51 protein-coding genes and 2 tRNA genes (1 of these 53 running past the window's edge) are annotated in these 56,306 nt (G+C 65.1%); 37 read left to right on the plus strand and 16 right to left on the minus strand.

Annotation, left to right across the window (positions count from 1 at the left end; translation table 11 throughout):
• The 11 genes from ispH to AC1DYS_RS07915 form a co-directional block, all read left to right on the plus strand.
• A protein-coding gene (ispH, locus tag AC1DYS_RS07865) for a 4-hydroxy-3-methylbut-2-enyl diphosphate reductase (RefSeq protein WP_477897773.1) crosses the window boundary here: on the plus strand, nt 1-933 show its 3' portion. Its footprint begins 54 nt before the window's first position; only the last 933 of its 987 coding nucleotides appear in the window; the start codon falls outside the window, past its left edge; its stop codon occupies nt 931-933.
• Nucleotides 934-1,057: 124 nt separating this feature from the next.
• Nucleotides 1,058-2,365, plus strand: a complete 1,308-nt coding sequence (gene serS / locus AC1DYS_RS07870) for a serine--tRNA ligase (protein WP_477897775.1) — start codon at nt 1,058-1,060, stop codon at nt 2,363-2,365.
• A gap of 48 nt (nt 2,366-2,413) precedes the next feature.
• Nucleotides 2,414-2,501: transfer RNA gene (locus AC1DYS_RS07875), tRNA-Ser, on the plus strand.
• Nucleotides 2,502-2,918: 417 nt separating this feature from the next.
• Entirely contained in the window at nt 2,919-3,794 is an 876-nt protein-coding gene (locus AC1DYS_RS07880) for a transketolase (RefSeq protein ID WP_477897777.1), read from the plus strand.
• On the plus strand, nt 3,791-4,741 hold the full coding sequence (locus tag AC1DYS_RS07885) for a transketolase family protein (RefSeq protein ID WP_477897779.1): 951 nt from the start codon (nt 3,791-3,793) through the stop codon (nt 4,739-4,741). Before AC1DYS_RS07880 ends, AC1DYS_RS07885 begins: the two co-directional genes overlap by 4 nt.
• A 20-nt stretch (nt 4,742-4,761) precedes the next feature.
• Nucleotides 4,762-6,243, plus strand: coding sequence for an FGGY family carbohydrate kinase (locus AC1DYS_RS07890; RefSeq protein ID WP_477897781.1), 1,482 nt, complete (start codon nt 4,762-4,764; stop codon nt 6,241-6,243).
• Between the two features lie 14 nt (nt 6,244-6,257).
• Entirely contained in the window at nt 6,258-7,265 is a 1,008-nt protein-coding gene (locus tag AC1DYS_RS07895) for an ABC transporter permease (protein WP_477897783.1), read from the plus strand.
• Nucleotides 7,266-7,317: 52 nt separating this feature from the next.
• Nucleotides 7,318-8,253: a sugar ABC transporter substrate-binding protein gene (locus tag AC1DYS_RS07900; RefSeq protein WP_477897785.1), complete on the plus strand. Its 936-nt coding sequence runs from the start codon at nt 7,318-7,320 to the stop codon at nt 8,251-8,253.
• Between the two features lie 81 nt (nt 8,254-8,334).
• Nucleotides 8,335-9,846 carry a sugar ABC transporter ATP-binding protein gene (locus AC1DYS_RS07905; protein WP_477897787.1) on the plus strand — a complete coding sequence of 504 codons (1,512 nt, stop codon included), beginning with the start codon at nt 8,335-8,337 and terminating at the stop codon, nt 9,844-9,846.
• Between the two features lie 14 nt (nt 9,847-9,860).
• Nucleotides 9,861-10,877 (plus strand): sugar-binding transcriptional regulator, encoded by a 1,017-nt coding sequence (locus AC1DYS_RS07910; protein WP_477897789.1) that lies wholly within the window; start codon nt 9,861-9,863, stop codon nt 10,875-10,877.
• 39 nt (nt 10,878-10,916) lie between these two features.
• A complete protein-coding gene (locus AC1DYS_RS07915; RefSeq protein WP_477897791.1) occupies nt 10,917-11,684 on the plus strand; it encodes an SDR family oxidoreductase in 768 nt (255 codons plus the stop codon).
• A gap of 15 nt (nt 11,685-11,699) precedes the next feature.
• On the opposite strand, the gene ribBA is transcribed toward AC1DYS_RS07915, so the two are convergent.
• Both ribBA and AC1DYS_RS07925 read right to left on the minus strand, forming a co-directional pair.
• Nucleotides 11,700-12,818 (minus strand): bifunctional 3,4-dihydroxy-2-butanone-4-phosphate synthase/GTP cyclohydrolase II, encoded by a 1,119-nt coding sequence (gene ribBA, locus AC1DYS_RS07920; protein WP_477897793.1) that lies wholly within the window; start codon nt 12,816-12,818, stop codon nt 11,700-11,702.
• 136 nt (nt 12,819-12,954) lie between these two features.
• On the minus strand, nt 12,955-13,881 hold the full coding sequence (locus AC1DYS_RS07925; protein ID WP_477897795.1) for a rhodanese-like domain-containing protein: 927 nt from the start codon (nt 13,879-13,881) through the stop codon (nt 12,955-12,957).
• 324 nt (nt 13,882-14,205) lie between these two features.
• On the opposite strand from AC1DYS_RS07925, the gene AC1DYS_RS07930 reads away from it, so the two are divergent.
• The 3 genes from AC1DYS_RS07930 to AC1DYS_RS07940 all read left to right on the plus strand — a co-directional run bounded on the left by AC1DYS_RS07930 (nt 14,206) and on the right by AC1DYS_RS07940 (nt 17,049).
• A complete protein-coding gene (locus AC1DYS_RS07930; RefSeq protein WP_477897797.1) occupies nt 14,206-14,781 on the plus strand; it encodes a Spy/CpxP family protein refolding chaperone in 576 nt (191 codons plus the stop codon).
• A gap of 84 nt (nt 14,782-14,865) precedes the next feature.
• Complete coding sequence (locus tag AC1DYS_RS07935) at nt 14,866-15,579, plus strand: response regulator (protein ID WP_477897799.1); 714 nt, start codon at nt 14,866-14,868, stop codon at nt 15,577-15,579.
• Nucleotides 15,580-15,705: 126 nt separating this feature from the next.
• Nucleotides 15,706-17,049, plus strand: a complete 1,344-nt coding sequence (locus AC1DYS_RS07940; RefSeq protein WP_047498855.1) for a sensor histidine kinase — start codon at nt 15,706-15,708, stop codon at nt 17,047-17,049.
• Between the two features lie 22 nt (nt 17,050-17,071).
• Here the strand turns inward: AC1DYS_RS07940 and AC1DYS_RS07945 are convergent, their stop codons facing one another.
• Genes AC1DYS_RS07945 through AC1DYS_RS07955 form a run of 3 tightly spaced genes read right to left on the minus strand, consistent with a single transcriptional unit; the run spans nt 17,072 to nt 20,217 of the window.
• On the minus strand, nt 17,072-18,439 hold the full coding sequence (locus tag AC1DYS_RS07945; protein WP_477897801.1) for an MATE family efflux transporter: 1,368 nt from the start codon (nt 18,437-18,439) through the stop codon (nt 17,072-17,074).
• Nucleotides 18,436-18,873: a DUF3717 domain-containing protein gene (locus AC1DYS_RS07950; protein ID WP_477897803.1), complete on the minus strand. Its 438-nt coding sequence runs from the start codon at nt 18,871-18,873 to the stop codon at nt 18,436-18,438. Before AC1DYS_RS07950 ends, AC1DYS_RS07945 begins: the two co-directional genes overlap by 4 nt.
• A gap of 21 nt (nt 18,874-18,894) precedes the next feature.
• Entirely contained in the window at nt 18,895-20,217 is a 1,323-nt protein-coding gene (locus AC1DYS_RS07955; RefSeq protein WP_477897805.1) for a tryptophan--tRNA ligase, read from the minus strand.
• A 181-nt stretch (nt 20,218-20,398) separates the two neighbouring features.
• On the opposite strand from AC1DYS_RS07955, the gene purN reads away from it, so the two are divergent.
• Nucleotides 20,399-21,022, plus strand: coding sequence for a phosphoribosylglycinamide formyltransferase (gene purN, locus AC1DYS_RS07960; protein WP_477897807.1), 624 nt, complete (start codon nt 20,399-20,401; stop codon nt 21,020-21,022).
• 16 nt (nt 21,023-21,038) lie between these two features.
• On the opposite strand, the gene AC1DYS_RS07965 is transcribed toward purN, so the two are convergent.
• Entirely contained in the window at nt 21,039-21,620 is a 582-nt protein-coding gene (locus AC1DYS_RS07965) for a DUF1345 domain-containing protein (protein ID WP_477897809.1), read from the minus strand.
• Nucleotides 21,621-21,688: 68 nt separating this feature from the next.
• Complete coding sequence (locus AC1DYS_RS07970) at nt 21,689-21,931, minus strand: DUF1653 domain-containing protein (RefSeq protein ID WP_477897811.1); 243 nt, start codon at nt 21,929-21,931, stop codon at nt 21,689-21,691.
• A 22-nt stretch (nt 21,932-21,953) separates the two neighbouring features.
• Here AC1DYS_RS07970 and AC1DYS_RS07975 point away from each other — a divergent pair, with 22 nt between their 5' ends.
• Both AC1DYS_RS07975 and AC1DYS_RS07980 read left to right on the plus strand, forming a co-directional pair.
• Nucleotides 21,954-23,213, plus strand: coding sequence for an RsmB/NOP family class I SAM-dependent RNA methyltransferase (locus tag AC1DYS_RS07975; RefSeq protein WP_477897813.1), 1,260 nt, complete (start codon nt 21,954-21,956; stop codon nt 23,211-23,213).
• A gap of 136 nt (nt 23,214-23,349) precedes the next feature.
• Nucleotides 23,350-24,573 (plus strand): DesA family fatty acid desaturase, encoded by a 1,224-nt coding sequence (locus AC1DYS_RS07980; RefSeq protein ID WP_477897815.1) that lies wholly within the window; start codon nt 23,350-23,352, stop codon nt 24,571-24,573.
• A 134-nt stretch (nt 24,574-24,707) separates the two neighbouring features.
• Here the strand turns inward: AC1DYS_RS07980 and rpmG are convergent, their stop codons facing one another.
• From rpmG to trxB, 3 genes are all read right to left on the minus strand, one after another.
• Nucleotides 24,708-24,875, minus strand: a complete 168-nt coding sequence (gene rpmG / locus AC1DYS_RS07985) for a 50S ribosomal protein L33 (RefSeq protein ID WP_047498832.1) — start codon at nt 24,873-24,875, stop codon at nt 24,708-24,710.
• Nucleotides 24,876-24,889: 14 nt separating this feature from the next.
• Complete coding sequence (gene rpmB / locus AC1DYS_RS07990) at nt 24,890-25,123, minus strand: 50S ribosomal protein L28 (protein ID WP_047498829.1); 234 nt, start codon at nt 25,121-25,123, stop codon at nt 24,890-24,892.
• A gap of 138 nt (nt 25,124-25,261) precedes the next feature.
• Nucleotides 25,262-26,212 (minus strand): thioredoxin-disulfide reductase, encoded by a 951-nt coding sequence (gene trxB / locus AC1DYS_RS07995; RefSeq protein WP_477897817.1) that lies wholly within the window; start codon nt 26,210-26,212, stop codon nt 25,262-25,264.
• Nucleotides 26,213-26,375: 163 nt separating this feature from the next.
• Here trxB and AC1DYS_RS08000 point away from each other — a divergent pair, with 163 nt between their 5' ends.
• From AC1DYS_RS08000 to AC1DYS_RS08040, 9 genes are all read left to right on the plus strand, one after another.
• Nucleotides 26,376-27,041 (plus strand): Crp/Fnr family transcriptional regulator, encoded by a 666-nt coding sequence (locus AC1DYS_RS08000; protein WP_047498824.1) that lies wholly within the window; start codon nt 26,376-26,378, stop codon nt 27,039-27,041.
• A 69-nt stretch (nt 27,042-27,110) separates the two neighbouring features.
• Complete coding sequence (locus tag AC1DYS_RS08005; protein ID WP_477897819.1) at nt 27,111-29,489, plus strand: DNA translocase FtsK; 2,379 nt, start codon at nt 27,111-27,113, stop codon at nt 29,487-29,489.
• Nucleotides 29,486-30,094 carry an outer membrane lipoprotein periplasmic chaperone LolA gene (lolA, locus tag AC1DYS_RS08010; RefSeq protein WP_477897821.1) on the plus strand — a complete coding sequence of 203 codons (609 nt, stop codon included), beginning with the start codon at nt 29,486-29,488 and terminating at the stop codon, nt 30,092-30,094. The genes AC1DYS_RS08005 and lolA overlap by 4 nt, the downstream gene beginning before the upstream one ends.
• 97 nt (nt 30,095-30,191) lie before the next feature.
• Nucleotides 30,192-31,538: a replication-associated recombination protein A gene (locus AC1DYS_RS08015; protein ID WP_477897823.1), complete on the plus strand. Its 1,347-nt coding sequence runs from the start codon at nt 30,192-30,194 to the stop codon at nt 31,536-31,538.
• Between the two features lie 188 nt (nt 31,539-31,726).
• Nucleotides 31,727-32,650 (plus strand): branched-chain amino acid ABC transporter permease, encoded by a 924-nt coding sequence (locus AC1DYS_RS08020; RefSeq protein ID WP_477897825.1) that lies wholly within the window; start codon nt 31,727-31,729, stop codon nt 32,648-32,650.
• Between the two features lie 10 nt (nt 32,651-32,660).
• Nucleotides 32,661-33,752 carry a branched-chain amino acid ABC transporter permease gene (locus tag AC1DYS_RS08025; RefSeq protein WP_477897827.1) on the plus strand — a complete coding sequence of 364 codons (1,092 nt, stop codon included), beginning with the start codon at nt 32,661-32,663 and terminating at the stop codon, nt 33,750-33,752.
• A 9-nt stretch (nt 33,753-33,761) separates the two neighbouring features.
• On the plus strand, nt 33,762-34,538 hold the full coding sequence (locus tag AC1DYS_RS08030) for an ABC transporter ATP-binding protein (RefSeq protein ID WP_047498812.1): 777 nt from the start codon (nt 33,762-33,764) through the stop codon (nt 34,536-34,538).
• 2 nt (nt 34,539-34,540) lie between these two features.
• Nucleotides 34,541-35,254 carry an ABC transporter ATP-binding protein gene (locus tag AC1DYS_RS08035; RefSeq protein ID WP_477897830.1) on the plus strand — a complete coding sequence of 238 codons (714 nt, stop codon included), beginning with the start codon at nt 34,541-34,543 and terminating at the stop codon, nt 35,252-35,254.
• Between the two features lie 174 nt (nt 35,255-35,428).
• Complete coding sequence (locus AC1DYS_RS08040; protein ID WP_477897832.1) at nt 35,429-36,298, plus strand: CsgG/HfaB family protein; 870 nt, start codon at nt 35,429-35,431, stop codon at nt 36,296-36,298.
• 87 nt (nt 36,299-36,385) lie between these two features.
• Here the strand turns inward: AC1DYS_RS08040 and AC1DYS_RS08045 are convergent, their stop codons facing one another.
• Together AC1DYS_RS08045 and AC1DYS_RS08050 are read right to left on the minus strand one after the other, a co-directional pair.
• Nucleotides 36,386-37,366: a Bug family tripartite tricarboxylate transporter substrate binding protein gene (locus tag AC1DYS_RS08045; RefSeq protein WP_477897834.1), complete on the minus strand. Its 981-nt coding sequence runs from the start codon at nt 37,364-37,366 to the stop codon at nt 36,386-36,388.
• Between the two features lie 5 nt (nt 37,367-37,371).
• Entirely contained in the window at nt 37,372-38,409 is a 1,038-nt protein-coding gene (locus tag AC1DYS_RS08050) for a CDP-6-deoxy-delta-3,4-glucoseen reductase (RefSeq protein WP_477897836.1), read from the minus strand.
• A 57-nt stretch (nt 38,410-38,466) separates the two neighbouring features.
• Here AC1DYS_RS08050 and AC1DYS_RS08055 point away from each other — a divergent pair, with 57 nt between their 5' ends.
• The 4 genes from AC1DYS_RS08055 to AC1DYS_RS08070 all read left to right on the plus strand — a co-directional run bounded on the left by AC1DYS_RS08055 (nt 38,467) and on the right by AC1DYS_RS08070 (nt 42,037).
• Nucleotides 38,467-39,369 carry an SDR family oxidoreductase gene (locus AC1DYS_RS08055; protein WP_477897838.1) on the plus strand — a complete coding sequence of 301 codons (903 nt, stop codon included), beginning with the start codon at nt 38,467-38,469 and terminating at the stop codon, nt 39,367-39,369.
• A gap of 63 nt (nt 39,370-39,432) precedes the next feature.
• Nucleotides 39,433-39,897, plus strand: a complete 465-nt coding sequence (locus tag AC1DYS_RS08060; protein ID WP_477897840.1) for a hypothetical protein — start codon at nt 39,433-39,435, stop codon at nt 39,895-39,897.
• Nucleotides 39,897-40,775: a tetratricopeptide repeat protein gene (locus tag AC1DYS_RS08065; protein ID WP_477897842.1), complete on the plus strand. Its 879-nt coding sequence runs from the start codon at nt 39,897-39,899 to the stop codon at nt 40,773-40,775. Before AC1DYS_RS08060 ends, AC1DYS_RS08065 begins: the two co-directional genes overlap by 1 nt.
• Entirely contained in the window at nt 40,739-42,037 is a 1,299-nt protein-coding gene (locus tag AC1DYS_RS08070) for an ATP-binding protein (protein WP_477897844.1), read from the plus strand. The genes AC1DYS_RS08065 and AC1DYS_RS08070 overlap by 37 nt, the downstream gene beginning before the upstream one ends.
• 19 nt (nt 42,038-42,056) lie before the next feature.
• Here AC1DYS_RS08070 and AC1DYS_RS08075 read toward each other — a convergent pair whose 3' ends face one another.
• Entirely contained in the window at nt 42,057-42,644 is a 588-nt protein-coding gene (locus AC1DYS_RS08075; protein WP_477897846.1) for a rhomboid family intramembrane serine protease, read from the minus strand.
• 91 nt (nt 42,645-42,735) lie between these two features.
• Between AC1DYS_RS08075 and AC1DYS_RS08080 the strand changes: the two genes are divergently transcribed.
• Nucleotides 42,736-42,820 (plus strand) — tRNA-Leu (locus AC1DYS_RS08080).
• Nucleotides 42,821-42,911: 91 nt separating this feature from the next.
• Here the strand turns inward: AC1DYS_RS08080 and AC1DYS_RS08085 are convergent.
• Entirely contained in the window at nt 42,912-46,085 is a 3,174-nt protein-coding gene (locus tag AC1DYS_RS08085) for a hybrid sensor histidine kinase/response regulator (RefSeq protein ID WP_477897848.1), read from the minus strand.
• The gene (locus AC1DYS_RS08090; protein WP_477897850.1) at nt 46,078-47,169 is read right to left on the minus strand and encodes an ABC transporter substrate-binding protein; all 1,092 of its coding nucleotides are present in this window, start codon (nt 47,167-47,169) and stop codon (nt 46,078-46,080) included. The genes AC1DYS_RS08085 and AC1DYS_RS08090 overlap by 8 nt, the downstream gene beginning before the upstream one ends.
• Nucleotides 47,170-47,359: 190 nt before the next feature.
• Between AC1DYS_RS08090 and cysM the strand changes: the two genes are divergently transcribed.
• The 4 genes from cysM to AC1DYS_RS08110 all read left to right on the plus strand — a co-directional run bounded on the left by cysM (nt 47,360) and on the right by AC1DYS_RS08110 (nt 50,377).
• A complete protein-coding gene (gene cysM, locus AC1DYS_RS08095) occupies nt 47,360-48,265 on the plus strand; it encodes a cysteine synthase CysM (protein WP_477897852.1) in 906 nt (301 codons plus the stop codon).
• A gap of 15 nt (nt 48,266-48,280) precedes the next feature.
• A complete protein-coding gene (locus AC1DYS_RS08100) occupies nt 48,281-48,838 on the plus strand; it encodes an NUDIX domain-containing protein (protein ID WP_477897854.1) in 558 nt (185 codons plus the stop codon).
• 5 nt (nt 48,839-48,843) lie between these two features.
• A complete protein-coding gene (locus AC1DYS_RS08105; protein WP_477897856.1) occupies nt 48,844-49,071 on the plus strand; it encodes a sulfurtransferase TusA family protein in 228 nt (75 codons plus the stop codon).
• Between the two features lie 328 nt (nt 49,072-49,399).
• Nucleotides 49,400-50,377 carry an NAD(P)-dependent oxidoreductase gene (locus AC1DYS_RS08110; protein ID WP_477897858.1) on the plus strand — a complete coding sequence of 326 codons (978 nt, stop codon included), beginning with the start codon at nt 49,400-49,402 and terminating at the stop codon, nt 50,375-50,377.
• Here AC1DYS_RS08110 and AC1DYS_RS08115 read toward each other — a convergent pair.
• Complete coding sequence (locus tag AC1DYS_RS08115; RefSeq protein ID WP_477897860.1) at nt 50,319-53,183, minus strand: valine--tRNA ligase; 2,865 nt, start codon at nt 53,181-53,183, stop codon at nt 50,319-50,321. The genes AC1DYS_RS08110 and AC1DYS_RS08115 overlap by 59 nt on opposite strands.
• Nucleotides 53,184-53,327: 144 nt before the next feature.
• On the opposite strand from AC1DYS_RS08115, the gene AC1DYS_RS08120 reads away from it, so the two are divergent.
• Nucleotides 53,328-54,443: a hypothetical protein gene (locus tag AC1DYS_RS08120; protein ID WP_477897862.1), complete on the plus strand. Its 1,116-nt coding sequence runs from the start codon at nt 53,328-53,330 to the stop codon at nt 54,441-54,443.
• A complete protein-coding gene (locus tag AC1DYS_RS08125) occupies nt 54,440-56,110 on the plus strand; it encodes a vWA domain-containing protein (RefSeq protein WP_477897864.1) in 1,671 nt (556 codons plus the stop codon). Before AC1DYS_RS08120 ends, AC1DYS_RS08125 begins: the two co-directional genes overlap by 4 nt.
• Nucleotides 56,111-56,306: the final 196 nt, after the last annotated feature.

The following is a 56,306-nucleotide window of genomic DNA, read 5'->3' on the forward strand; positions in this document are numbered from 1 at the left end:
TTTTGTGCCGGCGTCGACCGCGCCATCGAGATCGTGGAGCGTGCGCTGAAGAAGTTCGGCGCACCGATCTACGTGCGCCACGAGATCGTGCACAACACCTACGTGGTCAACGACCTCAAGGCCAAGGGTGCGATCTTCATCGAAGACCTGGCCGAGGTGCCGCCCGGGGCGACACTGGTGTTCAGCGCGCACGGCGTGAGCCAGGAGATACGTCGCGAAGCCACCCGCCGCGGCTTCAGCGTGTTCGATGCCACCTGCCCGCTCGTCACCAAGGTGCACGTGGAAGTCGCCAAGCTGCACAGGGAAGGCTACGACTTCCTGATGATCGGGCACAAGGGCCACCCCGAGGTCGAAGGCACCATGGGCCAGCTCAACGAGGGCATCTACCTCGTGGAAGACGTGGCTGACGTGGAGCACGTGCAAGTCGCACAGACCGAGAAGCTGGCCGTGGTGACGCAGACCACGCTGTCGGTGGACGATGCGGCCGAGATCCTCGCGGCGGTGAAGCGCCGCTTCCCCACCGTGCGCGAGCCCAAGCAGCAGGACATCTGCTACGCCACGCAGAACCGACAAGACGCTGTGAAGGTGCTGGCCCCGCAGGTCGACGTTCTGATCGTCGTCGGCAGCCCCACCAGCTCCAACAGCAACCGCCTGCGCGAATTGGGCGAGCGCCTCGGCGCGGCCGCCTACATGGTCGACCAGCCCGAAGACCTGAAGCCCGAGTGGTTCGACGGCAAACAGCGCGTCGGCCTCACCGCTGGGGCGTCGGCTCCCGACATCCTGGTGGATCAGGTTATCGCGCGCCTGCGTGATCTTGGCGCCGTGTCGGTTCGCAAGATGCCGGGCGTGGAAGAGACCATCCAGTTTCCGCTGCCCAAGGGTTTGAAAGACAGCCACGTCGATTCGGCGCTGCACTCGCACCCGATTCGCTGAGGCGACGCCACAGCCCCAGGCCATCGCACAGGTGGCCTTTTCACTGCCTTGGCTCAAGGGCCGCCCAAGAGGTGGCACCCTACAATTCCAGCCCTTTGCTGTACTGCGACCGAAAGCCCGTCCCATGCTTGACATCACCCTGCTGCGCAAAGACCTCGCAAGCGTCATCGCCACGCTGGAAAAGCGCAAATCGCCCCAGCCATTTCTCGACGTCGGGCGCTTCCAGGCGCTGGAGTCGGAGCGCAAGACCCTGCAGACGCACACCGAAGAACTGCAGGCCAAGCGCAACAGCCTGTCCAAGCAGATCGGCCACCTCAAGTCCAAGGGCGAAGACCCCGCGGGCGTGATGGCTGAAGTGGGTGGCCTGGGCGACGAGCTCAAGGTTTCGGCCGAGCGGCTCGAGGCGATCCAGGCCGAGCTCTCGCAGATGCTGATGAGCGTGCCCAACCTGCCACACGCGAGCGTGCCCGAGGGTGACGACGAGAACGGCAACGTTGAGTTGCACCGCTGGAGCCCCGACGGCAAAGGCCCGCCCAGCTTCGACTTCCCGGTCAAGGACCACGTTGACCTCGGCGCCCCGCTGGGCCTGGACTTCGACACCGGCGCCAAGCTCTCCGGTTCGCGCTTCAGCTTTCTGCGCGGCCCGGTCGCGCGCCTGCACCGCGCGCTCGCGCAGTTCATGCTTGACACGCAAACCCAGGCGCACGGCTACACCGAGTGCTACACGCCCTACATCGTCAACCGCGAAGTGCTCGAAGGCACGGGCCAGCTGCCCAAGTTCAAGGAAGACATGTTCTGGGTCAGCCGCGGCGGCGACGAGTCGCAGCCCGAGCAGTACCTCATCTCCACCTCGGAGATCTCGCTGACCAACAGCGTGCGCGAAAGCGTACTGGCGGCCGACCAGCTGCCCATCAAGCTCACGGCGCACAGCCCCTGTTTTCGCAGCGAGGCGGGCAGCGCAGGGCGCGACACGCGCGGCATGATCCGCCAGCATCAGTTCGACAAGGTCGAGATGGTGCAGATCACGCATCCCGACAAGAGCTACGAAGCGCTCGAAGAAATGCGCGGCCACGCCGAGGCGGTGCTGCAGAAGCTCGGCCTGTCGTACCGCGTGGTGACGCTGTGCAGCGGCGACATGGGCTTCGGCTCGACCAAGACCTACGACCTCGAGGTGTGGCTGCCGGCGCAGAACACCTACCGCGAGATCAGCTCCGTCTCAAACTGCGAGGCCTTCCAGGCGCGGCGCATGCAAGCGCGCTTCAAGAACGCGCAGGGCAAGAACGAGCTGGTGCACACGCTGAACGGTTCCGGCCTGGCGGTGGGGCGGGCTCTGGTGGCCGTGCTCGAGAACTACCAGAACGCAGATGGCTCGATCACCGTGCCTGAAGCGTTGCGTCCGTATCTCGGTGGTCAGGATCTCTTGAAAGCCTGAGCTAGAATCTGCGGCTCGGCACAGACCCGCCGACGCCCCACAGATTTCGGAGAGGTGGCAGAGTGGTCGAATGTACCTGACTCGAAATCAGGCGTACCGCAAGGTACCGAGGGTTCGAATCCCTCCCTCTCCTCCATAGATAAAAAGCAGAAAAAAGGCCGCCTTCGGGCGGCCTTTTGCTTTTGGCGTGTGCGGAGATTCCTCCCGATTTGGACAAGGGGTCCTTCAAGATCTCCGAGTGAGGCGGTGGGCGATCCGCATTCGCTTTCGGGCGCCGACCATCGATACCCATCTCTAGCGCCAAGCCAGCTTTGACGGCTTCACAGCAAATCCGGGCCGCTGCACTCCAAGGTTCTGATTGCATAGGCTCCGTCATGCGAGCTGAGGCAGCAATGCGGTCTTCAGAAGGGCTTGGGCCCTTCTGCGCCGCGAATGGATTGGTTGGGGAAAGCCCGGATAACGACCCGCGCAGAATCCTCTAAATTATTGATCAAGCATTCATGCATGAATAAATATGCAAACACAACGACACACTGCGGCATCTGCCGGGTTGGTGAGCGATCCAACGGCGCTGGCGCTCTGGCGTGCCAGGCGCGAGACCTTCGATGCCGGGACGTTGGTGCAGCGAATTCCTCTGTTGCGGTCGAGCGCAAACCACATCCGCCGACAGATCATCGCGACGATTGACCAAGCTGGCCTCGGGCACATCGGGGGTGATCTGTCCGTCACAGACATCCTCATCACTCTGTTCGAGGGCGTGCTGCGGATCGACCCTGCTCAACCGGCATGGGAGCAGCGCGACCGCTTCATCCTAAGCAAGGGGCACTGCGCTGCCGCCCTGTACTCAGTCCTGGCGGCCTCGGGCTACTTCCCTCCCGCTCGCCTGGCCGACTTCGCGGCGCCGCTGTCGCCGCTCAACGGGCACCCGAACCGTCGCAAGGTGCCTGGCGTCGAAACCAACACAGGCCCGCTGGGGCATGGCCTTCCGGTCGGTGTCGGATGCGCGACTGCGGCGCAGATCACGAAGCAGCAATGGCGCACGTTCGTCGTCCTCGGCGATGGCGAGCTTCAGGAGGGCAGCAACTGGGAGGCGGCGATGTATGCGGCGCAGCGCCGGCTCGTGAGCCTGACCGCCATCGTCGACCGAAACCGCCTTCAGCAGGGTGCCAGCACCACTGACACGAATGACCTCGAACCGCTGGCTGACAAGTGGACGGCTTTCGGCTGGGAAACGCACGTCGTCGACGGGCATTCCTACGACGAGCTCTTGGATGTGCTCAGTCGTGCCCCGGGCGACAAGCCCAGGGCGGTGATCGCCAACACGATCAAGGGCAAGGGTGTCTCGTTCATGGAGAACGGCGTGGAGTGGCACCACAAGGTACCCAGCGCCGCGCAGGTTGCCGCGGCGATCAAGGAGCTGGCAGAGTGAGCAAGGAAGACAGCAGCATCGGCTTCGACTGCCGGCAGGCGTTCGCCGAAGAACTTGCCACACTGGCGCAGACCGACCCGCGCATCGTGGCGGTGTGCAATGACTCGGTCGGTTCGAGCAACCTCGGGGCCTTCCGCAAGGCGTTTCCAGATCGGCTTATCAACGTCGGCATCGCGGAGCAGAACATGGTTGGCGTCGCGGCGGGCCTGGCCAACGCTGGCCTGCGGCCCTTCGTCTGCGCGGCCGCGCCTTTCCTCACGGGGCGCGCACTCGAGCAGATCAAGGCCGACGTCGTCTACTCCGACTTCCCGATCGTGCTCTGCGGCATGAGCCCCGGCATGGCCTACGGTGAGCTCGGCCCCACGCACCACTCGATCGAAGACATCGCCTGGACGCGCGCTATCGGCGACCTTGCCGTCATCGTCCCGGCCGACCCCGAAGAAACCAGATCGGCGATGCGTTGGGCGGTGAAAGCCGCGCGACCCTGCTACATGCGCATCGGGCGCACCAAGGTGCCGGCCGTGATGCCTGAGGGCCGTGCGTTCGAACTCGGGCGCGCCACCGTTCTGCGCCAAGGAAGCGACGTCACGCTGGTGGCGATTGGAACCATGGTGACCCGTGCGCTGGCGGCGGCCGATCAACTCGCAGGTGAAGGCATCAGCGCGAGGGTCATCAATGCCGCGTCGGTTCAGCCGCTCGACGAGCAGACGATCCTGGCGGCGGCGAGGGAGACACGCGGAATCGTCACGGTCGAGGAGGCCATGGTGCGGGGTGGCCTGGGATCGGCGGTCGCCGAACTCGTGTCGCAGCAGCACCCGACGCCGATGCGGATCATGGGGATCACCGACTTCGCTCCCACCGGCAACGCCTCGTTCCTGTTCGAACACTTCGGCCTGACGCCGGCCAATATCGCCAGGACCGCGGGCGAACTACTGCGGGCCCATTGAAGGCCATTGGGACGATTGACGTGGACTACGTACTTGCCATCGACCAGGGGACGAGCGCCACCAAGTGCGTTCTCGTCGACCGCGGCGGCCGGATGGTTGCCAAGGCATCCGTGCCCGTCGGCGAGCGTTATCCGCTGGCCGGTTGGGTGGAGCAGGACGCCGAGGAGATCTGGGCCAGCGTGCAATCGGCCGTCGCGCAGTGTCTGTCGCAACAGCAGGGCAGCGCTGTTGCCGCGGTCGGCCTCTCGACGCAACGTGAGTCCGCGCTGGTCTGGCGCAGGGATGACGCTCGCGCGCTGACGCCATTGCTGAGCTGGCAAGACCAGCGCACGGTCGAGTTGCGCGACCAGCTTGCGAGAGATGGCGGCGAAGCGCTCGTGCAAGCTCGCTCCGGTTTGCCACTGGACCCGATGTTCTCGGCGCTGAAGATTCGTTGGCTGCTGGACCGCATCGACGCCGATCGACGCGCAAGCCGCAACCGTGAACTGCGCGCCGGAACGATCGACGCCTGGCTCCTCGCGAGGCTGGGCGACGATGATGCCATCGAGGTCGGCAATGCCTCGCGCACCCAACTGCTCCATGTGCGCACGGCCCGCTGGGACGACGAACTGCTGAGGCTGTTCGGCATCCCGCAGCAAGTCCTGCCGCAGGTCGTGCCCTCGCGTGCAGCACGAGGCAATGCGGGCAAGCTCCATCCAGCGCTCGAAGGCGTGCCGGTTCATGCGGTGATGGCGGACTCGCATGCCGCCCTGTTCGCGCATGGCGCTTACGCCCCCGGCGCCGTCAAGGCGACGATGGGCACGGGCTCATCCGTCATGGGACTGACTGAAGATGCGACACGCGTGCCTCCAGGCCTGTGCTTGACCGTGGCGTGGGACGCCGGCCAGGGGCCGCTGCTTGCGTTCGAAGGCAACATCCGCGCGGCAGGCTCGACGCTGCGCTGGGCTGCCGAGCTGTTCGGCCTCGATGCTGAATCGGCGGCAGCTGAAGCATCAACGGCCGATGCCGCCGGACTCTGCCTGGTGCCGGCCTTCAACGGACTGGGCGCGCCGTACTGGGACCCGCATGCGGTCGGCCTGATCAGCGGCTTGACGCTGGCGACGAATCGCGCCCAGCTTCTTGCGGCTGCGCTTGATTCCATCGCCCACCAGGTCTCGGACGTCATTAATGCGATGGACGCCAGCGTCTCCGGCGTGCAGCGGCTGCTGGTGGACGGCGGGCCGTCACGCAACGCCAAGCTGCGCGCCCTTCTTTCTTCGTACATCGGCCGGCCGGTGGTTCACTGCACCGATCCCGAACTGTCTGCGCTCGGCGTCGCCCACATGGCGGGCTTGGGAGCAGGTGTCTGGGACATGAATGCGTTGCGCGACCTCCCCAGGGCACAGCAGACCACGCCGGTGCCTGCCTCTGACGACAAGGCAGGCGTTGCGCGCCGCACGTGGGTGCATGCGGTTGCTCGCGCACGCCTCGCCACCGGCAACCCAACCCAGGGCGACAAGTGAATTCAGGAGCTCCCATGGCCCTCGACCCTACAACCAACCCACTGCGCAACAGTGCTGTGCTGGTACCCACGCGGCACGAGGCGAGACCGCTGGTCGAACGCCTCGCCGACCATGTGCCGTTGTTCAGCCTCATCGCCCTGTGCATCGCGTTCTCGATGGCGACAGACACCTTTCTCAGCGTGCGCAACCTGGTCAACGTCATCGATCAACTGACGGTGCTCGGCATCATGGCGCTCGGCATGACGGCGGTGATCGTCATCGGTGGGATCGACCTGTCCGTGGGTTCCGTGCTCGCCGTGTCGATGATGGTGATGGGATGGTTGTCGAATGCGAAGGGCATTCCGATGCCTGTCGCGATGATGGCGGCCCTGGTGGTGGGGGCTCTGTGCGGCACGTTCTCGGGGCTGCTCATCACGCGAGGCAACTTGCCACCGTTCATCGCGACGCTGGCGACGATGTCGATCGCCCGGGGCCTGGCCAATCTGATCACCGACGGCAGCCAGATCGTGGGCTACCCCGACTGGTTCTCTGCGCTGTCGATCGAGCGCTACTTCGGCTTCCTGTCGGTGACCGTCGGCTTGTTCATCGTCCTGACCATCGTGGCCGGGATCTACATGAAGTACCGCGCCGGCGGCCGCTCGCTGTACGCGATTGGCGGCAGCAGCGAGGTTGCCCGGCTGGCGGGGATTCCCGTCAAGCGGGTGACGCTTGCCGTGTACGCGGTCTGCGGTCTGCTTGCGGGCCTGGCGGGCATCGTCATGTCGACCCGGCTCGACTCGTCGCAGCCCAGCGGTGGCCTGGGGTATGAGCTCGACACCATCGCTGCCGTCGTGATCGGCGGGGCGAGCCTGTCGGGCGGTATCGGATCCATCTTCGGCACGCTGATGGGCGTGTTGACGATTGGTGTGCTTCGCAACGGCCTGAACCTGGTCGGGACTTCGCCGTTCGTGCAGCAGATCGTGGTCGGTGTCGTGATCGTGCTCGCCGTGATGGTCGACGCCAACAAGCGCAAGTCCCGTTGAGACCCCGTTGAAACCCGTTTCTTCAAATTCATTCCAACAAGGAGACAACCCCATGTTCAAGTTTCGAAAGACTGCGCTCGCAGTCATTGCCGGCGTTTTTCTCGCGGCGGCTCCTGCTGCCTGGGCACAAGGGCAGGGCAAGACGATCGGCCTCGCCGTGGCCAATCTGCAGGCCGACTTCTTCAACATGATCAAGCAGGGCGTCGAGGCCTACGGCAAGGAGAAGGGCTACAGGGTCATCACGGTGGACGCCAAGGGTGATGCCACGACCCAGGTCAACCAGATCCAGGACCTGATCGCCCAGAAGATCGACGCGCTGATCTACATCCCCGCCGGCGCGACTGCCGCGGCCGTGCCCGTCAAGGCCGCGCGGGCGGCCAAGATTCCCGTCATCAACGTGGACCGCAACGTCGACGCCAACCCGGGTGACACCTTCATCTATGGGCAGTCCGTCGCGGCCACCACCGAATTGGGCAAGTGGCTGTGCCAACAGACCGGCGGCAAGGGCAAGGCCGTGATGATCCACGGCCAGCGCGGCACCACGCCCGAAGTCGATCGGACCAAGGGCTTCACCGAGGGCCTCGCGTCCTGCGGCATCAAGGTCACCCAGGATCAATGGACCGAGCGCTGGTCGGCCGACGAAGGCAACCGCATCGCGCAGGACATGCTGCAACGCGACCCGACGATCAACATCATCGTCGGCCAGGCCGACGGCATTGCCATGGGCGCGTCTCAGGCCGTGAAGCTGGCGAAGCTGCCGCAGAAAGCCTGGGTCGTGGGCTTCGACGGCGACCCCGGCGCGCTGATCGCGGTGAAGAACGGCACGCTGGACGCGACGGCAACGCAGCAGACCTGGACCATGGGCAAGATGGCGGTGGATGCCGTCACGGCCGTGCTGGCGGGCAAACCGCTTCCGAAGGATCAGCCGACCGACGCAAAGCTCACGCTCAAGTCGAACGTCGACGAATTCATCAAGCAGCACCCCTGACAGTGGCAGCCCGGCGCCCATTCCAGGGTGGACGCTTGGCCTGCACAACATTGCCTCTCTGTCTCCGAATGAAGTCTGGCCATGAACGCTGACGAACCGGCACCCGATCACGCGGGCCTGCGTGTGCGAAACGTCGGCAAGACGTACGGCGCGGTCACTGTGCTGAAGGGCGTCAACCTGGACGTTCGGCCCGGCGAGTGCGTCGCGCTGCTGGGCGAAAACGGCGCGGGCAAGTCGACCTTGTCATCGCTGATCGCGGGGCTGCATCAGCCCGACGCGAGCGGGCGCATGTGGTGGGCGGGGCACGGGTATGCGCCTCAGTCTCCTGCCGATGCGCTGCGCGCCGGCATCGGCTTGATTCACCAGGAGATGCGCCTGCTGCCCCAGCTGACCATTGCCGAGAACGTCTTTGTCGGCCGGCTGCTGATGAAAAACGGCCGGGTGGACATGGAGTCCATGGTGCAGAAGGCCCAGGCGCAGCTGCATCGCCTGGGGCTCGACGTCTCGGCGACGCGAAAGGTCGGCACGCTGCGCGTCGCCGCACAGCAGCAGGTCGAGATTGCGAAGGCGTTGACCCTCAATGCCAAGCTGTTGATCCTCGACGAGCCCACGGCCGCGCTCGGAGACGAAGAGACCAGTCGCCTGTTCGAGCAGGTTGAGCGGCTGAAGTCCGAAGGCGTGTCCTTCATCTACGTCAGCCATCGTCTCGCCGAGATTGCGCGCATCTGCGACCGGATCGTGGTGCTGCGTGATGGCGAGCAGGTGGCCGAGTACGAAACGGCGCAGATCCCACCGAGCTTGCTCGTGCGCGACATGGTGGGCCGCAACGTCGACCGGCTGTTCCCCGATGTGCATCCGCCCGCGGCGGATGCACCGATTGCCTTGTCCGTGCGCGGCCTGACCGCACCGGACGGCAGCTTCAAGAACCTGAGCTTCGAGGTGCGAGCCGGTGAAGTGCTCGGCTTCGCGGGCATTGCAGGCGCGGGGCGAACCGAGGCCATGCGCGCCATCGCGGGTGTGGACCCGATCCAGTCGGGCGAGATCGCGCTTTGTGGGGCGGCGTTGAAGGCCAGGTCTCCGATCGATGCCATCCGCCAAGGGCTGGTGATGGTGCCCGACGATCGCAAGGCGCTCGGCGTGGTGCTGTCCCACTCGATCTGGGAGAACCTGGCCTACAGCAACCTCAACGAGGTCGCGCCCAAAGGCTGGCTCACGCCCTCGCGCGGGGTGGCCTTTGCCGAGCGGCTGATCAAGCGCCTGGGTGTGAAAGGGGGGCCCACGCAGACGGCCGGGTCGCTCTCGGGCGGCAACCAGCAGAAGCTGGTCATCGCGAAGTGGATCGCCTGCAATCCCAAGGTGATCATTCTTGATGAGCCGACGCGAGGTGTCGACGTCGGGGCACGGGCGCAGATCTACGAGGTGATCGCGAGCCTTGCGCGGCAAGGCATGGCGGTCATCGTGGTCAGCTCAGATCTCGATGAGGTGCTGGGCCTGTCGCACCGCGTGGTGGTGCTGGCCCGCGGAGAGGCCCGCGGCGTGCTCCCCAAGGCGGAAGCGACCAGCGAACGTGTCATGGAACTCGCGGTGGCTTGAGGCGGAGCCTCTTCATGACGATTCATGTCGAAGCAGCAGCGAAAATCGCGACCATGCCTTTGCCCACCGCCACCCCCGACCTCCTTCGGCTGACCACCCGCGTCGCCAGCATGTACCACGAGCGCGGCATCGGCCAAGCGCGCATCGCGGAGCAGTTGGGCCTCTCGCAGGCCCGGGTCTCGCGCCTGCTCAAGCAGGCCGAGCAGCTCGGCATCGTCAAGATCACGGTGCATGTGCCGGAGGGCGTCCATGCGGAAGACGAGGTGAAGCTCGAAGAGCACTACGGTCTCGACGAAGTGATTCTTGTCGAGGTTGATGAGACCGCGCTTGTCGACGACGAAGAGATGGCTCGGGCGCTTGCGTCCACGGTGGCGAGCTACCTCGAGCTGATGGCACCGTCGCTGGAGTCGATCGGCGTGTCGTCGTGGAGTTCGACATTGCTGGCCGCCGTCAACGCCATGCGGCCGACGGTTCCGGGAGAGACCAAGACCATCGTGCAGGTGCTGGGCGGCGTGGGCGTTCTCAGCGCACAGCGCTTTGCCACGCGGCTCACCGAGCGGCTTGCGCAGGTGAGCAAGGCCGAACCCATCTTCATGCTCGCGCCGGGCGTGGTCGAGACCAAGGCGGCCAAGCGGGCCTTGCTGGCCGATGCCTCGTGCCGACAGGCGATGGAGCGCTTTGACAGCCTGTCTGCCTTGCTGGTCGGCATCGGCGCCATACCGCCCTCGCGCATGCTGCGAGAGAGCGGCAACGTGTTCAACGACCAGGACCTCGAAGACCTCAAACATGCCGGGGCCGTGGGCGACGTCTGCATGCGCTTCTACGACGCGGCGGGGCGTCATGTGAAGACCTCGTTCGACGAGCGCGTGATCGGCATCTCGACGGAGCAGATCAAGACCACCCGGCGGCGTATCGGCGTGGCCGGAGGACGCAGAAAGTTCGAAGCGATCCGCTCCGCCTTGCGAGGCGGCTGGGTCAGCACCCTCATCACCGATCTTGAAACAGGGCGGCGCCTTCTGAAGCAGCCCTGACATCGGCCCCGGCGGGGCAACCACTCCAGGAGTCAACGCGTGGATCTCTTCAAACTTCAGGGCGAGGTCGCCCTCGTCACCGGTGCCGGCAGCGGCATCGGACAGCGCATCGCCGTGGGCCTGGCCGAAGCCGGTGCCGATGTGGCGTGTTTCGATCTGCCGCAGCAAGCGCAAGGGTTGGAAGCCACGGCCGAGCGCATCCGCGCGTTCGGCAGGCAAGCACTCGTCCAGACAGGCGATGTGACCAGTGCTGCTGACCTGGAGCGAACGGTGGCCGAGGTGGAGAAGCGACTCGGCGCCCTGAGCATCGGCATGAACTGCGCTGGCATCGCCAACGCTGCGCGGGCTGAAGAGATGCCGTATGAGCAATGGCGAAAGGTGCACGCCATCAACGTGGATGGTGTCTTCCTCAGTTGCCAGGCCCAGGCGCGGGTGATGCTGCCGCGCAAGAAGGGCGCGATCGTGAACATCGCGTCGATGTCCGGCTCGATCGTCAACCGCGGGCTGCTGCAGGTCCACTACAACAGCTCCAAGGCGGCGGTGATCCACATGAGCAAGAGCCTGGCAATGGAGTGGTCGACGCGCGGCGTGCGCGTGAACACCATCAGCCCGGGCTACACCGCGACGCCGATGAACCTGCGGCCCGAAGTGGCGGACCAAGTGAAGATTTTCGAGCGCGACACGCCTCTGGGCCGCATGGCGACGGTTGATGAGATGGTCGGCCCGGCGGTGTTCCTGGTCAGCCGCGCCGCGTCTTTCTGCACCGGCGTCGACCTGGTCGTCGACGGCGGCTTCGTCTGCTGGTAAGCGGCGAAGAAGCTGCTACCGCAAGGCTTGCGGCGGCAGGAAGGACTCGACATGCAAGTCATAGCCGCCCAGGCTCGGGAAGCGGCGCTGATTGCCGAGGATCTTCATGCGTGAGATGTTCAGGTCGCGCAGGATCTGCGCGCCCACACCATAGGTGCGCAGTTCGGCCTCTTGCGACCCCGAGATGACCCGCGGTGACTGCTCCTTGCCCATGGCGTGCGCCAAGAGATCGTCTGGCGTCTCCGATCCTGCATTGAGCAGAAGCACGGCACCGCGCCCCTCGGCCTGAATTGCACGCAGGGCGAGCGGCAAAGGCCACGAATGGCCATCGCCTTCGGCCAGCAGATCCAGCGCCGAGAGGGGTTCGTGCACGCGGACCGGCACGATCTCGTCGCTGGCCCATGCGCCCACGGTGAGCGCGAGGTGCGCGCCGCCGAACTTGTCGCGATACGCGCGCACGTGGAACTGCCCGTACGGCGTGGGGATGGTGCGCTGGCCTTCCAGTTCCACCAGGCGTTCGTGGCGGCTGCGGTGGCGGATCAGGTCGGCGATCGTTCCGAGTTTGATGCCGTGCTGCTTGGCGAATTCGACCAGTTCGGGGACGCGGGCCATCGTCCCGTCGTCATTCATCACCTCGCAGATGACCGCCGCCGGTTTCTTGCCGGCAAGACGCGCCAGGTCACATCCCGCCTCGGTGTGGCCGGCCCGCATCAGCACACCACCGCTGGCGGCCCGGAGCGGGAACACATGGCCGGGTTGAACGAGAGAAGCAGGCGTCGACTCCGATGCCACGGCCACGCGAACCGTGTGAGCACGGTCGGCCGCAGAGATGCCGGTGTCGATGCCGGTCGCTGCCTCGATGGACACCGTGAAGGCCGTGCCGTGCTTGGTGCCGTTGCGCCGAACCATGGGTGGCAACTGCAGTTCGTCGCAGCGCTCGGGTGTCAGCGTGAGGCAGATCAATCCACGACAGAACCGGGCCATGAAGTTGATGGCCTCCGGCGTGACGTTTTCGGCGGCAAGGATGACGTCACCCTCGTTCTCGCGGCCCTCGTCGTCGACCAGCACGACCATGCGGCCGGCAGCGATTTCGGCGACCAGTTCAGGGACGGAAGCAAACAGACTTTCACTCATGGCTTGATCTCCAATTCACGGCGCCAGGCAGGGTGTGCATCGTCACGATGCATGCATGGCCTGGGCAGTGGAACTCGATTGTGGCAGTGGATGAAGGGTCGCGTTGACCACTTGGCGACACCTCCGTTCTTTACCATCACAGGACTCGATATCCCGCGTCGATCCAGGCGTCGAGCCCGCCAGCCAGTGGTCGCACGCGATCGAAACCGAGTTCTACAAGCAGCAGCGCGCCGCTGGCAGCCGAGGCCTCGTTGGGGCAATTGCAATACAGCACGATGTGGCGATCGCGGCGGAACTCTTTTGCACGGGTCTTGATGTCGCCCAACGCGATGACGATCGATCCGGGAAGGCGCTGCCTGTCAACGCTGTGCGCCGCGTCAGAGCGCACGTCGATCACCACCGGTTCGTGTCCGCCGTCCATCAGTGCCTGCAGCTCCGCCACGCTGATTCGCGGCATCTCCACTGTGCGCAGGAACTTGCGCCGCCGCCAGTACCGAAAGCCGACATATCCGGCCGCCACCAGCACCAGCACGGCGAGAGCAACGAATCCGGTGGTCGAGAGTGCGTCCAGCAGCTGCTGGATTTGCGTGGCGAACAAGGCGCCCATGCCGAGCATGACCCCTGTCCAGATGGCCGCAGCCAGCGTTTCGTAGCCGACGAATCGGAAGGTCGACATGCCCAGCGCTCCCGCCATGGGCGGCGCCACGACCGAGATGCCCGGCACGAACTTCGCCGCGATGAGCGAGGCGCCGCCCCAGCGGCCCAGGAATGCTTCGCTCTGGCGAACGCACGAGTCGGGCGACATCGAGATGCGGCACAACAGCCGAAGCACGCGGCGGCCATGGTGGCGCCCGGCCCAGAACCACGCGCCGTCTCCGAGCAGATTGGCCAGGATGCTGAGCATCATGGCCGCTGGCCACGACAACTGGTCGGCCACCGCCATCGCGCCGGCCACCACCATCATGGGCGCAGCCGGCACCGGGGCACCGAGACGGGCGGCAAAGGTGACCGAGAAGACAAGCAGAAGTCCGTGCTCGATCAAGAGAGCTAAAGGGTCATGCATCTGGAAGAAGTCTGTCAGTGAGCGGCGCGGGGCGGGCCAGTCGCCCACTCCAGATGGGAGTGAACCACAAAGCACGCGTTGACCGGGGCGCAGGTGCCAGCGACAAAGGCCGCGAGTGATGCAGAGGCGAACCGGTGAGCATAGGAGCGTCGTCATCGACCGACTAGGCCGCGCCATCGGATTGCACCCATCCATATCTGTGGCCAATGGCAGTTGCCATGGCGAAGCGTTCACACATCTTTACCCCTCAGCCACCCCTGGTTCACCCGTCGGGCCGACCATGGCTTCATGGGCGATCGTGTCCATGTCTGCAAGGAGTTCGAGATGTTTGAAACAACGACAGTCAAGGCCGCCGGCGCTGAACGCAGCCGGGGCATCAAGCGGGTGGCGCTGGGCCTGGTGATGGCCGTGGCGGGTACGCTGGCTGTGTCGGCCTGGGCGCAGTCACAGGTCGGCCCGCATGGCGGTGGCCCGCGCGGGGGCGGCTTCGGTGGCCCGGGGATGTTCATGGGCCCGCCCGAACACATGGCCCGCTCGGTCGATCGCCTGCTCGACGGGCTGAATGCCACCGACGCGCAGCGTACCCAGATCAAGCAGATCGTGCAGGCCGCGGCCGCCGACCTGAAGGCTCAGCATGACGCTTCGCGTGGCATGCACGAGCAAGGCCTGGCACTCTTCACCGCGCCGGTGGTCGATGCCCGTGCCGTCGAGACCCTGCGCCAGCAAACGCTGGCCCAGCATGACCAGGCCAGCAAGCGCATGACGCAGGCGCTGCTCGACATCAGCGCGGTGCTCACGCCCGAGCAGCGCGTGAAGATCGGCGAGCGCATCAAGCAGCGCGGCGAACGCATGCACCAACGCATGCAACGCGGTGGCGCCGCCAGTGCCCCCGTCAAGTAAGGCTGGCGCGCTGTGTGTTCTGATTCGGTCCTGGCCGCGCGACCACCACTCCCGTCGCGGGCCGTCCTTTGGGGGCCTGGGTCCATGAGTGCTCGCTTGTTGATGATCGATGACGATGCCCGCCTGTCGGCGATGGTGGGCGACTATCTGCGCGGTGCCGGCTACAAGGTCGAGGTGGCCGGCTCGCTGGCACAGGGGCGCGAGCGCCTGGCGGTCGAGTCATTCGATGCGCTGGTGCTCGACCTCATGCTGCCCGACGGCGACGGACTCGACCTCTGCCGCGAGCTGCGCGGCAACCCGCGCACACGGCAGTTGCCGCTGCTGATGCTCACGGCCCGCGGCGAGCCGATGGACCGCATCGTCGGCCTGGAGCTGGGGGCTGACGATTACCTGCCCAAGCCCTTCGAGCCGCGCGAGCTGCTGGCCCGTGTGAAGGCCTTGCTGCGCCGTGCCGCACCCGTGTCGGCCCCCGACGAGGTGCTTCGCTTCGGCCGGCTCGAGATCGATCTCGGCGCCCGCGTGGCCCGGCTCAGCGGCCAGCCCTGCGACCTGACGAGCCATCAGTTCGACCTGCTCGTGGTGCTGGCGCAGAGCCCCGGCCGCGTGCTGTCGCGTGACCAGATCATGGACCTGCTCAAAGGCCACCCGCTCGAAGCCTTCGACCGCTCGATCGACGTGCACATCTCGCGCATTCGCGCGGTGATCGAAGACGACCCGAAGGCTCCGCGGCGCGTGCTGACGGTGCGCGGTGCGGGGTACGTCTTCGCGAAAAAGCAGGACGCTGATGACGCGGACTGACGCAGAGCCACAGCACGCGCAGGTGAGCGCAGCGAAACCTTCATCGAGCAACGCCCGCGGAGCCGGCTTTGCCGGTCCGCTGGGTGGCGTCCCTCGGGGGCAGGAGCGGAGCGACTGGGGGGCTCCATGAGAACGTTGACGCTGCGGATTTATCTGACCGTGGTGGCGGTGTTGTTGCTGTTCGCGTTTGCTTCCGGCTGGCTGTTCCAGCGCCACATGGAACGCGAGCGCGAGGCCTCGGAGTCGGTGTTGTCCGACCGCATGGCGGCCTGGGGCGACCTGATCCAGCACTCGCTGCCCGGCACCGACGCGCCGCCGGCCGACCAGGCGGCGGCCCTGGTGGAATGGTCGCAGCGTCTGCGTCTGCCATTGGCGCTCGATGATGCTCAAGGCGAGCGCATCGCGGCCTCCGAGTCGTACCTGCGCCGCCAGGCCGAGGGCGGCGGTTCACGCGGCTTTGCCATCCCGCTGGACGACGGCCGCAAGCTGTGGCTGATGCGGCCCGGCCTGATGCGCCAGCTGCAACGCGGGCAAGCCGGCCCCGGTGGCCCGCGCGAGATCGGTGGTCGGCCTCCGCCGCCGGGGTTCCCGTACATCCCCGATCCATGGCCCCGCGGTGTGGGCCCGGTGGTCGTGCTGGTGCTCTTGTTCATTGCGGTGGCCGCGGGTGCCTGGCCGGCGGTGCGGCACCTCACCCGCCGTCTGCAGGCGCTCAAGAAAGGCGTCGAGCAATTCGGTGCGGGCCAGCTTCACCACCGCGTCGAGGTGTCGGGTCGTGACGAGGTGGCGGCGGTGGCGGCGAGCTTCAACCTGGCGGCCGAGCGCATCGAGACGTTGGTGCGTTCGCATCAATCGCTGCTGGCCAACGCCAGCCACGAGCTGCGCTCGCCGCTCGCCCGCATGAAGATGGCGGTCTCCATGCTCGACGACGCGACGCCAGAGCGGCAGCAGCGGCTCAAGGAAGAGATCGACACCAACGTGGCCGAACTCGATGCATTGGTCGAAGAGGTCTTGCTCGCGAGCCGGCTCGATGCGGTACAGCGCGTGGACCGCCGCGACCCGGTGGACTTGCTCGCGCTGGCGGCCGAGGAGGGCGCTCGTGTCGATGCCGCGGCCGACGGCAGCTCGGCCACTGTGGCCGGTGACGAGCGGCTGCTGCGCCGTGCGCTGCGCAACCTGCTGGAGAACGCGCGCCGTTATGGCGGCGGAGACGTCAGCGTGATCGTGGCGACGGCCGGCAACCAGGCCACGCTGCAGGTGTGCGACCGCGGCCCGGGTGTTCCCGCGGCACAGCGCGAGCGCATCTTCGAACCGTTCTATCGCTTGCCGGGCCATGCCGAGCAGGCGGGCGGCGTCGGCCTGGGGCTGAGCCTGGTCAAGCAGATCGCCGAGCGACATGGCGGCAGCGTGCGCTGCACCGCGCGCGATGGGGGCGGCAGCTGTTTCGAACTGAGGTTTCCGCTGGCCTGACCTGCGGGCCTGGCCTTTCGAGCTAGCGCTGCACCTTGTGGCGCAGCATCCACGCGAAAAACGCGCACATGCTCACTGCCGACAGCGCGAGCCCGGTGGTCGACGCAGACCAGAACCCGGGCGCACCCCGCAGCGGTTCAGGCGTGAGCCCGGTGGTGTCGAACGCCACCAGGTAGCCTCCGCCCAGCCCCACACCCCAGAGCGCTACCGCGTAGATCACCATCGGGACCGTGGTCACGCGGTAGGCCCGCAACACGAACGAAGCCACCGTCTGCGCCGCATCGGCGATGTGGAACACCACGACCCAGGCGAGCAGCGGCATCGCGGCAGCAATGATCACCGGGTTGTGGGTGTACGCACCCAGCACGCTCTCGCGGGCAACGTAGATCACGCTGCCCACGACGGCGGCAATCAGCACCGCGATCAGCAGCCCGTGCCAGCCCATGCGCCGCGCGTCGGCATGCTCCTGGGCGCCGATGCTCTGCGCGACCAGCGTGCTCGACGCATTGGCGATGGCCAGCGGCATCATGAACATCAGCGACACCATGTTGGCCGCGAGCTGGTGGCCGGCCACCGCGGTGGCGCTGATGCGCGAAATGAAGATCGCCATGAAGGTGAACCCCGTCACCTCGATCAGGATGGTGAGGCCCATGGGCACGCCCAGGCGCAGCAGCTCCTTCAGGCTGGAGCGGTGCGGTGCGTTGAGTCGCGTGACGTGCAGGCCGAAGGGCGCATAGAAAGGGTCGCGCCGCAGCACCCACCACGCGAGCAGCAGCTGCGCCCACATCACGATGGCGGTGGCGAGGCCGCAACCGGCGGCGCCAAGCGATGGAATCTCGCCGTAGCCGTAGATCAGCAGCGCGTTCAGCGGCACCTTGAGCAACAGGCCGCTGAGCTGCAGCGCCATCACGATCTTGGGCCGCGACACCGCCGTGTTGAAGGCGCGGAAGGCCTGGAACAGCAACGCAGGTGGCAGCGCGAAAGCCAGGTTGCCGAGGTAGGCGCGCACCTTGTCGGCGACCGCCGGCTGCGCCTGTGCCGCGTGCAGGAACGGAGCCGGCATCAACAGCAGTGCACTGCCAACCACCGACAGCCCGAGTGCGAGCCACACGGCCTGGTGCAGTTGTGCGCCGGCTTCGTGCAGCTGGCGCGCGCCGAACAACTGGCCGGCCACCGGGCCAATGGACATCACCACGCCCATCAGGCCGACGAACACGGTGATGTAGACGGCAGCGCCGATGGCCAGCGCCGCGAGGTCAAGCGCGGCGTAGCGCGCGACCATTACGGTGTCGACAGTGCCGAAGGCCAGCACGGCCACTTGGCCGACGAACACCGGCCAGGCGAGCGGGGCGATGCGGCGCGCGCTGCTCAGCAGGCCGTGATGCGTCAAACGGGGCCCTCGGCGGCAGGGGCAGACGCCAGCTTTTGCACTCGCTCGCTGTAGCGGTTGAAGCGCCAGGCGGTGCCTTCCATCGTGATGCGCCGCCAGGTGCCGCGCTTGGCGCCAGGGCTCATCTCCGTCCAGTGCTGCACTTCGTCGAAGGTGCGACCGCAGCCCTTGCAGATGTCGTCACCCTGGCTCGTCGAGCAGATGGCGATGCAAGGCGCGTCGGGTGTGGTGGCGTACCAAGCGAGCCACGCATCGCGCGCCTTGGGCGGCATGGTGTCTTCGTCGCATTCGGCCTCGTGGTAATACACCATCAGCGCGTAGATCTCGGCCAGCGCGAGCACTTCAGGGCAGGCCGTGATGCCGTCCGGCGAGGGCGAGCGATCGCGCCACCAGTTGATAGCGGACTCGATGTCGGTGACGTGGATGCCTGCCATGGGCGCAGAAGTCAAAAGTGCTCAGTCCTTGGCTGCGGTGGTGGCCGCGATGAGCAGATCGGCAAGCGCAGCTTCAACGGCCGCGCGGTCGGTGAACTGGACCGGTGCGTCGTTCAAGGCCACCGCGCCTTCGGTCTTCAGGCGTTTGACCCAGGCGCCGGCTTCTCGGCCATCGGCCAGGCCTTCGCTTTGCAGCAACAGCGTGCCGTCGGCGGCGTTGAGCTTGAAGTAGAAGCGGCCATCGGCCTCGCGGTACTGCTTGAACACGGGGAGCGCTTGCTTGGTCGTGACCGTGGCTGCTTGAACCTTGGGCACGGCGAGCATGGGCCGCAGGCCGACGGCATTACGCAAGGTCTTGATGAACGGCTGGGCCACGGCCCGCGCCTTGGCGGCCCCTGCAAGCAGCTTCTCTTCGACCTGTTCGGGATGCGCCATCAGCTTGGCATAGGCCTCGCGCATCGGGCCGATCTCGGCTTCGATCAGGTCCACCAATTGCTGCTTGGCATCGCCCCAACTGAGACCCTGGCGCAGCGCGGTGCGGAAGGTAGTGCGCTGCGCTGGCGTGGCGAACGCGTCGTAGATGGTGACGAGGTGCGAGTTGTCGGGGTCCTTCGGTTCGCCGGGCGGCCGCGAATCGGTGACGATGCGCGCAACCGATTCCTTCAGCCCCTTGGCTCCGCCTTCGAACAAAGGGATAGCGTTGTCGTAGCTCTTCGACATCTTGCGGCCATCGAGTCCGGGCAGCAGCTCCTGGTTTTCTTCGATCTCGGCCTGAGGCAGCACGAACAGGTCTTGCCCGCGGCCGAAGAGGTGGTTGAAGCGCTGTGCCACGTCGCGCGTCATCTCGATGTGCTGCGCCTGGTCTTTGCCAACCGGCACGCGGTGTGCGTTGAAGAGCAGGATGTCGGCGGCCATCAGGATGGGATAGCTGTACAGGCCCATCGTGATGTTGGCGTCGATGTCTTCACCGGCAGCGAGGTTTGCGTCGGCCGCTGCCTTGTAGGCGTGGGCACGGTTCATCTGGCCCTTGGCGGTAACGCAGGTGAGCAACCACGTGAGTTCGGGCGTCTCTGGGATGTCGCTCTGGCGATAGAAGGTCACGCGCCCGGTGTCGAGGCCGCAAGCCAGCCATGTAGCCGCGATCTGCATGCGCGACTGTTCGATGCGATCAGGGTCGTCCGATTTGATCAGCGCGTGATAGTCCGCCAGAAAGAGAAAGCTTTCGACGCCAGGTTCGCGGCTCGCGCGAATGGCCGGACGAATCGCCCCGACGTAGTTGCCGAGGTGCAGCGTGCCGGTGGTGGTGATGCCGGTCAGGACACGTTGTAGCGCGCGTTCAGTCATAGGTGTTTCTCGATGGGAAACGGATTGTAGGTGGGGGTTGAACGCACCGGCAGGGCAACCGCAAGCGAAGCGACGCGTACATCAAGCAACGCCCAAGGATCCGGCTCTGCCGGTCCGATGGGTGGCGCCCCTCGGGGGCAGGAGCAAAGCGACTGGGGGGCCAAAGCTACACTGCGCCCCGATGAAAAGCATCGTGATTCTGATCTCGGGGCGCGGCTCCAACATGGAGGCCATCGTGCAGGCGTGCGCGACCGAAGGCTGGCCGGCGCGGATCGCTGCCGTGGTGAGCAGCCGCCACGATGCGGCAGGTTTGAAGTTTGCCCGTGGGCGCGGCATTGCGACTGCCGTGGTGGACTACAAGGCCTTCGCCGACCGAGATGCTTTCGATGTGGAACTCTCGCGCGTGGTTCGGCGCTATGAGCCCGATCTGCTGGTGCTGGCGGGTTTCATGCGCATCCTCACGTCCGGGTTCGTGAAGCAGTTCGAAGGGCGCATGGTGAACGTGCACCCGTCGCTGTTGCCTGCATTCACCGGCTTGAACACGCATAGGCGTGCCATCGAAGCAGGCTGCAAGCTGGCCGGTGCCACGGTGCACTTCGTGACGGCGGAGCTGGACCATGGGCCCATCATTGCGCAGACGGTGGTGCCGGTGTTGCCGGGGGACAGCGAGGCCACGCTGTCGGCACGCGTGCTGTCGCGCGAGCATGTGATGTACCCGCGCGCGGTGCGCTGGCTCGTGCAGGGCTTGCTGAGGGTCGAGAACGGTGTTGTGACCCATACGCAGGGTGAACCGCAGCTGCTGTAGTCAGGGCTCCTTCAAATTAGATGAGGCTCGCGGCGATGTTGATCGTGAACGCCAGGATCGCAGTGTTGAAGGCGAACGACATCACCGATTGCAGCAGCACCAACCTGCGCATGGCGGTGCTGCAAATGGCCACATCGGCGGTTTGAGACGCGACGGCGATGGTGAACGAGAAGTACAAGAAGTCCCAATAGACCGGAGGCTCCTTGTCGCCTGGGGACGCTGGGAACTTCAGCCCGTGGCCCTCGGGCACGCGATAGAAGATGCTGGCGTAGCTGAGCGCAAACAGCGTCGGCAGCAACAGCCAGGCACCCATGACGGTGACCAGCGCGAAAGCGACGTGGGGCAGTGCGTGCTCGAGTGATGTTCCTTTGACGGTGGCAAGCTCCAGCCCGATGGCGGCCATGCTGGCGAGCACGGAAGCTATGGCCATCGCCAGTACCGCCCCGGCGCCTTCTGCTTGCGCGATGGCCGTGTGCCGAAGGTGATGGTGGTCCTTGCGCGACATGACCCAGAACGCTTGGGCGAGGTACAGCCACACAGCGACGTTCCAGCCCGACAAGAGGCGCGTCACGAGGTGCGTGCTCGGCACGAACGACACGACAAGGGCGCCTACAAGAGTCGATGCCAGGAGGTGCGGCCTCGCCTTGAGTTGGTCGAGGAAGGCCCTCATCCGGTGGCGATGCGCTCGAAGCGAGGGCGCCACTGGCCGTCCACCAGCACGCTTTCGAAGAACATCGTGTGCGGGCGCACCCACAGGCCGGTCTGGTTGTAGAGCGGGCGATAGACCACCAGCGGCTCCAGGGTTTCGCTGTGGCGCGCAACGCCGATCAGCTCGTATTCATTGCCCTTGTAGTGGCGGTAACGGCCCAAGGGTGCGTCGGGCAGGGCAGGCAGATCGGTGTCACTCATGGGGCCAAGGATAATCGCGCCCATGCATCCCAACGCCTTGCTCGAACTCGCCACTGATCTGCTGCACAAGGTCTTGCAGTTCGATACGCCCGCCGACCGCGTGGTCTCAGACTTTTTCCGCACCAACCGTACGCTCGGCCAGCGCGAGCGCCACACCCTGGCCGAGACCACCTACACCGTGCTGCGCCAACGGTTGCTGTTCCAGCACCTGGCTCAATCAGGCAAGGGTGAAATGGAACGGCGCCTGGCTTTGCTGGGTTGGCAGGGCAACGACGGTTTCCTGCGCGCGGCCCTGACCGAGCCTGAACAGCACTGGCTGGCGCAAGTGCAAACCGTCGACCGCTCCGCGTTGCCCGAGAAGCTGCGCCACAACCTGCCGGAGTGGCTGGCCGACACGCTCAAGGCATCGATCGGCGAAGACTTCTGGCCGTTGGTCAACAGCCTGAACGAGAGTGCTCCACTCGACCTGCGAGTGAACACCTTCAAGGCCAAGCGCGAAGACGTGCAAAAGGCGCTGGCCGACGGGCGAATCGAAGCGACCGTCACGCCGTATTCGCCGTGGGGCCTGCGAATCCAGGGCAAGCCGGCCTTGAACAAGCTCGATGTCTTCAATGCCGGCGAGATCGAGGTTCAGGACGAAGGCAGCCAGCTACTGGCCTTGCTCACCAATGCCAAGCGCAGCGAGATGGTGGTCGACTTCTGCGCGGGTGCCGGCGGCAAGACCTTGGCGCTGGGCGCGGCCATGCGAAACACCGGCCGCCTGTATGCCTTCGACACGTCGGGCCATCGGCTGGCGGCACTCAAGCCGCGGCTGGCGCGCAGCGGCTTGTCGAACGTCTACCCAGTGCAGATTGCCCACGAACGCGACGACCGCATCAAGCGCCTGGCCGGCAAGATTGACCGGGTGCTGGTTGACGCCCCCTGCTCGGGGCTGGGAACGCTGCGCCGCAACCCCGACCTGAAATGGAGGCAATCTCCTGAATCCGTTGAGGAACTGCGCGTGAAGCAGGCTGCCATCCTGGTCAGTGCGGCCCGCTTGCTGAAGCCGGGTGGTCGGCTTGTGTACGCCACCTGCAGCCTGCTCGAGGCTGAAAACGAAGCCATCGCCGCGGCGTTCAGTGAAGGGCACGAGCGCGAATTCAAGCCGCTGGCGGTGGCGCCGCTGTTGGAAAAGGCCCATGTGGGCGAGGCCTCAAACCTGGTCCGGGGCGACTTTCTCCGCTTGTGGCCGCACCAGCATGGCACCGACGGCTTTTTTGCCGCCGTATGGGAGCGTCTCTGAACCCTTGAACCACGCTCCGGCGCCGCCAGATACGGGAAACTGGGTGGGCAAACTACCGGGTTTTTCGACGATTCGCCGGGGGCTGTCACTTAGAATGGACGGACTCTGTCCGTTGTGACGGTTTGAAGGCTATTTGATGAATGAAATGATGGCTCTGTGGGATGGCTTGATCGCTTGGCTTGCCAACGGTTTGGTCGATGCGACGTGGTGGCAGGTTTTGCTCTTCACGCTGATCACAACCCACATCACGATTGCTTCTGTCACGATCTTTTTGCATCGTGCCCAGGCTCACCGGTCGCTGGATCTCCACGCGGCACCGTCGCATTTCTTCCGGCTGTGGCTCTGGCTGGGTACCGGCATGGTCACCAAGGAATGGGTTGCCATCCACCGGAAGCATCACGCCAAATGCGAGACCAAGGATGACCCGCACAGCCCGGTCGCCCATGGCATCAAGACGGTTCTGCTGACAGGCAGCGAGATGTATCGCGCCGAGGCCAAGAATCAAGAGACCCTGGACAAATTCGGCCACGGCACACCCGATGACTGGATGGAGCGCAACGTCTACAGCCGCTTCACCTGGCAAGGCGTGGGCATTCTGATGATCATCGACCTGATGCTGTTCGGCGTCCTCGGCCTGACGGTCTGGGCGATCCAGATGGTTTGGATCCCGATCACGGCTGCCGGCATCATCAATGGCCTAGGCCACTGGTGGGGGTATCGCAACTTCGAGGCGCAAGACGCCAGCACCAATGTGTCGCCATGGGGCATTCTGATTGGTGGCGAAGAGCTGCACAACAACCACCACACCTACCCGACGTCGGCCAAGCTGTCGGTCAAGCCGTATGAGTTTGATATCGGCTGGGCTTATATCCGTGGTCTGGAAATGCTCGGTCTGGCCAAGGTTCGCAAGACGGCGCCGATGCTGAAGCTGGGTGACATCAAGCCGGTGGCCGACTCCAAGACGCTCGAGGCCTTGATTGCCAATCGCTACGAAGTGATGGCCAAGTACGCAGGCGGCTTGCGCGATGCCTGCCGTGCTGAAGTGCGGCGCCTCAAGTCAGAGGGCGCACATGGCACGACCAAACTCGCGAACATGCGCCTGGCACGCCGTTGGCTTCACCGCGATGCCGAAAAGATTCCTTCGCACCTGAAGGCGCAGATCGATGCTGCAAGGGACCACAGCCCGGCACTCGTGAAGCTGGTGGCGATGCGTGAAGAGCTGCGCTCCTTGTGGACACGCACCAATGTCTCGGCCGAGCAGTTGGTGGCCGATTTGCAGGCGTGGTGCAAGAAGGCGGAAGAGAGCGGTATTGCTGCTTTGCAAGAGTTCGCCCTGAAGCTGCGAGCCGCGCACGCTTGAGCGCATTCAGCTGAATAGGAAACCAAGGGCTCGCTTAGCGGGCCCTTTTCTTTTGGCCCTGCGTTGCAAACAAGGCGGGCAATAAAAAACCCGCTTGGCTTTCGCCGAGCGGGTTTCTTTGAAACTACGCTGAATTACTTCAGCTTCGTTTCCTTGTACATCACGTGCTTGCGAGCCTTCGGATCGAACTTCATGATTTCGATCTTTTCGGGCGTGGTCTTCTTGTTCTTATCGGTCGTGTAGAAATGACCGGTGCCGGCTGACGATTCCAGCTTGATTTTTTCGCGTCCACCTTTTGCCATGATCGGCTCCTAATTCAGATTTCGCCGCGGGCGCGCAGGTCGGCGACGACTTGCTCGATGCCCACCTTGTCGATCAGGCGCAATGCGGCATTGGTGATGCGCAGGCGTACCCAGCGGTTTTCGGTTTCGAGCCAGAACCGGCGGTATTGCAGGTTCGGCAGAAAGCGACGCTTGGTGCGGTTGTTGGCGTGGGAAACATTGTTGCCCACCATCGGGCGCTTACCCGTGACTTGACAGACGCGTGCCATGACGCTTCTCCGTGTGATCTTGTTTCAGAACTGGGGCCGATCGGGGCGTTGCAGCTTGAGGCATGCAACACAACTGTTCCGTTTTCGGCGAAGTCCGCGATTATAGCCAGCTTTTGATGCCCTGCCTACAGAGGCATCTCAGTGCCCAAGAAAGCGCTGCGCATCCAATGCAGCCATGCAACCCGTACCGGCGCTGGTGATGGCTTGGCGATAGATGTGGTCCTGGACGTCGCCGGCCGCAAACACGCCCGGCACGCTGGTCATCGTGGCCATGCCGTTGAGCCCGCTCTGGGTCTGGATGTAGCCGTCTTTCATCTCTAACTGGCCTTTGAAGATGTCGGTGTTCGGTTGGTGGCCGATGGCGATGAAGCAGCCCTTGACCTCAAGTTCGCTGGTTCCGCCACCTTGTGTGCTCTTCAGGCGCACTCCGGTCACACCGCTCGCGTCCCCGAGCACTTCATCGAGTGTTTGCCACAAATGCAGCTCCATCTTGCCGGCGGCAACCTTGTCCATCAGCTTGTCGATGAGGATCGCCTCCGCGCGAAACTTGTCGCGGCGATGGATCAGGTGCACCTTGCGTGCGATGTTCGAAAGGTAGAGCGCTTCTTCAACCGCGGTGTTGCCTCCGCCCACCACGCACACGTCTTGGTCGCGGTAGAAGAACCCGTCACAGGTGGCGCAGCCGCTGACGCCGCGGCCCATGAAAGCTTCTTCGGAGGGCAGGCCGATGTACTTTGCTGATGCACCGGTTGCGATGATCAAGGCATCGCAGGTGTAGGTGCCGGAGTCGCCCTTGAGCGTGAACGGGCGCTTGGAAAAGTCGACCTGGTTGATGTGGTCGAACACGATCTTCGTGTTGAAGCGCTCTGCGTGCTGCAGAAATCGTTGCATCAGCTCCGGGCCCTGCACGCCCATCACATCGGCGGGCCAGTTGTCGACTTCGGTGGTGGTCATCAACTGCCCACCTTGTGCGATGCCGGTGACGAGCATCGGCTTGAGATTGGCTCGCGCTGCGTAGATGGCTGCGGTATAGCCGGCCGGGCCTGAACCGAGGATCAGGACTTGCGCGTGTTGGTTGGTTTGACTCATATGAAAGCGGAAGGTAAGACGGTGCGGAGCAGTCAGTCTGACATGGGGTTGACGCCGACTGGCATCAATTCGTGTAATGGTGACAATACTGATATTTACGTTAAACGTTAGTTTTCCACGTTTGAATCCTTAGACTGCGATACCGACACAAGGAGGTTCTCCGATGGCCATGTTGTCCAACTTGGACTTGATTCGGCGCGTGCCGCTGTTCTCTCTGCTGACCAATGAGCAGGCTTCAGCCATCGCGGACAGCGTGGTAAAGCGCAGGTTTCGCCGCGGCGAGATTGTGGTTGAGCATGGCAAGAAGTCGAACGCACTGTTTATTTTGCTAACAGGTCGCGCTCGAGTATTGACATCCGATTCACGCGGCCGCGAGGTCATTCTCGCGGTATTGCAGCCGGGCCACTATGTCGGTGAAATGAGCCTGATCGACAACGAGCCGCATTCGGCCACGGTGCGCGCCGAGGTGCAGACCGACATGCTGATTCTCGGCCGAGCCGAGTTCGCGCGTTGCCTGCCAGAGAACTCCAGCCTCTCCTACGCCATCATGCGCGGCTTGGTGCAGCGCCTGCGCAGCGCCGATCGCCAGATCGAGTCGCTGGCCTTGCTCGACGTGTACGGGCGTGTCGCCCGTTCGCTGCTCGACATGGCCGAAGACGAAGGCGACATCAAGATCATCCGCAACAAGGTGTCGCGCCAGGACATGGCCAAGATCGTCGGCGCCTCGCGCGAGATGGTCAGCCGCGTCATGAAGGACCTGGAAGACCGCGGCATGGTCGAGACCCAGGAAAACGGCTCCGTCATCATCAAGGAACGCCTGACCGGCTGACCTTGTGCTTGGGTTGCGAGCGTTGCCGGGGCGAGATGCTGCCCCGAGCGCTTCGGCCACAATGGCTGCATGACATTTCCGCTTGGATCGCTTCGCCCCGACGCTGGCTCTGCCGCGTCGGCCGCCGGTGCCCACAGCAGCACCTACACCCGCGATGGATCGCCCGGCTCCAGCGCGCCGCTCGCCCCGGTGGGCCTGCGCGCGCGATTCGGCGTGCTCGTCGGCGGCGTGTTGTGGTTACTGGCCGTGATCGCGATGGCCACGCACAACCCTGCCGACGCCGCGTTCTCGACATCCGGCAGCGGTGCACTGCCGCTCAACAAGGTTGGTGCGCTGGGTGCGCGTTTCTCCGATCTGGCATTCGTGCTGTTCGGCTACTCGGCGTGGTGGGGATTGGCGATCGGGTTGCGCGCGTGGCTCAGCGGCTTGGCACGTGTACTACGCGGTGGCGACACCCCCGGCATTCACCGGCCGCACTTGCCTCTGTGGATGTTCTGGGTCGGCGTGTTGCTGCTGCTCAGCGCCAGTTCGTCGCTGGAATGGACGCGGCTTTATCAGCTTGAAGTGCGCGTACCGGGCGGCAACGCCGGCGGCGTACTGGGGTATCTGCTCGGGCCGGTGAGTCAGCGGCTGTTGGGGTTTGCCGGGTCCGGTGTGTTATGGATTGCAGTGCTCGTGGCTGGCCTGGCGCTGGCGTTCCGTTTTTCGTGGCTGCGTGCCGCGGAGGGCATTGGCCAATGGGTCGACTCCCTGCGCGAAAAGCGCGTCGAGCGCATCGAGCGGGCCGAAGACCATCGCATCGGCGAGCAGGCGCTGCGCGAGCGGGAGCACGTGGTCGAGTTCGAGCATCAATTGCACGAAGACCATGTGCCGATCGTCATCGAGGCGCCGATGATCGAGGTGCCCAAATCGGAGCGCGTGGTCAAGGAGCGCCAGAAGCCGCTCTTCACCGAACTGGCAGATACCAAGTTGCCGCAAGTCGACTTGCTCGATGCCGCACCTGGGCGGGTCGAGAGCGTGACGCCCGAGACGCTGGAGATGACGTCTCGCCTGATCGAGAAGAAGCTCAAGGACTTCGGTGTTGAAGTGCGCGTTGTGGCGGCGTCGCCCGGGCCGGTGATCACGCGCTACGAGATCGAGCCCGCCACGGGTGTGAAGGGCGCGCAGATTGTTAACCTCGCGAAGGACCTGGCGCGTTCACTCAGCCTTGTCAGCATCCGCGTGGTCGAGGTGATCCCGGGCAAGAACTACATGGCGCTGGAACTGCCCAACGCCAAGCGACAAACCATCCGCTTGTCTGAGATCCTCGGCTCGCAGGTCTACAACGACGCGGCCTCACAGCTCACCATGGGCCTGGGCAAGGACATCATCGGCGCGCCCGTGGTGGCCGATCTCGCGAAGATGCCGCACTGTCTGGTGGCCGGTACCACCGGTTCGGGCAAGTCCGTCGGCATCAACGCGATGATCCTGAGTCTGCTCTACAAGGCCGAGGCGCGTGACGTGCGGCTCATCCTCATCGACCCCAAGATGCTGGAGATGAGCGTCTACGAGGGCATACCTCATTTGCTCGCGCCTGTCGTCACGGACATGAAGCAGGCTGCCAATGCGCTCAACTGGTGTGTCGGCGAGATGGAGCGCCGCTACAAGCTGATGAGCAAGCTGGGCGTGCGCAACCTGGCTGGCTACAACAAGAAGATTGCCGAGGCTGTTGAGCGCGGCGAGTCGCTGCCCAACCCGTTCAGCCTGACACCGGAGCAACCGGAGCCACTGGAGCGCTTGCCCTTCGTGGTGGTGGTGATCGACGAGTTGGCCGACCTGATGATGGTGGTCGGCAAGAAGATCGAAGAACTGATCGCGCGCCTGGCGCAGAAGGCGCGCGCAGCTGGCATCCACTTGATCCTGGCCACGCAGCGCCCGAGCGTCGACGTGATCACCGGCCTCATCAAGGCGAACATTCCGACGCGCCTCAGCTTCCAGGTCAGCAGCAAGATCGACAGCCGCACCATCCTCGACCAGATGGGTGCCGAAGCCTTGCTCGGCATGGGCGACATGCTGTACATGCCTTCGGGCACCGGCCTGCCGATCCGCGTGCATGGTGCGTTCGTTAGCGACGATGAAGTGCACCGCGTCGTGAACTATCTCAAGCAGCAGGGTGAGCCCAACTACATCGAAGGCATCCTCGAAGGTGGTGTGCTCGACGGCGATGGCGAGGTGTCCACCGCCGACATGCCGGGCGGTGGTGGTGGCGAAGCCGATCCGATGTACGACCAGGCGGTGGCCGTCGTGTTGCAGCATCGGCGCGCGTCCATCTCCCTGGTGCAGCGCCATCTGCGCATCGGCTACAACCGCGCAGCCAGATTGCTGGAACAAATGGAGAAGTCCGGACTCGTGTCTGCCATGTCCACGAATGGCAACCGCGACATCATCGTCCCGGCCCGCGCCGAATGAAGAAGATACTTTTCGCTTTGTTGCTGATGGTTGCTGCGGCCGGTGCGCGAGCCGATGCCGTTGACACGCTGAAAGAGTTTGTGCGCGACGTGAAGACCGGCCAGGCCGACTTCTCTCAGACCGTCACCTCACCCGATGGCGTGAAGAAGAAGACCTCGACCGGCCACTTCGAGTTCTCGCGGCCCAACCGTTTTCGCTTCACCTACCAGAAGCCGTTCGAGCAGAGCATCGTGGCCGATGGCCAGAAGGTGTGGATCTACGACGCCGATCTGAACCAGGCGAGCTCGCGCAAGTTCACGCAGGCGCTGGGTGCGACACCGGCGGCCCTGCTGGCCGGTGGTTCGCTGGATAAAGAATTCGACCTGGCGCCTTTGCCATCGAAAGAGGGCGTCGAATGGGCCGAGGCCACGCCCAAAGCCAAGGACGGCGCCTTCAAGTCGGTACGCATCGGCTTTCGCAACAAGGTGTTGGCTTCGGTGGAGGTGGTCGATGCCTTTGGCCAGCGCTCGTTGTTGGAGTTCACCAAGTTCGTCGCCAACGAAGCGATCAAGCCGGATACCTTCGTGTTCACCGTGCCCAAGGGCGCGGACTTGATCGAGCAATAGACCCGAGTAGCCCACCGGCTCGCTCACGAAGCCGGCGCGTTGTTTTCCTTCGCCGCCGATGGCTTCTTCGGGCAACGCTGCCTGCGACAATTGCCACATGGAGCCTCAGCAACTGCCACTCGGTGGTGACGAGCTGGCCGACACGCAAGCGCCGTTGGCCGAGCGCTTGCGCCCGAAAACGCCTGGCGAAGTCATCGGCCAGCAGCACCTGCTGGGGCCCGGCAAACCGCTGCGCGTGGCCTTCGAATCAGGCCGCCTGCATTCGATGATCTTGTGGGGACCGCCCGGCGTGGGCAAGACCACCTTGGCACGTCTGATGGCCGACGGCTTCGACGCGCAGTTCATTCAGATCTCGGCGGTGCTCGGCGGCGTGAAGGACATTCGCGAAGCGGTCGAACGAGCGCAGGTAGCGCAGGCGACGGGTCGGCGCACGGTGGTATTCGTCGACGAAGTGCACCGCTTCAACAAGGCGCAGCAAGACGCCTTCCTGCCGCACGTGGAGTCCGGCCTGTTCACGTTCATCGGCGCGACCACAGAGAACCCGTCGTTCGAAGTCAACTCGGCTTTGCTGTCGAGAGCCACGGTGCATGTGCTGAAGTCGCTCGGCAACGACGACATGCAGCTGCTGATCGAGCGCGGCCAAGCGCTGCTGTCTGCACCGCCGCTCACCGATGCCGCGCGTGACCGCCTCGTGGGCTACGCCGACGGCGATGCGCGCCGCCTGCTCAACGCGTACGAGAACCTCGTGCGCATGGCGGGTGATGTGGCCACGATCGACGAAGCCCAGCTCGAGCGCTCGCTCGGCGAGCAGCTGCGGCGCTATGACAAGGGCGGCGAGCAGTTCTACGACACCATCTCTGCCCTGCACAAGGCCGTGCGCGGCAGCGACCCGGACGCGTCGTTGTACTGGTTCGTCCGCATGCTCGATGGCGGCGTGGACCCGCGCTATGCCGCGCGGCGCATCGTGCGCATGGCCAGCGAAGACATCGGCCTCGCCGACCCCCGCGCATTGCGTACGGCGCTCGATGCTGCCGAGACCTACGAGCGCCTCGGTTCCCCCGAAGGCGAGCTTGCACTCGCGCAAGCAGTGGTGTTTCTGGCCATGGCCCCGAAGTCAAATGCGGTGTACACCGCCTACAAGGCCGCACGCGGTTTCGTCGCCCAGGACGGCACCCGTGCGGTGCCCCTGCGCCTGCGCAACGCACCGACAAAGCTCATGAAAGACCTCGACTACGGGCTTGAATATCGCTATGCGCACGACGAAGAAGGTGGCTTCGCCGCAGGCGAAAGCTACTGGCCGGACGACCTGGACCCGCCTCGTTTTTATGAACCCGTGCCACGTGGTCTCGAGCTCCAGATCGGCGAGCGTCTCGAGGAATTGCGCCGCCTGAATGACGAAGCCATGACCGCGTCGACCCGGGCTGCGTCCAAGAAAAGGCGCTGAACCCGTACGGGGAAACGTGCACGCAATCACGGCGAAATCGGCCACTAGAATCCCGCACCCAGAACGGCTCCAGAAGCCACAACCTTAGACAGAGTCCCCGACGCGCAAGACCACGGCGGGCTTTTTGCTTTAGTGCATGGGCGGCGTCAAGAAGACGTACGGCTTTCGATTTCGCAGGAGACTCCCAGATGGACACTTTCATCCAGCAGATCATCAATGGTCTGGTGCTCGGCAGCGTGTATGCGCTGGTGGCACTCGGCTACACGATGGTCTACGGCATCATCAACCTGATCAACTTCGCGCATGGCGAGGTGTTGATGGTGGGCGCGTTGACCAGTTGGACCGTGGTCAGCGTACTCGCCGGCACCGGCTGGCCGGGCTGGCTGCTGATGCTGATCTCGCTCATTGCGGCCATCGTGGTCTGCTCCGTCCTGAACTTCAGCATCGAGAAGATCGCCTATCGGCCGCTGCGCACCGCGCCGCGTCTGGCGCCGCTGATCACCGCGATGGGCATGTCGCTGCTGCTGCAGACGCTGGCCATGATCATCTGGAAGCCGAACCCGAAGCCGTATCCGATCCTGCTGCCGTCCGAGCCGTTCAACATCGGCGGTGCCGTCATCAACACCGTGCAGATCATCATTCTCATCACCACCGCGGTCACGCTGGCCGGTCTGATGTACCTCGTCAACCGCACGAAGCTTGGCCGTGCGATGCGTGCCACGGCCGAGAACCCGCGTGTCGCTGGCCTGATGGGCGTGCGCCCCGACCAGGTGATTTCCGCCACCTTCGTGATTGGTGCCGCACTGGCTGCACTGGCGGGCGTGATGTACGCGGCTAACTACGGTTCGGTGCAGCATTCGATGGGCTTCCTGCCGGGCCTGAAGGCCTTCACGGCCGCGGTATTCGGCGGCATTGGCAACCTCGCGGGCGCAATGGTCGGAGGCGTGCTGCTCGGGTTGATCGAGGCGCTGGGCGCCGGCTACATCGGCGACCTGACCGGTGGCGTGCTGGGCAGCAACTACCAAGACATCTTTGCCTTCATCGTGCTGATCCTCATCCTCACGTTGCGGCCTTCGGGCCTGCTGGGTGAGCGTGTGGCTGACCGAGCCTGAGGGAGTTGCCATGAATCTGAGAGACAACAAACTCGGCGTCTTCATCATCGCGGCGGTGCTGTTGCTGGTTGCTCCGCTGGTGGCGCAGCAGTTCGGCAACGCGTGGGTGCGCATCGTCGACATTGCGTTGCTGTATGTGCTGCTGGCGCTCGGCCTCAACATCGTCGTCGGCTACGCCGGCCTGCTCGATCTGGGCTACGTGGCGTTCTACGCAGTGGGGGCCTACATGTTGGCTTTGCTCGCGTCGCCGCACATGACCGACGCCTTCCCGGCCATCGCTTCCATGTTCCCGCAGGGCCTGCACATTCCTTGGTGGGCCGTGCTGCCGCTCGGCGCAGTGCTGGCAGGCGGGTTCGGCGTGCTGCTCGGTGCGCCCACGCTCAAGCTGCGTGGCGACTACCTGGCGATCGTGACGCTCGGCTTTGGCGAGATCATCCGCGTGTTCGTCACCAACCTCGATGCGCCGATCAACATCACCAACGGCCCCAAGGGCCTGAGCCAGATCGATCCAATCACGATCTTCGGCTACAACTTCGCGCAGAAGCACAACTGGTTCGGCTTCGATGTCCCATCGGTTACGAACTACTACTACCTGTTCCTGGCGATGGTGATCATCAGCGTGCTCATCTGCTACCGGCTCGAGCGCTCGCGCATCGGCCGTGCGTGGATGGCCATCCGCGAAGACGAGATCGCGGCCAAGGCCATGGGCATCAACACCCGCAACCTGAAGCTGCTGGCCTTCGGCATGGGCGCCACCTTCGGCGGTGTGTCGGGTGTGCTCTTCGCGAGCTTCCAGGGCTTCGTCTCTCCCGAGTCGTTCAGCCTGCAAGAGTCGGTGATGATCGTCGCGATGGTGGTGCTGGGCGGCATCGGCCACATCCCCGGCGTGATCCTGGGGGCGCTGCTGCTTGCTGCATTGCCCGAGGTCTTGCGCTACGTGGCAGGCCCGCTGCAGAACATGACCGATGGCCGGCTCGACGCGTCCATCCTGCGCCAGCTGCTCATTGCGCTGGCCATGATCGGCATCATGCTGTCGCGGCCGCGCGGCCTGTGGCCCACGCCAGAGCATGGCAAGGCTGCCCCCGTGCCCCAGACCAAATAAGGAACCGCCATGGCAGACAACGTACTCAAGGTTGCTGGCGTCTCCAAACGCTTCGGCGGGCTGCAGGCCCTGTCCGACGTTGGCATCACCATCGAAGCCGGCCAGGTCTACGGACTGATCGGCCCGAACGGGGCCGGCAAGACCACCTTCTTCAACGTGCTCACCGGCTTGTACACGCCCGACTCGGGCAGCTTCGAGCTGGGCGGCAAGGCCTACAAGCCGACCGCCGTGCACGAGGTGGCCAAGGCCGGCATCGCACGCACGTTCCAGAACATCCGGCTGTTCGCCGAGATGACGGCGCTCGAGAACGTGATGGTCGGCCGCCACGTGCGCACGGCCTCGGGCCTGATCGGCGCAGTATTTCGCACCAGCGGCTTCAAGGCTGAAGAAGCCGCCATTGCCAAGCGCGCCCAGGAGCTGCTCGACTACGTCGGCATCGGCAAATACGCCGAATTCAAGGCGCGCACGCTGAGCTACGGCGACCAGCGTCGGCTCGAGATCGCACGCGCACTCGCCACCGACCCCAAGCTGATCGCGCTCGACGAGCCCGCCGCCGGCATGAACGCCACCGAGAAGGTCGTGCTGCGCGAGTTGATCGACACCATCCGAAAAGACGGTCGCACCATTCTGCTGATCGAACACGACGTGAAGCTGGTGATGGGCCTGTGCGACCGCGTCACGGTGCTCGACTACGGCAAACAGATTGCAGAAGGCACCCCCGCCGACGTGCAACGCAACGAGAAGGTGATCGAGGCCTACCTCGGCGCCGGCCACAAGGCGCATTGAAGATGACAACCACTCTTTTGAAAGTCAGCGGCCTCAAGGTCGCCTACGGCGGGATCCAGGCCGTCAAGGGCGTGTCGTTCGAAGTGCGCGAAGGCGAACTGGTGAGCCTCATCGGCGCCAACGGTGCCGGCAAGACCACCACCTTGAAGGCCATTACTGGCCTGCAGCCGGTGGCCATGGGCGAGATCGAATACCTCGGTCATTCCATCAAGGGCCAGGGCGCGTGGGATCTGGTGAAGCAAGGCCTGGTGATGGTGCCCGAGGGCCGCGGCACCTTCACCCGCATGTCGATCACCGAGAACTTGTTGATGGGCGCTTTCGTTCGCAAGGACAAGGAGGTCCAGGCCGACATCGAGAAGGTGTTCGCCATCTTCCCTCGCCTGAAGGAGCGTCGCAACCAGCTCGCCGGCACGATGTCGGGCGGCGAACAGCAGATGCTGGCGATGGGTCGCGCACTGATGGCCAAGCCCAAGGTGCTGCTGCTCGACGAGCCGTCGATGGGCTTGTCGCCCATCATGGTCGACAAGATCTTCGAAGTGGTGGCCGACATCCACAGCCGCGGTACCACCGTGCTGCTGGTCGAGCAGAACGCGAGCCGTGCGTTGCAGCTCGCCAACCGCGGCTACGTGATGGAGTCGGGCGAGGTCACGATGAGCGGTGAGGCCAACGCGCTGCTCAATGACCCCAAGGTGCGGGCCGCCTACCTCGGCGAGTGACGCGCTTGGGGAGGAGTGATTTCGCGCGGCCCGCAGCCGTGCGTTACCTCTCACTTGTGCTGACTGCCGAGGCGACCAAAGTCATCTCTCCCTCGTTCGGGTGAGTTGCGTGCGAGGGGCCGAACCTATACTTCTTTGGCCTGTTTCGGCGTGTCACACCCTCGAGGTTTCTCCATGACTCCGACCTCCAGCCCGTTGAATTCCAAGTCGGTGAGCTTGTTCAAACACGCTGCGTTGGCAGCTTCTCTGGGCCTCGTGCTCAGCGGCTGCGGCTCCACGGCACCCACCATGGGCGGCAACAAGGGCACTGTCTCCGGCGCTGCTGGCGGCGAGACGGCCCAGGGTAATAACAGCGCGCTCGAGAAGTGCGGTGAAACGCTGGGTACCGTGGCGCTGCAGGAAGAGACGAACGCGTCCTGGTACCAAGAGTTACGCAGCAACAAGCTCGGCTCTACGATCCCGGTGTTGCGCTTGATGATCCAGCAGAGCAACTGTTTCGTCATCGTCGAACGCGGCCGCGCGATGAACAACATGATGCGCGAGCGCGACCTCGAAGCCTCGGGCGAAATGCGGCAAGGCAGCAATTTCCAGAAGGGCCAGATGGTCTCGGCCGACTACACCATGAGCCCCGAGATCCAGTTCTCCGGCCGCACCGGTGGTGCGAGTGCCGGTCTGCTCACCGGCAAGTTGGCGATGCTCGGCGCGGTGGCCGGCAGCGTCAAGCGCAATGAAGCGTCGACCACCTTGCTGCTGATCGACAACCGCTCAGGCGTGCAGATCGCAGCGTCCGAAGGCACGGCCGGCAACTTCGACTTCGGCATGTTCGGTGCGGCCTTCACCGGCGGCCTCGCGGGCGGCGGTGGTGGCTACTCCAACACGCCACAGGGCAAGGTGGTTGTGGCTGCTTTTGCCGACTCATTCAACCAGATGGTCAGGTCGCTGCGCAGCTACAAGGCGCAGACCGTGAAGGGCGGCCTGGGCACGGGTGGTCGCCTGGGTGTCGACGGCGGCAGCACGCCGGCCTCGAGAGAAATCAAGAAGTAAGCGCACAACAGCTTCACCGACAAAGGCCGCGTCCCGTAAGGGTCGCGGCCTTTGTTCTGTGTCGCCGACTGTCGCGCGAGACCGAGGTCAGTCGACCTTTGCGCCCGAAGCCTTCACCACTTTCTCGTACTTGGCCCGCTCGCGTTTGACGAACTCGCCGAACTGCTCGGGCGTGCTTGGCATGGGCTCCGCCATCAAGCTCGTGAACCGGGCTTGCAGCTCGGGCGTGTTGAGTGCGTCGACAAAAGCCTTGTTCAGCTGGCGCACCTGCGCGGTAGGCAGCCCGGCGGGGCCAAACAAGCCGAACCAGGTGTTGACGTCGAAGCTCGCGAGCGGCCCGCCGACTTCCGCAATGGCGGGCAAGTCAGGCATGGCATGCGCGCGGCGCGCCGTGGTCACTGCCAAGGCCTTGAGCTTGCCGGCCTTGATGTTGGCCGAGGCGCTGGCCATGTTGTCGAAGGTCAGGTCGACCTGGCCCGACAGCAAAGCCAGCTGCGCCGGGTTGCCGCCCGCGTACGGGATGTGGACCATGAACACACCGGCTTGTGCCTTGAACATCTCGCCGGCCAGGTGGCCAGCGCTGCCGTTGCCGCCCGAGCCGTAGTTCAGCTTGCCGGGGTTGCGCTTGGCGTACGCCACCAGGTCGCCGACGTTCTGGATGCCGAGCCGCGCAGCGGTCTCCGGGTTCATCACCAGCACGTTGGGCACCTGGGCGACGCCGGTGATCGGCGTGAAGTCTCGGATCGAGTCGTACGGGATGCGCCCGTACAACCAGGGGTTGATCGCATGCGTGGCCACCGCGCCCATCACGAGCGTGCTGCCGTCGGCTGGCGACTTCGCGACAAGGTCTGCACCGAGGTTGCCGCCTGCGCCGGGCTTGTTCTCGACGATCACGACACCCACGCTGTCCTTCACGCGCTCGGCCAAGGCGCGAGCCACGATGTCGAGTGGGCCACCGGGCGGGTAGGGCACGATCAGGCGCAGTGGCTTGCCGGTCTGTGCAGGAGCGGGCAGGGCGGCCAGTGCAGCGAGGCCGGACAAGAGCTTCAGGGTCGATCGGCGTTGCATCGGCTTCATGCTCCGTGTTTGTCGGCTTCCGACGTGAAGCTGTCGGCATAGAACTCGTCGAGCGGCAGGTTGCAATGCGCCACGAAATCGCGCTGCGCAGAATTCACCATCACCGGCGCCCCGCAGGCATACACCTGGTGGCCCGAGAGGTCTGGCAAGTCGGCCATCACCGCCTGGTGGACGAAGCCGGTGCGGCCCGTCCAGGCGTCTTGCGCGGTGGCTTCTGACAGCACCGGCACATAGCGCAGATGAGGCATCGTGCGCTCGGCCTCCAGGCACCAGTCGTGCATGTAGAGGTCGGCCTTGCTGCGGCAACCCCAGTACAGCGTGGTCGTCCGCTGGATGCCTTTGAAGCGCATGTGCTCGATGATGGCCTTCAGCGGCGCGAAGCCGGTTCCGCTGGCCAGCAGCACGATCGGCTTGTCGTTGTCTTCGCGCAGGAAGAAGCTGCCGAACGGCCCTTCGAGGCGCAGGATCTCCTTCTCTTTCATCGCGCCGAACACATGGTCGGTGAACACCCCGCCCGGCATATGGCGGATGTGCAGCTCGATGCCCGGCTTGTCGCTCTGTGTGCTCGGCGCATTGGCCATGCTGTAGCTGCGGCGGTGGCCGTCTTTCAAAATGAATTCGATGTACTGGCCGGCGCGGTACTGCAGCGCATCGTTCGCCGGCAGCTGCAGCTGCAGTACGGCCACGTCGTGGCTGGGCTTGGTGATCGTGGTCACACGGCACGGCATCTTGCGCACCGCGTACTCGCCGGCACCAGCCACGGTTCGGGCCTCGAGCACCACGTTGGTCTGCGGCGCGGCGCGGCAGGTGAGGGTGAAGCCGGCCTCCTCTTCGGCCGGGCTGAGTGCCTTGGCCTGGTGGGTGCCGTGGATCACGCGGCCTTCGACCAGCTTGCATTTGCATGAGCCGCAGGCGCCGTCTCGGCAGCCGTAGGGCAGGCCGATGCCTTGGCGGATGGCCGCAGTCAGGATCGGCTCGTCTCGCTCGACGGAGAAACTTACACCACTGGGCTGGACCGTCACGGTGAACGTCATCGGATAACCTCGCTCGCACAAAAACGCAAAACAGCCCTCAATTTTGCCCGCGATCCCATGACCCTCCAGGCGAGCCTCCCCACCCGCTTCAAACGGCCGACCTTGCTCATCGTCGGCTGCGGCGACGTGGGCCTGCGCGTGGCTCGGTTGCTGAAGGGGCGTTGGCGCCTGCTGGCGCTCACCTCCAGCCCGCAGCGCGCGCCGGCTCTACGCGAGGCCGGGGTGCTGCCGCTGATCGGCAATCTCGACGATCCCCTGACCTTGGCGCGCCTGGGCGGCCTGGCCGACGCCGTGCTGCACCTTGCGCCGCCGCCAGGCCAGGGCAAGACGGATACGCGCACGCAACACCTGCTGCAGGCGCTCGCGCGCAAGGGGCGTGTGCAACGCATCTGCTACGCCAGCACGAGCGGCGTGTACGGCGACGCACAAGGCCAGCGTTTCGACGAGACCCGGGCCGTCAACCCGGCCACCGACCGCGCGCTGCGCCGGGTCGACGCCGAAGCCCGGGTGCGCTGGTATGGGCGCGCGATGGGCGTGCACGTCAGCGTGCTGCGCATTCCCGGCATCTACGCGGGCGATCGCCCGGGCGGGCACCCGAGAGAGCGCCTGGCGCGGGGCACACCGGTACTCGCTCCTGCCGACGACGTCTACACCAACCACATCCACGCCGACGATCTGGCACGTGCCTGCGTCGCCACGCTGCACCGCGGCCTGCCGCAGCGCGTGGTGCATGCGAGTGACGACACAGAGCTCAAGATGGGCGACTACTTCGACCTCGCCGCCGACCTGTGCGGCCTGCCGCGGCCCCAGCGCGTGAGCCGGCAGGCGGCGCAGGAGTTGATGTCACCGATGCAGCTGTCGTTCATGAGCGAATCGCGACGTCTGGACAATCAGCGTCTGAAGCGTGAACTGCGACTGCGCCTTCGCTATCCCAACGTGACACAAGGCCTGGTGGCGTAAGCCTTGCTCATCGACCTGCGTGCTAGAGTTTTTGCTTCTTTCTCGAGCTCTATGACCACGCCGTTGAATCCCGATCTGCTTCGCCCCAGCCTGTCCGACACCGGGCAGGTCGCCGCCGCCCCGTACACCCTGCAGACGAGCTTCTTCTCTGCCTTTTTCGGTGGGCCGTTTGCGTCGGCCGCAATGCTGCTGCTCAACGCCCGGCGCTTGGGCCGCCTGCAGCGCGACGTGGTGTGGGCGCTGGTGATCGCCATCGCCTTTGCTGCCTGGCTCGTCTTCGTCTACACCACCCCGGCGGGCCATGCGCTGCAAGTGAAGATGGCCGAATGGGTGGGCGGTCGCTCGATGGCTTTGGCCGAGCGCCTGATGGCGCTGCTGGCCTTTGCCGTTAGCGCGGCATTGCACCGGCGCGAGCAGCGCAGCGCTGACCTCTTCGGCCTCAAGCGGCCGAATGGGTGGGTCGCCGGCATCGCGTTGATCGTCTTCGGCTTTGCTGCCACCGTGGGCCTGACGATGGTGGTGACCTGATGGACACCGAACTCTCATCCTCCGACGACCGCGTTCGCCAGATCAGCGAGCTGCTGGACCGACGGCGTACGGCGCAAGCGCGTGTCTTGCTGAGCGAAGCACTCACCACCCATCCCGATGACGCGGAGCTGCTCTTGCAGGGCGCGCGCGCCGACGCGATTGACGATGACAACGCCTCGGCCCGCGAGACGCTGCAGCGTGTGATCGCACGCCAGCCTGAGCACTTCGGCGCTCGCGCGTTTCTACTGGCGCTGCTGACCGAAGACGGTGACCTCGTGCCTGCGGAGCAACTCGCGCTGAGCATGATCGAGCAGTACCCGCAGACGCCCGACCTGTACGCTGCTTACGGCCGGGTGATGCTGCGTGCGCTGCATTTCGCGAAGGCACGTGCGCTGGCGCAGGAAGCGCTACGCGTGGACCCGGAGAGTGACTTCGCGCTGCGCGTGATTGCGCTGTGCGACGTGATCGAGCTGCCGCGTGGCACCGACAGTGCCGCCCTGCGCCGCCTGCTCGCCCAGTACCCCGAAGACCGGCACACGCTGAGCCTGGTGGTGACGGCGCTGATCCAGAGCGGTGACCACCGCTCGGCGCTGCGGGGTGCGCGCGAGCTGCTGCGCAGCCAGCCGAACGACCCGCATTGGCTGTCGCTGGTGCAGGCGCTGTCGGTGCAGAACCACTGGTCCATGCTGCCGCTCTGGCCGCTGCAGCGCTTCGGCTGGGGCGCCTCGGTGGCGCTGTGGCTTGGCGGCGTGGTGGCGGTGCGCGTGCTGGGGCAGATGAACTCACCGGCCGCGGCTTGGGCGTCCTGGTTCATCCTCGGCTACGTCATCTACTCCTGGGTGTGGCCGCCCTTGTTGAAGCGCTGGCTGCTGCGCTGAGCCTCTTAGGATTTCCCTTGAACGAACCCACTCCCCGCCAAGCGCTGGAACAGCGCCTGCTGCAAGCTCCCTTCGACGCCGAACTGCGTTTCGAGTACGCGGAGCTGCTGCTCGCCGAGCCCGATGCCGCTGCGGCGCTGACCCAGGCTGATCTGCTGAGCCAGCAATTGCCAACTCAGGCGCGGCCCGCCGTGCTTCGCGCGCGTGCCCTGCTTGCGGCCGAGCGGACTGCCGAGGCCTTGACCACCTACACCAAGGCACGTGCGCTGGCAGGCTTCGAACCCGTCGACGCGCTGGACGAGCTCGGCGCCTCTGCTCAGAGTAGCCGCGGGCCGCAGCTGCAGGTGGTGGGGGGCAAGTCGGCCACGGGCAGCGTGGTCGCCATCCAGAACGTGCGTGAAGAGAAGGTGCGCTTCACCAGCATCGTCGGCATGGAGGCTCTGAAGAAGACCATCCGCATCAAGATCATCGAGCCCTATCTCAACCCCGGCTTGTTCGCGCGCTTTCGCGCCCAGGCGGGCGGCGGCATCCTCCTCTACGGCCCGCCGGGTTGCGGCAAGACCATGATGGCGCGCGCCATTGCCAACGAATGCAACGCGAGTTTCGTGTCGGTGGGCATCTCCGACGTGCTCAACATGTGGCTGGGGGAGAGCGAGCGCAACCTCGCGGCGTTGTTCGATAAGGCGCGTGCGCAGCAGCCCTGCGTGCTGTTCTTCGACGAGCTCGATGCGCTGGCCTATTCGCGGTCGAAAGCAGGCAGCGCCAGCGCGCGCACCGTGGTCAACGAGTTCCTGGCTCAGCTTGATGGCGTGGGCCGGGAGAACAAGGGCCTGCTGGTGCTTGCGGCAACCAACATGCCGTGGGACGTTGACTCGGCGATGAAGCGGCCGGGCCGCTTCTCGCGCCAGATCTTCGTGCCGCCGCCCGATGCTGCGGCACGGCAGGCGATGCTGGAGATCAAGCTCACCGGCATCCCGATGGAAGGCATCGACTTCGCGCGTCTGGCCGCTGCAACAGCCCACTATTCAGGGGCGGACATCGATGGCCTGATCGAGCTTGCCAAGGAATCGGCGTTGGCCGACAGCCTCGCGCAGCAGTCCGACCGCGCCTTGGTACAAGCCGACTTCGACGAGGCCATCAAACAGATGCAGCCGTCGACGCTCGACTGGCTGCGCACCGTGCGCAATGTCGTGAAGTACGCAGGCGAAGACGCGAGCTACAAGGACGTCGAGGGTTACCTGAAGGAAACGAAGCTCTTGTGACGCTTGTGGGCGAGGCGCCTCAGCGGCGCTGCTTGCCGAACGGCGGCAGGCCGCGCCAGTAACGCACGGTGAGAAACCCGCCCAGCATGCCGCCCAGGTGCGCAAACGAACCGAGCCCGCCGCCCAGCCCGAGCAGCAGCGAGATCGCGCCGAACACGACGACGAACACCTTCATCTTCATCGGTATCGGCGGGAACAGCGGCATGATGGTGCGGTCAGGGAAGTACATCGCCGTGGCCATCAGCAGGGCGTAGAGCGCGCCCGAGGCGCCCACTAGGCTGCTGTTGCCGAACTGGGGAATCAGCGAGACCAGCACGTAGGTCAAACCACCGAACACGGCGCCGATGGCCAGGAAGGTCATGTAGCGCTTGCGGCCCCACAGCATCTCCAATTCGGCACCGAACATCCACAAGCCGAGCATGTTGAAGAAAAGGTGCAAAGGATCGGCGTGGAGGAATGCGTAGGTCAGCAGCTGCCACGGCCAGAAGTAAGGACTGGTCACCGGGTACAGCGCGAACCATGCGGCGATGGGCGTGAAGATCTGCAGGCAGAAGATCGCCGTGCAGCCCAGCATCAGGAATTGAGTGGTCGGTGGAATCGGTGGCATGCGCGGAGCCGGAGCAATAAACCGCCAAGCGTACCCGGTTTGCCGAGAATCCCCGCCGGGCTGTGGCAAAATCGCGCCCTCTGCTGCACCGGCCTCGGTGGCGAAATCGGTAGACGCGCGGGACTCAAAATCCCGTTCCGCAAGGAGTGTCGGTTCGATTCCGACCCGAGGCACCAATCACTTAGCGCGTTTCGGTCTTGACCGTTTCCGCGTTCCCTTTCACCCTTTCCACCTCGCTGCCGCGAAGGCGCCCCACCGCCTCTGCTGCTAAGGCTTGCGCGTCGGTCCGAGTGCTTGCAGGCCCTTGATCACAGGGTCGAGCAAGCGGTCCACCTCCTGTGCCAGGGCATCGATGCCCTCGGCCCCTTGCGTACAAGCCCGCTCGAGGGCTGCCGCCTCCTGCTGCATCGCGTAGATGCCGAGCGTTGCTGCCAGGCTCTTGAGGTCATGCACCACACGTGTCGCGGCGGTCGTCTCGCCCGCTGTACGTGCCGCGTTGAAGCGAGCCAGAAAGTCGGCCTGGCCGTCGCGGAACATGCACAGCAGGCGGCGGTAGAGCACCTCGTTGCCCATCGTGGCGGCGAGGCCGATGCGGGTGTCGATGCCCGGCAATGCGGCAAGCGAGTCAGTGCCCTCGTCGGCGCTTGCGGCGCTGTTCGATCCGGCCGAGGTGTTCACCGCCGGGCGCACCCAGCGGGCGAGCGTGGCGAACATGTCGTTGACCTTGATGGGCTTGGCGATGTGGTCGTTCATGCCGGCCGCCAAGGCCTTCTCGCGGTCGCCGACCATGGTGTTAGCCGTCATCGCGATGACCGGCAGATCTTGCAGACCGGGCTGCTGCCGCAGCGCCCGGGTGGCGGCATAGCCGTCCATCACCGGCATCTGGCAGTCCATCAGCACCCCGTCGAAACGTTGGCGGCCCAGCATGTCGAGTGCTTCCTGGCCGTCGCTTGCAGTGCTGACCATGATGCCGGCGCGGCTCAGCACGTCGAGGGCGAGTTCACGGTTGATGGCGTTGTCTTCCACGAGCAGAATCCGCACCCCGCTCAGGCGGCTCTGGTGGCCGAGCATGGCCTCTTCGCGCTGCTCGGTGCGCGTGGGCTGGTGCGCCGCGAAGCCCAGTGCGGCGCTGCAGGCATCGAACAGCGTCGATGGGGTAACCGGCTTGGTCAGCAAGGCGCTGACGCGAAACTGCCCCTCGGTCAGCCGCCGCTGCGCCTCGTCGCGGCCGAAGGCAGTCAGCATCAGCACGGTTGGCGTCGGGTGGCGTTGGTGTTTGCGCTGCCCCAGCCGGCGGATGCATTCCATGCCGTCCATGCCGGGCATCTTCCAGTCGAGCAGGACGAGGTCATAGGGCTCGTCGCTCGCGTCGGCCCGCTCCACCATGCGTAGCGCCTCCAGGCCGTCGACGGCGGTGTCGGCCTTCAGCCCGAGTGAGACGGTCATGCGGGTGAGAACGTCGCGGGCACTCGCGTTGTCGTCGACGATCAATGCACGGGTGCCGCGCAAGCCTTCGTGGCGCGGCGCACGCAGCGGCGCGGCTCGCAGCATCTGCAAGCCGAAGCGCACGCTGAAGTGAAAGCGGCTGCCGCACTCCGGGACGCTGTCGACTGCGAGCTCACCGCCCATCAGCCGAACCAGATGCCGGCTGATCGCCAGGCCGAGACCCGTGCCGCCGTAGCGCCGGCTGGTCGACGCGTCGGCCTGCGAGAACGGCTGGAACAGGCCTTCTTGCTGCTCGATGCTCATGCCAATGCCGGTGTCGCGAACTTCGAATCTCAGCAGCGCCGACGCGCCGTCGTGCTCGACCACGTCGATGGCGACGACGACTTCGCCGCGCTCGGTGAACTTGACGGCGTTGTTGCCCAGGTTGAGCAGCACCTGGCGCAGGCGCGTCGGATCGCCCACCAGCGCCATCGGCAGCCCCGGCGGCTCGACGAACAGCAGCTCCAGCCCTTTCTCCTCGGCGTTCAAGCCGACCAGGTTGGCCAGGTCGTCCATCACGTTGCCGAGGTCGAAGGGAATGTGTTCCATGTCGAGCTTGCCGGCTTCGATCTTCGAGAAATCGAGGATGTCGTTGATGATGCCCAGCAGCGATTCGGCCGAGCGGTGCACCTTCTGCACGTAGTTGCTCTGCTGGGGGTTGAGCCCGCTTTGCAAGGCGAGGTAGGACATGCCCAGAATCGCGTTCATCGGCGTGCGGATCTCGTGGCTCATGTTGGCCAGGAACTCGCTCTTAGCCTGGCTCGCGACCTCGGCCCGCTTCGTCGCATCTGCCAGCTGTGCGGTGCGCTCGCGCACCGCCTCTTCCAGGTGGTCGCGGTGGCTGCGCAATTCTTCCAGCGCTTGCTTGCGCGACGTGATGTCGGTGATCAGCCCGTCGAATCCGGCCGGGCCAGCGCTCTCCGCCGCGGCGCCGGTTTGCGGTCGGGCGTTGAGCTGGACCCAGATCGGGCGGCCATCGGCGCGGGTCAGCTGCAGCTCCATGCCGGCGATCTCGCCGTCTCGCGCCAGGGTGGCGAACTGGGCGTCGATCTGTGCCGGCGTGAACAGGGGCCAGCGGCTGTCGCCGTTCACGGCCTCCATCAGTTCAGCCGGCGTGGCGTAGCCCATCAGCCGCGCCAGCGCCGGGTTGGCGCCGTGCAACCCGCCCGCCCGATCCAGCCGAAAAATGCCCTCCACCGAGTTCTCGAAGATGCCCCGATAGGTGGCCTCGCTTTCGCCCAGGCGCCGGACCGAGTCGCGCAACCTGTCGGCCATCGCGTTAACGCGCACGGCGAGGCGGCCGAGTTCGTCACCGGACTCGATGGTGCTGCGGGCGTCCAGGTCACCCTCGGCGATGCGGTCGACGACGGCCTCCAGGCGATTGATGGGCGCGCTCACCATGCGCCGCAAGAGCAGGAAAGTCGCCGCGTACAGCACCGCCACGATCGCGGCCACGACGGCAAGAATGGCGCGACGCGCGTCCACGACGGCCTGCTCGACCACGGCGCGGGTGAGCACCACGCGCACTTCGCCAATCTTCTGCGGCTTGAGCGCACCGGGTGGCGTGTACTCGATCGGTTGCACGCGCACGATCGGATTCACCAGGTCTTTGACCGGCAGCTTGTTCACCTCGGACACCGTGCCGTAGCCCACTGCCGTGACGCTGAATTGCGCGACGTCGGGATTGGGCGCCAGGGCAGCGAGCTGGCCATCGATTGCGGCACGATCGACGTTCCACAGCGGATAGGCCGCAGTGCGGCTGAACAGATCGGCAATGCGCCCGGCCCGGCCTTCCAGATCCTGGAACCGGCGCTCGCGCTCGCGTTCGATCAGCACGAACGCCGAGCCGGCCGCTACCAGCGTCACCAGAATCGCCAGCGCCAGCACCAGCTTGGTATGCAGGCTGGTCGCCCGCGGAATCAGGCGCCTCGGCGTCGGCAAGTCGTCCCTATGCATTGCGCAGGAGCGGTGCCAAGCTGAAGTCGTAGCGGCCAGCCTTTGGATGGAGGGCCTTCGAGTAGATGCTGAAGTCGAATGCCGCGTCTCGCTTGTAGACGGCCTGGTCGTAGCGCGACGCGCTCTCCCGGTTGACGACGTACATGTAGTCGAGCTTCTGCGTGACACCGCCGTGGGCCGCGAAATCCACGCCGCGGTGGTAGTCGTGCAACATCACCATCGCCCAGGCGCCGATGAAGAAGTGGCTCCCGATCGTGGCGGCCAGACCGCCCTCGGCCAGGCTCGTCAGCGCGTTCGGCCAGGCGCCTGTGCCACCGACCAGCACCTTGGCGCCGCGGGTGTTCACCGCGCGCATCGCGCCCAGCGCCATCGAGTCGTTGCCGGCCCAGATGACGTTGGCCTGCGGATAGCGCGCCAGCAGGACGTGGGTCTTGCTCTCTGCGTCGGTATCGCTCCAGTCGCTGAACGCCAGTTGAAGGATCTGGCCTCGCCCGGCTCGGGCGATGAAGTCGCTGACGCCTTGCGCTCGCTCCAGCGAGACCGGCGTGCTGCGGTCTCCGGTGATGCCGATCACCATCGGCTCGCGTCCGCCGAGTTGGCGCGACAGCTCGGCCATCATGCGGGACTCGGAGCGAGCTTCGTCGGTCGTCGCGGTGCCTATCCAGTGGCGCATCTGTTCGCGCTCATTGCCGATCTCGCGCCGCTGTTCCGGCGTCAAGTCGTTGTGGATCAGCAGCACCTTGGACGGCAAGCGCGCCAGCATCTGCAGCATGTGGAGAGCCGCCAACTTCTCGTTGACGATCACGATGTAGTCGGGTGGATTGCTGCGCTGCGCCACGCTTTCGGCCTGGCGCAGCATCAGCAGGTGGTCGCGCTCGGCATACAACACCTCGAGCTGCATCCCGAAAGTCTTGGCAGCGGCCGCCATGAAGTGGGCCGTCATGCGCCAATGCGGCCCCTTGCCGCGCTCGACGGGCTCGCCCGGATTCAGAAAGACGACGCGCGGCGCCGACGGCTGCGACGCCACGTGTCCGGCCGCGCACAACAGGCTGGTACCGGCAACCAAGGCATTTCGGCGATCCATGTTGCAAACTCCGCTGCTTGATGCGGCCGGTGAGGCCAGCGGCCATGCATTGAACCATGCTCGCCTGCGCTTCACAACGCTCGCCGAGCCTGCGTCGCGCGCTCCGACGGTCACCGGTCAATCCCTTCCCGAGCACCGCTCGATAGGCCCTGCCACAATGCGGCGAGGACAGATCTGGCCAAGAGACAGCATGGTGCGATACAAGACGATTGAAGACGTGATCGGGCACACGCCGCTCGTTCGGTTGGTTCGCGTGCCGGGTGCCGACAACGAGAAGCGCGGCAATGTGATCCTCGGCAAGCTGGAGGGCAACAACCCCGCCGGCTCGGTGAAAGACAGGCCGGCCATCAGCATGATCCGCCGGGCCGAAGAGCGCGGTGACATCAAGCCTGGCGACACGCTCATCGAAGCTACCTCGGGCAACACCGGCATCGCACTCGCGATGGCCGCGGCCATCCGCGGCTATCGCATGCTGCTGATCATGCCGGAGGACCTGAGCATCGAGCGAGCGCAGACCATGAAAGCCTTCGGCGCCGAACTCATCCTCACGCCGCGCAGCGGCGGCATGGAATACGCCCGTGATCTGGCCGAGCAGATGCAGGGAGACGGCAAGGGTCGGGTGCTCGACCAGTTCGCCAATGCCGACAACCCGCGGGTGCACTACGAGACCACCGGCCCCGAGATCTGGGCCGATACCGAAGGGCAGATCACGCATTTCGTGAGCGCGATGGGCACCACGGGCACCATCACCGGCACCTCGCGTTACCTGAAGGAGCAGAACGCCGCAGTGCGCGTGATCGGCGCGCAGCCTTCTGAAGGGTCTCGCATCCCCGGCATCCGCAAGTGGCCCGAGGCCTACCTGCCAAAGATCTACGACCCGACGCACATCGACGAAGTCGTCAACGTGAGCCAGGACGCCGCCGAAGAGATGGCGCGCCGGCTCGCGCGTGAAGAGGGCCTGTTCGCCGGCATCTCGGCGGCTGGCGCTTGCTGGGGTGCGCTCGAGATCGCCAAGCAGGTCGAGAACGCCACCATCGTGTTCATCGTCTGCGACCGCGGCGACCGCTATCTGTCGACCGGCGTGTTCCCCGCCTGAAGCGCCCCGGCCGGCATGACGTACCAGTACAACTACTGCCCCAACTGCGCGACGCCGCTGCAGCAAATCTCCGTCGAAGAAGATGGCGGGCCGAAAGTGCGCACACGCTGCCCGGCCTGCGAATGGACACACTGGAACAACCCCACGCCGGTGCTGGCGGCCGTCGTCGAGCTGGCCGATCGCGACGGGCAGGTGCTGCTGGCGCGCAATGCGGCGTGGCCGGGCAAATTCTTCGGCCTCATCACCGGGTTCATGGAAGCGGGCGAGACGCCGAAAGAGGGCATCGCGCGCGAGGTCGCCGAGGAGACTTCATTGCAGGTCGAGGAGCTCGACCTGATCGGGGTCTACGACTTCCAGCGCATGAATCAGATCATCATTGCCTACCATGCGGTGGCGCGCGGCGACATCGTGTTGTCGCCGGAACTCGTCGAGTACAAGACGCTTGCGCCCGCCGACGTGAAATGCTGGCCTGCCGGCACCGGGCAGGCTATGGCTGACTGGCTCATCTCGCGCGGCATCACGCCGCAGTGGATGGATTTTCCCCCGCGCCGGCCCACGGAAACAGAGGACTGATTGAGATGAACTTCAACAAAGAACTCGACACCCGCGGCCTCAATTGCCCGCTGCCCATCCTGAAGGCCAAGAAAGCCCTGGCCGACATGCACAGTGGCGACGTCTTGAAGGTCGTGGCGACCGACCCGAGTTCGATGCGCGACTTCCAGGCGTTTGCCAGGCAGACCGGCAACGAACTCGTGGAGCAGTCAGCGGCCAACGACGAGTTCGTCCACTACCTGCGCCGGCGTTAGATCTCGACGCTTTTCTCGGAAGCCTGCGCCGAGGGGGCGCTTGACGTCCGGCAGCTCCTGTTTTCCCGCCTGTTCGCGGGCTACTTCGAGCTCGAAGGTCATGTCAAAGTGATCTTCGATCGGGCGATTGCGGCGGCTTGCCACGTCACCCGGAGCATCCCTTCGGGCCGCGCTTTCGTTGCTGGAAGCAAGCGAGTTCTAAGACCCGGAATTGGAAAAACCACTTTATTAACAAGCATTTGCTTACAATCGTGGTGATCGATATTTCTTGAAGAAGATGGTGTCACGCACTTCGTGACGGGCATGCGAGGGAAGAGACTGTGACGGCATGGACGTACTGATCATCGAACCGCTGGAAGCCGAGGTCATGCAATGGCTCGGCGCACGTCACTCGGTCCGTTATGCGCCTGAGCTGGTGCGGGATCCCCGCGAGTTCCGGCAGGCGCTCTACAACGTGCGGGCCTTGATCCTGCCGTCGCTGGTGGCGCTGGATGCCGCCACCCTTCATTACGCACCGGTCTTGCGTGCCGTCGGCCGCGTGAGCGGCGGCGCCGAAAACATCGACCTCGACGCCTGCTCCCGTGCCGGCATCGAGGTTGTGCGCAGCCTCACGGCAACGGCTCAGGCAGAAGCCGAATTCATGATCGGCGCGATGCTCTCGCTCTTGCGCCGCGTGCCGATCGAAGGCGCCGACGGCATGCTCGTCGGGCGCGAACTGGGCGCTTGTACCGTGGGCCTGATCGGCATGCCGCCTGCTGCCAAGGCGATGGTGCAGATGCTCAGCGGTTTCGGCTCGCGCATGGTGGGCTACGACCCGTCGCTGCATGCCAGCGACAGCGTCTGGGAGCGCTGGCGTGTGGCGCCGCTGGGCCTGCGCGAGCTGCTCGAGACGAGCGATGCGGTGTGCGTGCAGCTCAACTACTTCAGCCGCTACCACGGGTTGCTGGGTGAGCGCTTCCTGCCGTTCTGCAAACCCAACCAGGTGATCGTCAGCGTGGCGCACTCGGGCGTGTTCAACGAGCGGGCGCTGGCCGATGTACTGATCAGCGGCCGCGTGGCCGCCGCCTGGCTCGACAGCCTGGAGCCCGGCTCGCTCGACGACGGCCGCCCACTGAAGGGCATGGACACGCTGCAGATCACGCCACGCGTCAGCAGCACCACGCGCGAATCGCGGCTGCGCAGCTCATGGGCCGTAGCCAAGCGCATCGACGAACTGCTTGCGGCCACGCCGCAAGCCCCGCGTGAGTTCAGGTCGACGGACCCAGGCGTCCCAACTGATCTTGCAGCCGAACAAGAGCCGCAGTGAAGTCGGCGATGCGCTGTTTTTCCTGAGCCACCACGGCTTCCGGCGCGCGCGCCACGAAAGACTCGTTCGACAGCTTGCCGCTGGCCTTGGCGATCTCGGCTTCCAGGCGCTTGGTTTCCTTCGTCAGGCGTTCCTTCTCGGCCGCCACATCGATCTCCACATGGAGCGCGAGGCGCGATTCGCCCTGAACCGCCACCGGTGACTGCTGTGTGGTCTGCGAGAACGTGGTCTCGTCGTCGAGCACGTTCACCTCGGACAGCTTGGCGAGCGTCTTCAACACCGGTGATGCCTCGCGCAGGAAAGCCTGGTCACCGAACGCATTCAGCGGCACACGTGAGGCAGGGGACAGCGACATCTCGCTGCGCAGCGCGCGGCAAGCACCCACCACGGCCTTGAGCTTCTGCATCCAGGCGTCGGCCTCGGCGTCGACGCGCTCGAGCTGCGCCTTGGGGTAGGGCGCCGTCGCAATCGTGTCGGTCGCCTTGCGCCCGGCGATCGGCGCCACCGTGTCCCACAGCTCGGCGGTGATGAAGGGCGTGATCGGGTGCAGCAGGCGCAGCATGGTTTCGAGCACGCGGATCAGCGTGCGGCGGGTTGCGCGTTGCTCCGCCTCGCTGCCGTTCTGGATCTGCACCTTGGCGATCTCGATGTACCAGTCGCAGTACTCGTCCCAGACGAACTGGTAGATCGTGTTGGCGACGTTGTCGAGGCGGAAGTCGGCAAAGCCCTGTTCCACCGCCGCTTCCACGCGCTGCAGCTCGCTGCTGATCCAGCGGTCGGCCTGGCTGAAGCTGAGGTAGCCATGCGCCGGACCACCGGGTGCACATTCGGCCTTGGTGTGCTCCTTCAGTCCGCAGTCCTGGCCCTCGCAGTTCATCAGCACGAACTTGGTGGCGTTCCAGAGCTTGTTGCAGAAGTTTCGATAGCCCTCGCAGCGCTTGGTGTCGAAGTTGATGTTGCGGCCGAGGCTCGCATACGAGGCCATGGTGAAGCGCAGCGCGTCGGCGCCGTAGGCGGGCATGCCTTCGGGGAACTCCTTCTTCACGCGTGCCGCGACCTTGGGCGCGGTCTCGGGCTTGCGCAGCCCGACGGTCGACTTCTTCACCAGCGTGTCGAGGTCCACGCCTTCAATCAGGTCCACCGGGTCGAGCACGTTCCCTTCGGACTTGCTCATCTTCTTGCCTTCGCTGTCGCGCACCATGCCGTGGATGTAGACGGTCTTGAAGGGCACGCGGCCGGTGAAGTGCGTGGTCATCATGATCATGCGCGCCACCCAGAAGAAGATGATCTCGTAGCCGGTCACCAGCACGCTGGACGGCAGAAAGAGATCGAGCTCCTTGGTCTTCTCGGGCCAGCCCAGCGTCGAGAAGGGCACCAGCGCCGACGAGAACCAGGTGTCGAGCACGTCTTCGTCGCGCGTCAGCTCGCCGGTGTAGCCGGCGGCCTTGGCCTTGGCCTGTGCTTCGGCCTCATCCCGGCCGACGAAGATCTCGCCGCCGCTGCCGTACCAGGCCGGGATCTGGTGGCCCCACCAGAGCTGGCGGCTGATGCACCAGTCCTGGATGTTGTTCATCCACTGGTTGTAGGTGCTGACCCAGTTCTCGGGCACGAATTTCACTTCGCCCGAGGCCACGGCATCGATCGCCTTCTGCGCGATGCTCTTGCCGTCGGGTGCCGGCTTGCTGACGCCCACGAACCACTGGTCGGTCAGCATCGGCTCGACCACCTCGCCGGTGCGCCCGCACACCGGCACCGAGTTCTTGTGCGGCACCGCCTTTTCGAGCAAGCCCTGCGTTTCGAGGTCGCGCAGCACGGCCTTGCGCGCCACGTAGCGGTCGAGACCCTGGTAGGCCACCGGCCCGTTGTCGTTGATCTTTGCGTCGAGCGTGAAGATGGTGATGAGCGGCAGCTTGTGGCGCAGCGCCACGGCGTAGTCGTTGAAGTCGTGCGCGCCGGTGATCTTCACGCAGCCCGAGCCGAACTCGCGGTCGACGAAGTCGTCGGCAATGATGGGAATGCGGCGGTCGCACAGCGGCAGGTCGACCCACTTGCCCACCAGATGCTTGTAGCGCTCGTCTTCCGGATGCACGGCGAGTGCGCCGTCGGCCATCATCGTTTCTGGGCGCGTGGTGGCAATGTGCATGCCGCGCATCGGTTGGCCATGCACACCCTGCTGGGCCCCGTCGCTGAACGGGTAGAGGATGTGCCACATGAAGCCATCACGGTCTTCGTTTTCGACTTCGAGGTCGGACACAGCCGACTTCAGCACCGGGTCCCAGTTCACCAGGCGCTTGCCGCGGTAGATCAGGCCCTGTTCGTAGAGCTGCACGAAGGTGCTGGTCACCACGGGCGAGAGCTTCTCGTCCATCGTGAAGTATTCGTGCGACCAGTCGACGCTCGCGCCCATGCGGCGCATCTGCTGCGTGATGGTCGAGCCCGATTGCTCCTTCCATTCCCACACTTTGGCGACGAAGTTCTTGCGGCCCAGGTCGTGGCGGCTCAGCTTCTGCTGTTCGAGCTGGCGCTCCACGACGATCTGCGTGGCGATGCCGGCGTGGTCTGTGCCCGGCACCCACAGCGTGTTGTCGCCCTTCATGCGGTGGTAGCGCGTGAGCGAATCCATGATCGTCTGGTTGAACGCATGGCCCATGTGCAGCGTGCCCGTCACGTTGGGCGGCGGCAGCTGGATGCTGAACGACGGCTTGGCCGAATCCAGCGTGGGTGCGTACGTGCCGTTGCGCTCCCAAAGCGGTGCCCATTTGGCTTCGATGGCAGCGGGTTCAAACGATTTGGCGAGTTCTGTCATGGGAGGAGCGGAGCGCCTGATTCGGGCGCTGCGGGGCAAAGACGGGGAATGCCCGAATTGTAGGCGGCGCCCCCCGGCAGACATGCTCACTCGGGCTATGCTCGCGTCGCGTTATCGAAGAGGCATGCGAGGAGGCGTGCGCACATGTCCAAAACCAGCAAAGTTTTCTTGACCCTGGTGCTGCTGGCCGGGTTCGGGGCGGCGCTGTTCTTTGCCCTGCGCGGGCAGAAAGTGGCCGTGGCCGAGCTGGCCATCGCGAGCGCCCCCGAGTTGACCGGCGTGGTCTCGCTCGACGTCGAGCCCTTCTTCAAGGACGAGCGCGTTCGCAAGATCCTGGCCGACAACCGGCTGCCGGTGACTGTCACCCGCCTGGGCAGCCGAGAGATGGCGGCCAAGGTCGTCCCCGGCCAGATGCCCGACTTCCTGTTCCCCTCGGGCGTGGTGGCCGGCAACCAGATCAGCGATGCAGCGCGAAAGGCCGGCATCTCGGTCGTTCAGTCGTCGCCGTTCCACACCCCGCTGGTCATCGCGAGCTGGACGCCGATTGCCAACATCCTGGTCGCCAACGGCATGGCCAAGCCGCTGGGCGAGCGCATCTACGGCGTCGACATGGCCCAGCTCACCGCCGCCATGCTCGCCAAGAAGCGCTGGAAGGACCTGAAAGGATCGCAGGCCTACGACGTGGGCCGCAGCGTGCTCGTTTCCACCACCGACGTGCGGCGCAGCAACTCGGCTGCGATGTACCTGGCGCTCACGAGTTATGCGGTGCATGGCGATGTGGTGACCGACCGCGCCACCGCCGTGCCGCTGGCCGTCAAGCTCGCTGAGCTCTTCAAGCGCCAGGGCTACCAAGAGAACTACGTCAACGGCAATTTCGACGACTACGTGGCCATCGGCATCGGCAAGACGCCGATGTCCTTCATCTACGAGTACCAGCTCGTCAGCTACGCGCTGGAGAAGAAGGGCGTGGGCGCTGACATGGTGCTGCTCTACCCGCAGCCCACCATCGTCAACAAGTTCGTGCTGATCACCGCCAGCGAACGCGCCAAGGCGCTGGCCGACTTGCTCGTGCGCAATGCCGACCTGCAACGAATAGCAGTGTCGTACGGCCTGCGTGTCGCCGACACTGGCTTGTTCATGCAGGCCGTGAAGCCCACCGGGCTGGCAGTGGAAGAGCGCATCACCCAGGTGATCGACCCACCGTCCTTCGAGTTGATGGCCGAGATGATCGAGGTGGTAGCCAAGGAGATGGCGCAATGAAATTGGGATGGAGGAGGGGCTGGTTGACGATGGCGGTGCCGCTGGCATTGGCCGTATCGGCCTGCGGCAAGAAAGAGGCAGAAGCACCGCCGCCGGTGCCCGACGCGCCGGTGTTCTCGGTGCTGGCCACCACCGACCTGCGCGACGCGCAGGCCTTGGAGGGCATGGTCGAGAAGGCCACCGGCGTGAAGCTGCGCTTCACCTACGGCGGCACGATGGAAAGCACCGAGGCCGTGCTGAGCGGCAGCACGCAGGCGCATGCGGCTTGGTTCGCCAACGCCAAGTACCTGCTGAGCGACCCGTACGGCCAGAGCCGCGTCAAGCTGCAAGAGAAGATCATGCTGTCACCCATCACCGTGGGCGTGAGCGCGACGACGGCCAAGCGCTTGGGCTGGGACGACCCGGCCGTGGCGGCCAAGGTCAGCTGGAAAGAGATCACCAAGGCGGCGTCCGAAGGCAAGCTGAACTACGCGCTCTCGAACCCGGCCACGTCCAACCAGGGCTTCATGGCGCTGATGGGCGTGGTGGCAGCGGCCAGCAACAAGGCCGAGGCCCTCAGCGCGGCTGACGTCGACCGCGGCGCCATCGCCGGCTTCCTGAAGGGCTACAAGCTCGCGGGTGACAACTCCACCTACTTGTCCGAGAAGTTCATCGAGCAGCAGGGCACGCAGCCGGGCCAGGTCAACAGCTTCATCAACTACGAGAGCTGGCTGCTCTCGCTCAACAACGGCGGCAAGCTGCGCGAGAAGCTGGTGTTGGTGTACCCGCACGAAGGCGTGTCGACGGCCGACTACCCCTTCATGCTGCTGAAGGACGACCGCCGCGACGACTACCTGAAGGTCAGCACCTACCTGAAGACCGCCGAGGCGCAGACCTGGATCGCGCGCCAGACCTTGCGCCGCCCGATCAACGGCGAGGTGGCCGCCAGCGTGGGCGATCTCTTCCCGAAGGAGGGCATGCGCGTCGAGCTGCCGTTCTCGCCCGACCGGCAGCTGGCCGACGGGCTGATCGACGCCTACCTCAACGAGTTTCGCCGGCCCATCGCCTCGACCTTCGTGCTCGACACCAGCGGCAGCATGGAAGGCCAGGGCCGCCGCCAGCAGCTGGTGCAGGCGCTGCACTACGTGGCGGGTGGTGACAGCACGCTCACCGGGCGCCTGGCCAAGCTGACCAATCGTGAAAAGGTATGGATGCTGCCTTTTTCAGACCAGCCCTGGCGCACCACTTACTTCGAAGTACCCGCCGGCCGTCCGCAGGCGCGCGGCGTGCAGCTCCAGGAAGACTCTCAGGCCAAGCAGGCCGTGCTGGCCGAGGTGCGCGCCTATGCCGACGCCTTGCGCATGACGGGCGGCACCGCGCTGTACGACAGCGTGCTGGTCGCCCTGCAGCACATGCTGGAGCAGAAGCTCAAGAACCCGAATTACCAGTACTCGGTGGTGGCCTTCACCGACGGTGAGAACACCAAGGGGCGCGGGCTGCAGCAGTTCCAGCAGGCGTATGCGGCGTTGCCGGAGGACGTGCGGGGGATTCCGGTGTTCATGGTGCTGTTTGGGGAGGCCAAGGAGGCTGACCTCAAGGCCTTGGTTGCGACGACGGGGGGGAAGGTGTTTGATGCGCGGAAGACGCCGTTGTATGCGGTGTTCAAGGATATTCGGGCGTATCAATGAGGTTGTCTTCGTTGCTTCGGATGGGGTCGGCTGGTTCGCTTTGTCTGGGGTTCCTTTCACTGCGTGAGGCTGCGTCGGGATGTGCCCCCGACAGGGCAGTAACTTTCTTTCGCTTCCCCGAAAGAAAGTCACCAAAGAAAGGGGGACCCGACGGTGGCGGTCGGCCTGAGGCCGACTGCTCTGCGGTGCTCGTGCT

The organism is Rhizobacter sp. P2_G4 (assembly GCF_056403575.1).

Coding starts and splice junctions, on each gene's coding strand:
- purN (WP_477897807.1), top strand. CDS start 20,399: ATGAAAAGCATCGTGATTCTGATCTCGGGGCGCGGCTCCAACATGGAG.
- AC1DYS_RS07955 (WP_477897805.1), bottom strand. CDS start 20,217: ATGACTGAACGCGCGCTACAACGTGTCCTGACCGGCATCACCACCACC.
- AC1DYS_RS08020 (WP_477897825.1), top strand. CDS start 31,727: ATGGACACTTTCATCCAGCAGATCATCAATGGTCTGGTGCTCGGCAGC.
- AC1DYS_RS07900 (WP_477897785.1), top strand. CDS start 7,318: ATGTTCAAGTTTCGAAAGACTGCGCTCGCAGTCATTGCCGGCGTTTTT.
- AC1DYS_RS08115 (WP_477897860.1), bottom strand. CDS start 53,183: ATGACAGAACTCGCCAAATCGTTTGAACCCGCTGCCATCGAAGCCAAA.
- AC1DYS_RS07935 (WP_477897799.1), top strand. CDS start 14,866: ATGAGTGCTCGCTTGTTGATGATCGATGACGATGCCCGCCTGTCGGCG.
- AC1DYS_RS08050 (WP_477897836.1), bottom strand. CDS start 38,409: ATGACGTTCACCGTGACGGTCCAGCCCAGTGGTGTAAGTTTCTCCGTC.
- AC1DYS_RS08055 (WP_477897838.1), top strand. CDS start 38,467: ATGACCCTCCAGGCGAGCCTCCCCACCCGCTTCAAACGGCCGACCTTG.
- rpmB (WP_047498829.1), bottom strand. CDS start 25,123: ATGGCACGCGTCTGTCAAGTCACGGGTAAGCGCCCGATGGTGGGCAAC.
- AC1DYS_RS08035 (WP_477897830.1), top strand. CDS start 34,541: ATGACAACCACTCTTTTGAAAGTCAGCGGCCTCAAGGTCGCCTACGGC.
- AC1DYS_RS08085 (WP_477897848.1), bottom strand. CDS start 46,085: ATGCATAGGGACGACTTGCCGACGCCGAGGCGCCTGATTCCGCGGGCG.
- AC1DYS_RS08045 (WP_477897834.1), bottom strand. CDS start 37,366: ATGCAACGCCGATCGACCCTGAAGCTCTTGTCCGGCCTCGCTGCACTG.
- AC1DYS_RS07905 (WP_477897787.1), top strand. CDS start 8,335: ATGAACGCTGACGAACCGGCACCCGATCACGCGGGCCTGCGTGTGCGA.
- serS (WP_477897775.1), top strand. CDS start 1,058: ATGCTTGACATCACCCTGCTGCGCAAAGACCTCGCAAGCGTCATCGCC.
- AC1DYS_RS07970 (WP_477897811.1), bottom strand. CDS start 21,931: ATGAGTGACACCGATCTGCCTGCCCTGCCCGACGCACCCTTGGGCCGT.
- rpmG (WP_047498832.1), bottom strand. CDS start 24,875: ATGGCAAAAGGTGGACGCGAAAAAATCAAGCTGGAATCGTCAGCCGGC.
- cysM (WP_477897852.1), top strand. CDS start 47,360: ATGGTGCGATACAAGACGATTGAAGACGTGATCGGGCACACGCCGCTC.
- trxB (WP_477897817.1), bottom strand. CDS start 26,212: ATGAGTCAAACCAACCAACACGCGCAAGTCCTGATCCTCGGTTCAGGC.
- AC1DYS_RS08090 (WP_477897850.1), bottom strand. CDS start 47,169: ATGGATCGCCGAAATGCCTTGGTTGCCGGTACCAGCCTGTTGTGCGCG.
- AC1DYS_RS08040 (WP_477897832.1), top strand. CDS start 35,429: ATGACTCCGACCTCCAGCCCGTTGAATTCCAAGTCGGTGAGCTTGTTC.
- AC1DYS_RS07930 (WP_477897797.1), top strand. CDS start 14,206: ATGTTTGAAACAACGACAGTCAAGGCCGCCGGCGCTGAACGCAGCCGG.
- AC1DYS_RS08075 (WP_477897846.1), bottom strand. CDS start 42,644: ATGCCACCGATTCCACCGACCACTCAATTCCTGATGCTGGGCTGCACG.
- AC1DYS_RS08000 (WP_047498824.1), top strand. CDS start 26,376: ATGGCCATGTTGTCCAACTTGGACTTGATTCGGCGCGTGCCGCTGTTC.
- AC1DYS_RS08065 (WP_477897842.1), top strand. CDS start 39,897: ATGGACACCGAACTCTCATCCTCCGACGACCGCGTTCGCCAGATCAGC.
- AC1DYS_RS08005 (WP_477897819.1), top strand. CDS start 27,111: ATGACATTTCCGCTTGGATCGCTTCGCCCCGACGCTGGCTCTGCCGCG.
- AC1DYS_RS08030 (WP_047498812.1), top strand. CDS start 33,762: ATGGCAGACAACGTACTCAAGGTTGCTGGCGTCTCCAAACGCTTCGGC.
- AC1DYS_RS08100 (WP_477897854.1), top strand. CDS start 48,281: ATGACGTACCAGTACAACTACTGCCCCAACTGCGCGACGCCGCTGCAG.
- lolA (WP_477897821.1), top strand. CDS start 29,486: ATGAAGAAGATACTTTTCGCTTTGTTGCTGATGGTTGCTGCGGCCGGT.
- AC1DYS_RS07940 (WP_047498855.1), top strand. CDS start 15,706: ATGAGAACGTTGACGCTGCGGATTTATCTGACCGTGGTGGCGGTGTTG.
- ribBA (WP_477897793.1), bottom strand. CDS start 12,818: ATGAGTGAAAGTCTGTTTGCTTCCGTCCCTGAACTGGTCGCCGAAATC.
- AC1DYS_RS08120 (WP_477897862.1), top strand. CDS start 53,328: ATGTCCAAAACCAGCAAAGTTTTCTTGACCCTGGTGCTGCTGGCCGGG.
- AC1DYS_RS07975 (WP_477897813.1), top strand. CDS start 21,954: ATGCATCCCAACGCCTTGCTCGAACTCGCCACTGATCTGCTGCACAAG.
- AC1DYS_RS07980 (WP_477897815.1), top strand. CDS start 23,350: ATGAATGAAATGATGGCTCTGTGGGATGGCTTGATCGCTTGGCTTGCC.
- AC1DYS_RS07925 (WP_477897795.1), bottom strand. CDS start 13,881: ATGCATGACCCTTTAGCTCTCTTGATCGAGCACGGACTTCTGCTTGTC.
- AC1DYS_RS08105 (WP_477897856.1), top strand. CDS start 48,844: ATGAACTTCAACAAAGAACTCGACACCCGCGGCCTCAATTGCCCGCTG.
- AC1DYS_RS07910 (WP_477897789.1), top strand. CDS start 9,861: ATGACGATTCATGTCGAAGCAGCAGCGAAAATCGCGACCATGCCTTTG.
- AC1DYS_RS07895 (WP_477897783.1), top strand. CDS start 6,258: ATGGCCCTCGACCCTACAACCAACCCACTGCGCAACAGTGCTGTGCTG.
- AC1DYS_RS08015 (WP_477897823.1), top strand. CDS start 30,192: ATGGAGCCTCAGCAACTGCCACTCGGTGGTGACGAGCTGGCCGACACG.
- AC1DYS_RS08025 (WP_477897827.1), top strand. CDS start 32,661: ATGAATCTGAGAGACAACAAACTCGGCGTCTTCATCATCGCGGCGGTG.
- AC1DYS_RS07950 (WP_477897803.1), bottom strand. CDS start 18,873: ATGGCAGGCATCCACGTCACCGACATCGAGTCCGCTATCAACTGGTGG.
- AC1DYS_RS08110 (WP_477897858.1), top strand. CDS start 49,400: ATGGACGTACTGATCATCGAACCGCTGGAAGCCGAGGTCATGCAATGG.
- AC1DYS_RS08125 (WP_477897864.1), top strand. CDS start 54,440: ATGAAATTGGGATGGAGGAGGGGCTGGTTGACGATGGCGGTGCCGCTG.